Source organism: Gemmatimonadota bacterium, assembly GCA_026702745.1.
In the GTDB taxonomy this organism is placed as follows: Bacteria; JAAXHH01; JAAXHH01; order JAAXHH01; family JAAXHH01; genus JAAXHH01.
Genome location: JAPPBT010000058.1, coordinates 1 through 57671, shown reverse-complemented (window position 1 = coordinate 57671; position 57671 = coordinate 1). Strand labels below are relative to the sequence as shown.

Here is a 57671-nt window from a genome sequence, read left to right as displayed (position 1 = left end):
CCGGCCGGACGGCCTGCCCGTGCTGAGGAAAATCGAAAACACGCGGGAAATCTCGCCGTTCTTTCGCGCCCTCTCCGTCCATCCCGGGCTGCTCCGGGTGCTGGGTGAATTGCTCGGTCCCGACCTGCTGCTGTTCCGCAGCACCCTGATGCTCAAACCGGCTTTTCACGGTTCCGCCCACGCGCCGCACCAGGACTCGGCCTACTGGCCCATCGAACCGCCCGCGCTCGTGACCGTCAGCATCGCCCTGAACGACGCCACGACCGAGAACGGCTGTTTCAAAGTCATCCCGCGCAGCCACACCTGGGGTCTGAAAGACTGGGGTCTTATCGCGCAGGCACAGGATGCGGAACCCGCGCACGAGCGCGACCTGCAAAATGCCCCGCAGATCGAGGTGCCGCTGAAGGCCGGCAGCGCACTCTTTTTCCACAGCCTGATGGTACACGGATCCGGCCCCAACCGGTCCCCCCACCCACGCAATACCGCCCTTTACGCTTACTTCCCGCCCCATGTCCGCTACGTTCCCGGCAAAGGCGGCCCCGGGGAGAAAACCTATCCTGTGGCGTGCGGACTGGATGGCAGGAAGACCTTCACGCTGGAGACCGCGGGTCAGAAAGCTTAGGCCCCGGCAGGCGTAAGCCGGCCCGGGGTCATCTTCCCGCAATGAAACAAAAAAAGTGAATTAAACTTCCGTTTGAAATAATAATAAACTATATAGTAACTATACATCCTATTTAATGATGGCATCTCGGTTTGCGCACCGGCTTCCATTCCTGAACGCATCCATTCCTGAGGCCAGTCCGCACCGATTCGGGAGAGACTTCATGCGAAACACGGAAGTACAAGAGACCAACGAGGTACTGAATGAACTGCGTGGCGAGTTGCACGAGGTAGTCATCCTTTTGTCCACGATCGCCCGGCACATCGACGATTTCCGTTACGAGACCCACAAGTTGAACCGGTATCTGCGTAACATGACACGCGAAGAACAGTCGAGCGCCTAGGCCGACCAGCCTGACCGCGAGCTTCCGATGTATTTTGACCAGGGATCTTTCGATATCCGATGCGAGTGGGGCATGGAGGGGCTCCAGGAACTGCTGCCCGTCACCCGGGCCGTAGTCATCGTCGATGTCCTGTCTTTTTCTACCAGTGTGGACATTGCCGCGGGAAACGGCGCGCTGGTCTACCCTTACCGCAGCAGGGACCAATCGGCAGCGGCCTACGCCAGGTCCCGGAATGCCCTGATGGCCAATGCCACGCGGGAATACGAAGGGGGCGGTTATTCACTGTCCCCCTCCTCCCTGCTGGACATCCCAGCCGATACAGCCCTGGTCCTTCCCTCTCCCAATGGGTCTACGCTATCCTTCTCGACCGGTGATACCCCCACTTTCGCCGGTTGTATCCGGAATGCAACGGCCATTGCCGGCGTGCTGCGGCAGTACGAGACCGGCATCAGCATCATCCCCGCGGGTGAGCGCTGGAAGCAACAGCAAACCCTCAGGCCCGCGATCGAGGACCTGATCGGCGCGGGGGCCGTCATTCATGCGCTGGAAGGCACCCGGTCACCGGAAGCCGAAACCGCCGCCCGGGTTTTCGAGGCGTTCAGGGACGACCTGGAATCGGTCCTCAGGGGGTCGGGGTCCGGCAAGGAGTTGATCGGCAGGGGTTTCGCGGAGGATGTGCGGCTTGCCGCGGCGCTGGACGCGAGCCGTTGCGTACCGGTGTTGAAGGACGGAGCGTACCGTTCATATCACGCACCCGGCAGCGCCGATGCGTGATAGCAGGTTCCTCACACTTCGTATGTCTGCCACGTACCCAGACAACCGTGGCCGCGCCGGACGTGTAGCATTCGTTTTTCGGGTTCGGCGATGTATCCTGAAATCGAGTGCATCCCGACTGCGCCGTGCCGGCAGATCCCGCCGGGATCGTTTTCGTGATCGGCCAGTATTTCTTTGATCGTGTCAACGGTGATCGTCCCCCAGCACGCCTCGACAAGTTGCCGGATGCGGTCCAGCCGGGGACAAGAATCTGGCAGGTATCCGCGTTCGTGGCCGGCGAACGCGGGGGTCAGGTAGTGGTTGGTGTGCAGGCAGGCGTCCGGATGAGCGTCCCGGTACCGGGCAATCCCCTCGGGCCGTATTTCCACGGTATCGATGCGTCCCTGTCCGTCGCACAACACCAGGTTGGCGGCCGAACAGGTGCGGTGCCTGGAAAGAAGCTCCACGCAGTCTTCGACCGTCCGCTGCTCCAGGACCAGGCGCTTGATCGGGTAATGGGGCAGTCCCATCCGCCAGGTACATCCATAGAGGGCATTGGCGAAATGGGCCACGCCGTGCTCGTTCATACCGGAATAGCCCAGCTGTCCGGCAAAGGTGAACATCAACGCCCGGGGCCGGCCGTCGCCGGGTTTTACCCGTAACAGCAGCGCGACGTCGGCGTATTCCGGCTCGAGATCCTGATTCTGTCCCGCCAGCGTGTTTCCATCGGCCGTGGCCGACCGCGTCAGCGCGAAGGCGGTGCAGGCTCCGACCGACTGCTGCGCGGCCTCGGCGCGGGCCTGGCACAGGACCGCTTCTTCCAGGCTGATGCCCGCACCCGCCGCCAGCCCTCGCACCTCTTCCGAGAAGGCCGGACTCATGCGCTCCATCAGCGGCCAGAAACCCATGGCGTTCCGGCATAGCGTATCCCGGGACATCCCGGTCAACCGGTCGATCCATCGCAGGTAATTCCGGACGAGACCGGAAGCCTGCGCGCCGTGTTGATATCCCATCTCGTAGCTGCTGCCCTCAACTTCGATCAGCGGGAATGTGTGATCAGGCATAGTATCCTTACCGGGTTTCAACGCGGGTTCCCCGGGTATGTCCACGTCCGCCACCCCTGAAGCATCGGGAAATAGAGACCCAGGCTGACAGGCCCGGATTCCAGCGACTGCAGAACGCTCGCATAGCCCTCCAGCTGGCTTCGGTACCGCTGCTGTTCGTTGTCCAGAAAACCCTCGAGGTCCCCGCCGGTATGGGCGCTGGTCTTGTAGTCGATGATCCAGCGCGTGCCTTCGAAGACGAAGGTCCGGTCCACCACGTATCGTTGGGGGCGGCCGTCGAGGACCGTGGTCAGGGCAAGCTCTCTTTCGTCCTGCGGGTGCCTTGTCAGTATCCAGCGACCCCTTTCGTCGGCAACCGTGTTTCCCAGGGCGGCCAGTGCCCGGGAAACCGCCTCGTCCAGCTTTTCACCGGCCAGTCCTTCCTGCCTGAGCGCCGTGCGAAGTGTATTCTCATTGAATTCCAGGCGATCCGGCGCGTACATGCGCTGCAGCATCTGGTGCACGACGATGCCCACCCGGCGCTGAAGTTCGGTCACCCACTCGAAGGTGGGATGTCCCGACTCGTCGCTGTCGGGATCCGACGGATCGTAGAGCGGTTTGAAGTCGATGTCTTCGGGCGGCGGTCCGGGCGTCCAGTCCGCGACCAGGCGTCGGAGCGGCACCCCCCGGGGTTTCGCCGCGGCTGCGACGCGTTCCGGGTCTTTTCCTGCGTAGTCCTTCAGCGCTTCCATGAACTTCGGCTCCACGGCGTGCCAGATCCTCGCCAGCAACGTCCGCGAACCCGGCGTCTTCAGGGCGTCGTTCTCCGGATCGGGCAGGGCGTGCCCGAGCAGATGCAGACATTGCCGAGCCCTGGTGGCGGCCACGTAGAGCAGCCGGGTCCTTTCGTTCTCGCGCTTTTGCGATTCAATGCGGGCAAGGTAGGCGTAGAGCGGGTCCTTCTCACCGCCGGTGGCGCGAATAGGCGCCAGAAGAAGCCGGGACCGGCCGCCGCGGGCGTATTCGTGCCACATGAGCAGCCTCGGATCCTCCGATCGCGGAACGCGACCCAGGCCGGGCAGGATGACCGTATCGAACTCCAGCCCCTTGGCCCGGTGAATGGTCAGCAGCTGCACGTCCCCGGCGGCTTCGATGTCGGAAGGCGCGAAAAGGCGTGCGACGTCGTCGGCGAAGGCTTTCTCGTCCGGGATCCCCAGACCGTCCTGAACCCGTTCCAGCAGATCGAGAAACGCGGCGGCGTCTTCGCGCTCTGTCCGGGTTTCCAGGCAGTCCGGTCCGCCCAGCGCGGACCAGACGCCCTCCACCAGCCGGCGGACGGGCAACCTTGCGCGGAGGGCGAAGGCATCGGCGAGTACGGGCAAAATGCGGCCGATCCTGGACCGGGCGTCCGGTGACAACCGCTCCCGTCGCACAGGGTCCTGAAGGAGATCCCATACGGCGGACGGGGCGTTGCCTCCAGCCAGGGCGTCGCCTCCGGCCAGGGCTTCGAGGTCCGTCAGCGTGAGGCCGCACCATGGCGCGCGCAGTATGGCCAGCCAGGCCAGCCGGTTGCCGGGATGCAGGAGCGCCCGTGTGAGCGCCAGCAGGTCCCGCACCACCGGGCGGTCCCCCAGGGCGTCGATCTCCACGGCACGGAATCTTATCCCGTTCCTTCTCAGGGCGGAAACGATGCCGGCCAGATGACTGCGGGCGTGGACCAGCACGGCGATGGTCCCGTCCGGTCGCCGCACCTGCGCCTCGGCGATAATTTCGACGACGCGTTCGGCTTCGGCCTCCTGGTCGCGGGCGAGGAAGGGATGGAAGCGGACGCAACTAACGGGATGGTCGGCCTTGAATGCCTCGGAGGGCTCATAGGTCACCGCACCCGAAAGGATGTCCTCGCTCAGGGGGAATGCGTCGCGCAACACGCGGTTGACCCAATCCACGACGGGTGGATGCGAGCGGAAGTTCACCGAAAGCGCGAGAGGGACCGGGTTGACGGCGCCTACGCCGTGCTGCCGGGCCTGGAGGAAAAGCCCTACCTCCGCTTCACGAAAACCGTAGATCGATTGCATGGGATCGCCCACCAGGAACAGCGTCCGGCCATCATCCGGGCGCCAGTCCCTGATCAAGCGGATAAGCAGGCCGTACTGACTCTGGGAGGTGTCCTGGAACTCGTCGATGAGTAGATGCATGATGCGATCATCCAGGTTCCGGGCCAGGTCGGTGGGTGCCTCGTCCGGACCCAGGGCGGCCCGCGCGCGGATGCCGATCTCCGTGAAGTCGACGCATCCCTCTTCCTGGAAGATCTTCCTGAGCTGTCCCACCGCCACGGGAAGCAGGATCATCAGCGCGTTCAGGACGTCCCATTGCCTCTCATCGAAACGGGGAGCGGGCAGGGTGCGCAGCTCGTGCAGCGATTCGGCGGTTTCCGGGTCCAGTTCGATGCGGGCAAGTCGTTCTTTTGCGTCGCGTCCGGCGTCGGTCGGCGGGAATCCCTGGTTGACGTTCAGGGACCGGCGCCGGGTTCCCTGTCCGGTCAGGAGCATCTCCACGATCCCGATCCAGGAAGGGAGGGATTCGGCATCCGACCCTGGAAACCCGGTCATCTCGTGACATGCGTCGATCGCACTCGCCCGGTTGCTCGCACGCAGGTTCGAAGCCGAGAATCGGGCAAGTGCGGCGGTCTCGTCCCTGAATTGCTCGGGAAAACCGGCCCGGACCGCTGCAAGGGCGCTCTCGACAACCTCCCGGAGGGAAGCCTCCAGGTCTGCGCGCAGCGCCTCGGGTCCATGGGACGCCGGGGCATCGCCGGCCACTCCGGTATCGCCGGCCACTCCGGTATCGCCGGCCACTCCGTTATCGCCGGCCGCACCGGATTCGTCGGCCGCTTCGGGCCCGCTGTGGGTCGGGGTTTCGCCGGCCGCACCGGTATCGTCCTCTGTGGTGGGCCTGCCGAATGCCGGAGATTTACGTATCCCACGGTGGTGCCCACTATGGGCTACGTGCCGCATCCACTGGTCCCTGGTACCGAGCATGACGCTCAGTAACTGCTCGACTCGCCCGAAGTGGTTGTCCAGGTGGGCAAGCAGTACGGCCACCGCCCCGGTCACGTCCCCCGGCGTCCCTTCGGCATCCAGCATGGACACCGTCCGGCGAGCCGCGCGAGCGTACAGGTGTCCCGCGTCATCCACCGGCCGGAGCGCCGCGCCCATGCGGGAGACCCAGGGCATCCTGCGCACCAGCATGGCGCAGAGCGAGTCGATCGTCTGGATGCGCAGGCGCGCCGGATGCTCGGTCAACCGCCAGTCCAGCCGGTCGTTCCGGGCAACGGCTTCTCGCGCGAGCTGCCAGGTGTGGGCTTCGTGTGGCGTCGCGGGTCGTGGTCCGGCGGCGCTTCCGAGGGCCGCGACGATGCGATGGCGCATTTCCGCGGCGGCCTTGCGGGTGAAGGTAATGGCCACGACGGCCTCCGGCCGGTCCACCCGGGCCAGCAAGGCCAGGAACCGCTGGATCAGCAACTCGGTTTTGCCGGACCCAGCGGGCGCCTGGACGATGAACGACCGGGCCGTATCGAGCGCCTCGAGACGTTGCTGCTGGTCCGTTGCAGGTTCAACCACGGTCTTCCTCCGGTATCTCCTGATCATCCAGCGCCTGGGCTTCCAGCGGTTCCACCGCTTCCACTGGTACCTCTGCTTCCTCCAGTTCCACCGTCCCCTGGCTTATCCGGCACAGGGACGGCAGTTCGCAGTATCTGCAGGTCTTGGCGGGGTCCTTGGGATCCACGTGCGCCCGGCCTTCCCGGTAGTCGCGACCGAGTTCATCCAGCACCGTTCTCCAGTCGCTTATGGTCTGCGCAATCGGCGGCTGGTTTTCAGGTACCCGGACCCCCGGCGCGATATCCGGAGATTCGGCCAGTCCCCTGAATCCCAGGTCACCCGTCCGCAGCTTCGCGAATAGTACGCCGGCCACCTCGGCTTCCGCGGAAACGGCGTATATTGGCAACTGTGGTTCCTCCGGTCTCGCACCCGCCCAGTCGGCAGGGCCGCATTCCCCGGACTTGTAATCCAGGATGACCAGCTTCCCGTCCTCCAGGCGGTCCACCCGGTCCACCCGGATATTTACCTCGATACCGCCGACTTCAACCGACCGGATTTCCTCCTGGTCGACCACCATGAATGGCTTCCGCTGCCATTCCAGCCCCATCCATTCACCGATGATGCGCACCAGCCTGGCCTGCTCGATCTCCGCAAGACGGGGATTGCGCGCAAGCCGGCCACCCAGGATCCGCCGGACCTCGGGTTCGACGTGCCCTCGTACAAGATCCGCCAACTCCTCCTCCGTCACTGTCAGCAGGTGCCCGTGAGATTTCAGCCGTCCCCAGACCCGTTCGAGCACGCGGTGCAGAAGCCTTCCCCGTTCGAGCGCGTTCAGGCCGGGTTCTGGTTGCTCCAGCGCCCTGGCGCCAAGTCGCAGTTCGGCAAAGGCCTTGAACGGGCAGGCCGCCTGAAGCTTGAACAGGAAGGTCCCGCCCTTGAGCGCCACGTCGTCGCTCGCAGGTCCGTAGTGGTCGTCCAGGACCTCCAGAACGGAAGCGCCGGGGAACCCGTCCTCGTCACCGCGGATCCCTTCCTCGTCTCCGGGCTGCGGAGGGATGCCCAGGCCGTCGGCCGAGGTCTCGGGCAACATGCGAACGAGCGGACTGACGGCCAGGTCCGCATCCTCTTCCCGCTCGGGATAACTGACGACGACGGAAGGCGAGGATGAGAGTAAGCGTGAAGTGTGCATCCGGGTGGACTCGAGTTCCCTTTTCGGCGACGACCTGGGCAGGCCGTAACGGCGTTGAAGGCGTACCGGAATGAACGGGTCGGGCGCGGGATCGGCCGGCCAGGCGCCGTCATGCAGGCCCATTAACCAAAGCCGGTCGAAACGAAAGTCGTAGCTTTCCAATACGCCCAGAATCTGGACGGGGGCCGGTGCGGATTCCGGTTGAAACTGCTGGCTCGAGGCCAGGTTCCTCAGTGCGTCCACAGCGCCGTGAAGCGGAACGCGTCCGAACACGTCGTCCAGGTTGGCCAGATCGGTAAGCGATTTACCCCAGGTTTTAAGGGTCTGGTATTCGATGCTGTCGAGCGTGCGGTCTCCGGGCCATCCAATGTCGCGAAGGAACGCGGAAAGGACCGGCGCCCAGTCACTGGGCAGCCGCGAAGTCTGAAGCGTCCTGTACGTTTCCGTCCAGGTCTCGAGGAGTGTCACGAGTTTGGGACACCGGTCCGCGTCCTTTCGTTTCCGGGCTAGCCTGATTACATCCGCAAAGGACACGTCCGGTGCACCGCCGGCGCGTAGTTCCGCGTCCAGCAAGGCGCGGCTGGTCAACTCTTCAGCAGCCGCGGGTAGAAAGGGGGATCGCAGCACGCGGCCGGCTTGATCGACGGAGAGATCTCCAGGATCGATACCAAGAAACAGGAACGCCGTCTGAATGACGGGATATTCATCGAGCGTACGTCCGAGGTAAATGTTAAAGCACCGCGACGGGTCGAGGTCCGGCCGGAGCCGATTCCGGGGGTGCATCACCTCGCCGAATACACGCTCGATTTCGTCTCTTTGCTGATTCAGATCGGTCACGACGATGCCGATCCGGTACGCCGGGTCGTGCGCGTCCGGATCGCTTTCCAGGCAATGGCGCGCCCATACGGCGGCGGCACGGATCTCCCGCCCGGCATCGGCGTAGCCCACGCGCACGGCATCGCCGGCTTCCTCGGTTTGAGCGCGCTCCCGGACCTTCACGCCGCGGCGTGCAAGGGCGTCGATCAGGCGTTTCTGCACCGGCGATAGCTCGGGAAATCCCGCGAATTCGATCTCCTCGGGCGCCGGTGCCGCTCCCCGGTCGATGAGATCAGCGACCGACGCAGGTAATTCGGCGTTCGAAATCCAGCCGTTGCGTTGGAAGCGTGCCTGAAACGTCCGGGCCCAGTCCAGGAAAGCCCGGGCGTCTTCGGATTCGTTCCACGCCTCGGCGTCGAGTGGTATCGCCCAGCTGCACAGGCGTTCCCAGGATCTGGCGGCGGCCTCCGCCGTCGAGGGAATATCCAGCAGCGAGTCTCCGGCCATGGACCGGATGACGTCTTCCCAGACCAGCCGTTCTTCGGCCATACTAAGCAGGCGGTCCACCGTTGCCGGTTGATCCGAGAACAGCCCGTTCTTCCACGTATCCGATAGCCATGCGGACAGCGGCATAATCTGTTCGGTAGGCCACGAAGTCCGACCCGCCGCCTCCTGATCCCGATCATGGACGAGACGGAGATCGTGTGCGAGGTGGATAGTCTCGGTCAAAATGGTCATAGAGGTAGTACCCTGGAGAATCCGTTAGGCGGTCCAGGCGAAAAATGGACAGTTACGACCCGCGTCCGGGGCTCGGATCAGAAAAAGGTGGCGATGCGCGTGATTTGAGGAAAGCAGTTTCTGGCAGAACAACGCGCCAAATATAATAAAATAAATCGAATTGTTAATTAATTTAATCCGTATTATTCGATTTTAAAAGATATTGCTTGACATAGCCTAAGTGTCAACGGCATAAGTAAATAGAAAGCCATGCACACGAGTTGCAGTTCGTTTTGCACCGCAGTGTGCATAGAAGCCGGGTCTTATTCAAAGCCGGGTTCTATACAGTATACAGAAACCAGGTAGAAGGCGCATACGATTGTCGAAGTGCGAGCGAGACTATGGATAAACACCGGAAAGGGAATTTAACGGACCGGTTCGTGTCCGTGGTGGACCAGCTGAATCGCCTGATGTCCGGCGGGAACTGGGTCAGGCTGCGGATACTGGATCTGAACGTCCATCACGTCAACACGCTTCAGGTGTTGAATCAGAACGGACCGCTGCGCATGAGCACGATTGCCGATCACCTGGGCAGCACGCAGTCGCACGCCACGAACGTTGTCAAAAAACTGGTCGACCGGAAGTACCTGAACAGAAAATCGGACCCGGATGATCGAAGAGTCGTGATCTGCGAAATCACGGCTATAGGCAAGCTGATTGCAGGCCGGTACCTGGAACTCGTCACGCAGCGCGCGACCAACATGGCCGAGGTGTGGGACGAAGAGCAATTGGAATCCGTCGTCGCATCTCTGGAGTTGTTCTGCCGCGATGAAGCGGCGACGCGGGACCGGAGCGGTTCCAGTTCGGGCTAAATCACGTAGCGGGGAACAATCACGTAGCGGGAAACCTGGATTGCTGACTCGAAAAACCGGTTCCTGCCCTACCGTGCCAACCGCTAATCCACCTCCCTCGCCAGGGTCGTGACCGCTTCGACCAGCGTGTCCAGCTCGGCCTCGCTGGTGTAGAACGCCACCGAGATCCGCACGCCGGTCGGTTCGTTGATGTAGGTGCCCCGCTGGGTGATTTGCCAGCGATTCCGGAGTGCCTCGGAGACTTCGTTTCCCTCCATGCCCTCGATGGCGAAAGCGACGATGCCGGACTGGGTATCGGCGCGGCGCGAGCTGATGACCCGCACGCCGGGAATGGCGTCGAAGCGCGTGCGCAGCGATTCCGCTTTTCGTCCTGCCTCTTCCGCGATGGCCTGGGGACCCCCAATGCCGTCCATGAATTCGAGACTGGCGCGGAGACCCTGGTAGAGCATGCTCGAGGGCGTTCCGGTCTCGTACTGGCGGGCCGTGCCATCGGGCGCGTGCGGCCGTCGAAGGGGCTTCAGTATCCGCTGCGCGTCTTTCCGCACATAGAGAAACCCGGTACCCATGGGCGCGAGCATCCACTTGTAGCAGTTGGTGGCGTAGAAATCGCAGCCCATGTCGTGCAGGTCCACCGGGAACTGCCCGACGGCCTGGCAGCCATCCCAGAGCGTGAGAATGCCGCGCTCCCGCGCGAGCGCGCAGATCTCCCGGGCGGGCAACCGGGTCCCGGTGTCCGTCGTGACGTGGCTGAAGCAGAACAGTCGGGTTCGCGGGGTGATGATGTCTTCCAGTCGATTTAGGAGAACGTCCTTGTCCTGGTCGATCTCGACCACCTTGACGATCGCCCCCACCCGGTCCGCCAGGCCCTCGGCGGCCTGCAGGGGTACCGGGTGTTCTTCATTGGTGATGATCACCTCGTCGCCCGGCTGCCAGTTTAACCCGCCGAGTACCATACCGTACCCCTCGCCGGTGCTCATCGTCAGCGCGATTTCCCCGGCATCGGCACCGAAGAACCCGGCGATCCTGGCCGGCATTTCCGAGGCCGCCTGTTCCACCTTCGTGTACAAGTCGGCAGGACCCACACTGCCGCTGAGCATCTGCTGATAGCCATCGGCCATCGCCGTGATCACACAGACCGGCGACTGGCCGATTCCTCCGGTGTTCAGGTAGGTGCCGAACTGCAGCCCCGGCATCTGATCTCGAATCTGTGCGATATCCATGGGCTTTCCTCTCATGGAGGTTTCCTCTCATGGGCTTTCCTCTTCTCCCTAGTCCGCGAGGTGTCTACGGAAGAAGCCCACGGTGAGGTTCCACGCCTGCGCCGCCGCCGTCTCGTTGTACCGGGGCGTGGAGTTGTTGTGGAAACCGTGGAGCGTACCCTCGAACATGTGCATTTCGTACGTCACGCCGTTCGCGCTAAGCGCTTCCTCGTACTCCGGCCACATGGCGTTGATGCGCCGGTCGGTCCCCGCGTAGATGATCATCAGGGCCGCCTCGATCTTAGGCACGTCCTCGCTCGCTGCCGTGGCACCGTAGTACGGCACGCCGGCGTCCAGGTCGCTGCCGAGGGCCACCGCGAGGCGATTGGTCATGCCCCCGCCCCAGCAGAAGCCCGTGGCGCCGAGCCGGCCGTTCGAAAGGGCATGGCTCTTCAGAAACCGCGCGCTGTTGATCATGTCCCGGTCCAGCTTCTCCCGGTCTAGGCTCCGATGCATGGTACGGCCGTCGTCATCGTTGCCCGGGTAGCCGCTGATCGGAGCCAGTCCGTCCGGGGCCAGCGCGAGGAACCCGGCCACGGCCGCGCGCCGCGCCACGTCCTCGATGTAAGGGTTCAGGCCCCGGTTCTCGTGGAAAATTATGACGGCAGGAAAGGGCCCGTCGCCGGTGGGCAGCACGAGATATCCCCTCATGGTCCCGGAGTTACCGCCGGGTGACGGATACTCGACGTACGTACCCTTGATCCGCCGGTCGGTGAAGGAGATCGTCTGAGCCTCGGCGTAGCGCGGCAGGAGCGCCTGCGCCATCGAGAGCGCGGAGACGCCGCCGATCGTGATCGCCGCGGCGCGACTGAGAAACGTGCGCCGGTCGATGTAGCCGTGACAGTACTCGTCATACAGTTCGAAGACACGCGGGTCGATCTTTTCTTCGGGTGGTTTTGCTTCGGGTGGCATGGGTTGTCGCTCCTACGGGGTGGCGGATGCTGATTTGATCATGCAGGCCGGGGCCGGTTTTTGGTGATCGTGCTTGCTTGTGTCGGACGCGGGTCTATGTCCTGTGTACGCACGCTTGCATGCAGCCGAGTAGTTCCGGCAGGTGTTTACGACAAATGACTATGCGGAATGTTAGACCGTCATGTCTTTGGATTAACAGGTATAAAATAGATATGAATGAACCCCGGGGTCAATTCAAAGTCCAGGCATGATCCAGGAACAAATCGACTATCTTGTGATCCACGCGGCCAGGTTAAAAAGAAAACTCGAGATTACGTTAAGAAACTCCGGCTGATACGAATAGACGGTGCGGATATCCGCTTCGATTCACATCCTAGTTGATTAAAGTCTAATGAGGAGGGCAAGTCGATGAGTACGCTGACGGACATACTGGACAAGCTGCCCCTGGCCCGACTGAAGAAAGTCGAAGAAAGAGCCCAGGGAACTGATCGCCGAAGAGATATTGCTAAGGGACCTGCGCAAGGCTCGAAAGCAAATACAATCCGGATCTGAGGAAACTGCCTGCAGAACTAAGAGATAGGATGGATAGTGAACAATCCAGGATCGAAAAGAGCACCTGAAGAACCCGAAGTATCCAAGGCTGAAATCCAGCATTTCATCAGACAGGTTGGAGACGATCTGTACTTCGGTGTAGATAACATTCGGGTAAGACTAGGCCGAATAGAAAGGCAACTTAAAAACACCGCAACAAAAGAAGATATCGCCAATTTGAAAATATGGGTATTGGTCGGTGCCGGCACCGCAGGGCTTTCGTTGCTTGGGGCAGCAGGAGCGGTTGTGGTTGGTCTGATGAACTACTTAAGGTGAAGTTGCTCGGATTTCGCGTGTGGTTTGAAACCCAGGAGTCAAACATCGACCATAATTTCCCGTGACAACTGGACCTTCGGCGCACAGGTTATAGCCGCCGTAGGCATACTGGTAATAACCATCCTAGCTTTTGTAAATCAGGCCAAAAGTGAGTTTCGAACCGAGATCAGGACCGAGTTGGCCGCAATACGGGCTGAGATCCGGGATATAAATACTCGACTCGCCCGTGTTGACGGTTATCAGCGCGTGCCCGATACAGAGTAGAATGGAATGATGGAGGTATTATGAAATCTACCTGCAGATATTGGTTAATTGTACCGACTCAGACGGACGGTCAATGGCGTACGATCTTGATGTTGATTTGCGGAATTCCACCCAGTCCTTAATCCCGGTCCCGACGAGTATGAGTTTGACGTTTTGCTTTATTCTCCTGGCTACGGTTCGTTCGGCTATTTCACCAACCATAGCACCGATGAAATTGTAAGGTTACTTAAATCCTATCTCAGGGAAGCCGTGTCCAAAGCCCTCACCGACTATCTCAAAGCCGATATTTCCGAATAGGAGGTTTGCCATGCGGTACATCCATTTATTCCTATCCACAGCGGCCCTTGCCGTGGTCTCTCTGACGGCCACGTTTACGGCACACGCTCAGGCGGTGAAATTGCCAGTTGTGGCGATCGGTCCGATCGAGGTCGCGGCGCAGAAAATACCTTGTAAGGGAATAAGAGGAGTTGTTATCCGCGATTGTAACCGGTACTTGCGCGAAGTATTCAGGGCCATGCTGGAGACAGCCTTCATCAAAACGGGCAAACTGGCTGTAATGGAGCGAGGGCAACAAAATCTCTTGTTACGGGAGTAGGTGATGGGTCAAGAGTGATTAACTGATTCCGGCGGCGAATTAGGGGGACTTCGCGGCATAGACTATTGTATCTACGGCGCAGTCACGCAGTTTGGCCTAAACCAGAACGCGGTCGCAGTAGAAGGCAGACGTGGAATTGGATCGTTGCTCAAAGGGACAGCTAGGGACGTGCTGGGTGATGGATTCGTTACTTCGAAAGTCGAAACACAGATGGGAGTAGACGTCAATATCACTGACGTTCAGACCGGCCATATCTTGATCGCTGAAAACGTCTCCCGGTCCTATAGGCAGGGCCGGACAGTATCAGTGGGGGGCGTTTCGCTCGGAAGTGCGAAGGGTGATTCGTTCGCAGACGTACAGCGGATTATAGCGTCAGTGATCGCCGAGGCCCTTGTTGTCACCAGGAATCCATTTAAGGTTATTGTGGTCCAGGTAGACGGAACGTTGATCGTGAATTATGGGGCGGTTTTTTTGCCACGATGAGCAACTTGTAGCCTTCACTGTCGGGGAGTCATTTGTCGATCCTGATACCGGGGAGATACCGGGTGCCGAGGAAACCGAGACCGGCGTTGTTCAGATCGTCCGCACGGAAGTTTAGTTTTCGAGGGCACGCGTCGTAAGCGGCAACGTCGAGAAGGGTACAGTCCCGAAGCACAAGCGAGATGTCGAAGCAAAGCCGGGGGCACGAAACGCAGTGGGTCTAACTGGGATTGATCTTTAAGGAGAAGGAAATGATCGAAGTGATTTTTACTGGTGTATCTGCCGTCTTCGCCGGTGTGAGTGCGTATATTGCGTATAGAGTAGATGCTGACCAGCGAAGACCGAAGGTGATTGTGTATGCCCGTATGAGCGAAACACAACCTGGGCTTCTAATGGTTAGTGTGAAGAACATCGGTGAGGACCCAGCCACTAATATCCGGTTTGAGGTGTCGCCGCACATACCCAGTCGCGAAGATCGCCTCATGGAAGCTTTAACTAAAGGTGTGCCTATACTTGCGCCAGGCGAATCTAGAAACTACTCTTTGGGGGCGGGTCATACCGTAGTCAGGGATTTAGGAAGCGAAGAATACATTGTAGATTACACTTACAACTGGGGAAGAAGAAGATTGAAAGACAGCTCCGTAGTAGAAGTTGCCTCTTTTACTAATACGTTAGTGAGGCCCTAGAACGCCCGGTTTCACGCGCTGAGGTACGCGCTCTTGAGGCAAGCGCCGCAGCGGGTGGCGCTATCAGCGCGGTAGTGGAGCGGCTTCCCGCAGTCGACGCACACGGGGCCGTGGCCGTTGAGCGGAGCGCCGTTCCCTTTCGAGAGCCGGTACAGGTGCTTGTCGTAGCACGACCTGCACAGGCCTTTGGCCTTGACGAGCTTGCGGCAGTGACGGGTCGAGCAGGTGCTCGTCATCGATGATGTCCAGATACGGAGGCTGTCAAGGACAACCTGGTTTTGGTTGCTGCTTTCTTGATCGGTGTTTTAGGTGTCTCGATTGTGTTTGGAATTGCGTGTGATAAGGTTGCCGAGGCCAAGGGCTTTGGCTCTCGGTCGTACTGGTTCTGGGTCGGGTTCTTCCATTATGCACTGGCGTTGGCCTTTACGCTGATCGCCCCAGGGACGAAAGACGAATGAGAGTGACCTCTTACTTCGTATTAAGATCATTATGTGAAGTAGAAAGGACGGTGACGTAGGTGGATGATAAAATACTCGTTGCATTGGCAGCGGTTATCGGGAGTTTGTTGGGCGTATTGCTAGGCAAGCTGTGGGACAGAAGAAATGAAGCCGCTGCTCTTTTCAGAGAGTTGAAGGTTCAGAAATACGAGTCGATTACTGAACTATTTTCTAAGGCGTTCAGTAGTGCTGAGCAAGTCCCACCAGGTGCTAATCCAGATGATGTAGTTTTCTTGCACGAATGGCAGTTGATGGCTTTGATGCGGGCAAGTCCAGAGACGCTAAATGCCTATCTCAAGTTCAGGAAAGATATCCAAGAAGGAGGTGCGGGATCGGTATTTGCCTTCGGAGAATTCTTCTTAGCATTGAGGAAGGATCTGGGACTCTCAAATCGCGGAATAAATGATGAGATATTCGCTAGATTGGTATGGGCTAACGCAGATAGGCTCATTCCAATAGCGAAGAAAAACCCCCACATTGACCTTGCTGAATTGGATAAACACCACGGGTGAGAAAATAGTAAATGGGTGTAGTCTTGGAGACACTGTACTATAGGTGGCCTGGATAATTCGTATCGTCAGTGCGGGATTGCTCGGCCTCATGCTCGGTCGGTTGCCGGCCAAGATTGTAGCGGCTATTGTCGGTGGTGTTTTAGTGATTAATGCCTTTGCCAACATCTCGTGCCACTCACTCTGCCTAGGCGGCCGACCCACAGTCCGCTCTGGATCATCCCGCTCAGGGTGAAGCCTACCCCCTATGCTGGCGATGAGCCGATTGGAGGTTCCCTAACCTGCACCTACTCCGAGATTGTGCCTTTGAGCGCGTTGATGTGCATATTTCGTAGCTGGTTCCCCTCGTAATCATTTATAAACACGGACGCTTAGTACCATCGCCGTTTTCCGCGCCTAGTTGCAAACTGTGATCGCGGACCGCGCAAGATCGCCAATGCTAGGAGGGTCTTGCATTTGTTCTTTGAATAATCCGCCGCTTGTTTGGTCACCGTAAGCCTTCAGATCGGTCTTTTCTTTTTAGTTAAGTTACCTCGTCCGCGTCTCGCTTCTGAGGGTATTTGGGGGTATGGTTGATACATATTGATGGGTCACTCTAAGTTCGCAGTATTGCACAATCCGGAAGTTAGGCAGGCAACTAACACGCTGTGTTCCACAAAGAAGACAAGTAAGAGGAGATTGATATGAGTGGAAACTGTCTTTGTCCGATCTGGGGGACGCCGACTAAACCCGACGTGTTCTTCCGAGGTGATGGTTTAAACGTGGATTCTCCTCGTGCTGGAGGGAGGTATTTTATTAGCAGAAGAGCTTCAAAAGCAGTGGGCAAACTTGATGATAGTGCAAAGTCGCGCCTGACGACTTGGATGATCGAACAACGAAGGTCGGGCGTCGAACGACCGGAGCTACATCTTTCCTTAGAACCAAAGGGCGACGGATTCGTGAGCAACATTGAATCGATAACACAACGACCTAGTATGGTCATCCACGCTCGAGCCGATGAGTTACTGAAGTACGTTTCCCAGAAAACCACTGACATTGGCCAGAAGTATGAGTTCTGGATTGGTAGTGCGTACGATGATGAAATGGAAGCGCTCGCCTATACAGAAAGCGTCAATTATTGGGAATTGGAATACCTACTTGACTATCTGGAGAAGCGTGAATGGGTGGAGGAGGGAGAAATCGGCGAAGTCGAACCTCCGAATAGTCATTCTAAATACACTCGTTTAACGGTCGAAGGACACGCTCGTCTTGCCGAATTGGATACCGTCGTTGTAGCATCTTCTAAGGCGTTCGTGGCGATGTGGTTCGACGACTCCTTAGATTTCCTCTATCCAGAAGGCATTGAGCCCGCAATCAAGGACGCAGGATACAACGCCTCGATAATAAACAAAGAACATTTCCTCGACAAAATTGACGACCAGATAATCGCTGAAATCAAGAGGTCACGATTTGTCGTCGCGGATTTCACGCATGGTCGTGGCGGAGCTCGGGGGAGCGTATACTACGAAGCGGGTTTCGCGCAGGGGCTGGGTAAGGACGTTATATTCACCTGTAGGAAAGATATAATAGACAACAACAAAATACACTTCGACATACGCCAATATCCCTATGTAGTGTGGGAAAAGAACAAGCTAGAACGATTCAGAGAAAGCCTAGCTTTCCGCATTGCGAGGGTAATCGGAGATGGACCATTCAAACCAGTATCAGGATAAGTATACGGGTCGAGTTCTTGCTTGAGATAGTCGGTTCCAGCAAATACGGGGAACCCTATGATAGAAATCACCTTGTAGGTGATCGAGTCCAACGTAGGTGATCGAGTCCAACGATGGTGGATTTGAGGCACGCACACTCGGTCACGAGTATGTAACATTTTTTGTGTAACTGGCAATAGCGTGTTTCTTGCTCACAAGGAGGAAGTGCTATGGCCAGAGACAAGAAACCCGCAAGTAAGATCGACCGTCTCTCGACGAGTTGATGGAAGACGGGGTGGACGCCGAGGACCTGTTCAGCGAAGACGGCCAGTTCAAGCGCATAAAGAAGCGCATGGCCGAGCGGATTCTGGAAGCCGAGCTCGCCGATCACAGTAGCGATTTCGGCGTAAGATTGAGCATTCGTAGCGTTTTCGCCACGACCTAGGTGCAGCACTGTTAAAATCAGCTAATCTAAAGGAGGTAGTCCAAGTTCCTTCAGAAACTCGTTGTGCTTTTCCGTTGACTCCTCGACTTGTTTCTCGATCTCGACCAATTCCCTATGCGTGGCTGACAAATCAATCTCGACCTCTGGCATGGCGGTACTGACATAGCGCGAGATGTTCAGGTTGTACTCGTTGGCCTTGATCTCATCCATCTCCACGCGCCTGGCGAACCGCTCGATCATCTGCTCGGGACGCTCTCGGTACGTTTCGATAATCTTCCCGATATGCTCGTCGGAAAGATAGTTCTGTCGCTTGCCCTTCTCGTAATGCTCGGATGCGTTGATGAACAGGACGTCATCGGGCTTCTTGCACTTCTTCAGGACGAGGATGCAGACCGGGATGCCGGTCGAGTAGAACAGATTCGCAGGTAGGCCAATGATGGTGTCGATGTGCCCGTCGTCGAGTAGTTTGCGGCGGATCTTTGCCTCAGCGCCGCCACGGAACAGCACGCCGTGCGGCAGGATGATCGCCATCACGCCGTCGTCCGTGAGGTAGTGAAACCCATGCAGCAGGAACGCGAAGTCCGCCGCCGACTTCGGGGCCAGCCCATAGTTCTTGAAACGCGAGTCCTCGCCTAAGGCCTCGTTCGGTTCCCAGCGGTAGCTGAACGGTGGGTTGGCGACCACGGCGTCGAAGCGGGGCTTCTTCGACGGGTTCGTCTCGCGGAGCATGTCCCAGTCGTTGGTCAGCGTGTCGCCGTGGAATATCTCGAACTCCAGGTCCTTCACCCCGTGGAGCAGCATGTTCATACGGGCGAGGTTGTAGGTAGTGACGTTCTTTTCCTGCCCGTAGATTCTACCGATACCGTGCGAACCCATTCGCTTGCGCACATTGAGTAGCAGTGAGCCCGAGCCGCAGGCGAAGTCCATCACGCTGTCGAGGCGCTTACGCTTGCCGGTATTCGGCTCCTGACCGTCGAGCGTGACGATCTCGGAGAGGATGTCCGAAATGCGCTGTGGCGTGTAGAATTCTCCTGCTTTTTTGCCCGAGCCAGCGGCGAACTGGCCGATCAGGTACTCGTAGGCGTCGCCTAATGTGTCACTGTCGGTCGAGAACTCCGCGAGGCCCTCGGCAATTCTGGTGATGATCGTGCAGAGCTTCGCGTTCCGGTCTACGTAAGTCTTCCCAAGCTTTTCGGAGGCGAGATTGATTTCCGAGAAAAGCCCAGAGAACGTGCTCTGAAACGATTCGGTCTCGATGTAATTGAAGCCGGCCTGTAGCGTGTTTAGTAGCCCGTCGTCCTGGGTGCGTGCCATGTACGCAATGCTGGTCCAGAGGTGTTCGGGGCGGATGATGTAATGCGCTTTGAGTCGCATCTGCTTCTCGAACGCCGACTCATCATCGGGGTTCTGCTCGTACCAGACAGACAGTGGAGACCGCCCGTCGTTTTCGATTGTGTCGAGATCTGGGTAGTCGCGGCCTAGTTCCTTCTCAGCTGCCTGCTCGTAATTGTCTGAGAGGTAGCGGAGGAACAGGAAAGCCAGCATGTAGTCGCGGAAGTCATCCGCGTTCATCGCCCCCCTTAGCTGATCAGCGATGGTCCAGAGTGTCCTACCTAACTGAATTTGGTTGTTTTCGGTCATGATGCTTCCGTATCTGCGGGGGGTTCTGGTAGAAGTTCACGGTTGAACGGGTGTTGATCCACGAATCCTTTAAGAATGGTGAAAAAGTACTCCTTCGTTTCGTCACCCATTTCGGTAGGCTCGTACATTGAGTACTTGCCGTGGCTCAATAGATCGACGAACCGCTGGTGAAGGAGTCCGTCCGCATCATCATTGGTCTCGATGCACTTCGAGAAATGGCTGTGGCCGTGGAACAAAGCGGTTTTCTCCAGAATCGTACGTAAGATATTGAAGTGGAACGTGTTGGCCCGGCCGCTTTGCGCCACTAGCCAGAGATCTTTCAATGCGGCGACATGGTAGAACTGCGGCGTATCGCCGGTTTGTTCCACCAGCAGGTAGCCGTCTGACAGGCGGTCTCGCTTGAGGATGTACTGCAATGGCCGTCCCAAATGATTCCGCAGCTCGTAGTGCAGCACGTTGAAGAACAGGGTGTGATGCGTTGACAATACTGTCTTGATCGGGCGTTGCGCCTCTCGGTACAACTGGACGAGATGATTGCCCACGACGATGGCGTTGTGTTCATCGAGAGACGAGATTGGATCGTCGATGTAGACATGCTCGACCCACTCGTACGCATCGGCCCCGTCAAGCGCGAGTTGGAGGATCGCAAGGAAGAAGCACCAGATGAAGATGTTCTCCTCGCCGCGCGAAATCTTGATGCCGTCCACCTCAACAGTCCGCGCGTCGTTCCCCATTACGCCCCGTACCGTCCGGGAGAAGGTCACCTCGGCGCTGGTGATGTTGCCAGTCAGTTCGTTGAACTCGAAGTTGATCCGGAAGTCGAAGTCCGCGTAGCGGTCCAGCAGCGGGCGGATCCGATTCTCGATCTCCAGTTCGTTGAGCCCAATAAAGAATCTGGACGCTGCGTTGAGCTTTAGCGTACGATGCTCGTCGTTCTCCAAGTCGTTGTCCCACGAGAACAGGTCCTCGGTGAAGGCGTTGAAGTACAGGGTATCCTGGCTCTGAACCTCGTTGTTCTCGTCCACTGCCTTTCCGAGGTTTTTGAATGCTGCGGACAGCCGTGTCTTGCCGGTCCTGTTGTATGCGTATATCAGGACGTACGGGCTCTTGTCGGGCCGCCTTTGGGCTCTATCAGCCAGTACCGAACGGAGGTGTCGAGCGACTTTACACAAATCGGCATAGTGAGTCTCAGTCATCGCGATTCTTCCTCCAAACTGGGGAAGAGCTGTTGCGTCAGTCCCTGTTTGTGTTGCTTGAGTGCACCAAGCCTTCGAGTTTGTCCGATTAACCGTGCATCAAGTGAAGTTAGACAGTCGGAAATCATTCGCTGCTCGTTCGGCTCGGGAAGGCCAACCGTATACAACGCACGGATTACACTCGGATGAGCCTTCTGCTGGTAGTCGAAGGTCTGCGACCGGTGAAGTCGCTGTAGTTGATAGGCGAGAAAACGGCAGACAATGTCACCACAAAGCACTCGCATATAACCAGAAACATTTGTTACCGAGAACTTGTGCTTGGGCCTATAAAAGTAATGTCCGCCGCCATCGACTGACCACGAAATCAATTCCTCATCAAACAGGTAGTCACCGTATGTACCCATAAGACCTTCATCTATAACCGAAGATGAATACACGGGATGCGGCCCGGGGTTAGCGCGCATGTCGGCATGGGAGATAACCTTGCCTCTACCGAGTTCGATCCTGCCTTCTGTTTCTAGCTCTTCCAACTGCAGACAATTCCACTCAGGTCTATCCTGGAACTCCGGAAACCGTATACGCGGCACGGTTTCACCGGGCTGGGGAAAGAGCTGTTGCATTAGCCCTTGCTTGTGCTGCCGCAGCGATTCGAGCTTCCGACCCTCAGCCGCAATCAGGGCGTCCAGCGAGCCTAGACAGTCGGCGATCTTCTGCTGTTCGGACTGACTTGGAACTTTCAGATCCAGTTTTTTTAAAGAAGTCGCATAAAGATGATAGACAGTCGAACCAGTAACCAGTTGAAGAACTCTTGGTTCAAGGTGACGAATATACCGAGCTAGGAATTCTCCACCAACTTTGCGTTGGTCGGTTCTTATTACCAGTATATCGCCACCGATAATTACATCGCGCAACTTCACGCAACATGCCTTCGCCAGTCCATTTGGTGTTACGTCTGAAGTTGGCATTAGCACATCGTCAACGGCCGATAAGAACAGATTTTCATCTAAATCTAAGTCTGTTCTACTATAAACCGTTTCAATTACTTCTGGGTAGACCGTAAACAGTTCTCCATAGTGTATACACTGCCTAGTTCCATCGGTCGAGAGCATACTCTTGGGCAGTCCTTTTCCCTTAAAGAAGCTTGCAATATCGCCCATTATTTTTGGTTCCCATTCCCCTGCACTTTGAAACTCCGGAAACCTCAGTTTCGGCACAAGGTTCGATGGCATGTCGTATGCCATCATGCGCCCCCCTGTTCGTAGGCGTTCAGGCCTGAGATACCCCGGCCCTCTGCCCGCTTTTTTAGAACCGGTATTAGATTGTCCATAAGTGCCAGTTCGCGCTTACGGCGTTCACGCCAGCCCAGGTCAAGCGGTTTCATCAGGTCGGTGAGTTGCTCACCGTCAAAGATCATGCGTTGGAGGATGGTGTTGACGAAAGCCGCGAGAGACTCAGGGGTCAGTTGGTGCACCTGAGCAAGGTGCTCGATTTCCTCGGCCTGCTTCGCGGTCTTGAACTGCTCGTAACCGGCGCGGATCGCGTCCTCGTCAAGGCCTTCGCCTTCCTTGAGAGAGGCTACGTACTCGATGATCTCTTCCCGTTCGTCAAGGAACTTGGCTTCGGACTGAATCAGGCCGATGAGCTGCTCGCGGCTGATCTCGACCTTCTTGGGATCCTGATTCGAGTACTTGGCGATCAGTTGCATGATGTAGTCGTAGTCGATGAGAGCGGAGGCGAAGAGGACGAACTCGAAATCGAGTTGGTCGGTCTCAGTTGTGACCGGCTTGTCGTCCCCACCGGGTGTGCCCTGTTGGTCTTTCAGACGTTGTGCGGTTTCGAGGTAAGCGCCTCGGAAGGCTTGAAGGTCCTCTGTGGGGAGGGCGTCTTCGATCTGCTCGTTCTGCTCTTTGGTTAGATCGGTGTACTGGTCAAGCTGGGTCTTGAGTCTCTGGACATCTTTGAATCGCTTAATGAACTGGATGCGGGCGTCGTCGCCCTTCAGGTTGCTAACCTGGTCGGGCCTGACCTCGAGGTCCTGAGACTGCATGAACTCGCCGAGGTCGGCGACAGCCTTCTCGAAGTTTTCGATGACGACTGGTGCCTTGTCGACCAGCCAGATCTCGCGGGCCCTGTCAGGCTGCGCGCCGGAGAAAAGCGCGATGGCGGTGTCGACGCTTTCTTGCTGCTGCCGGAAATCGAGTATGTGGCCGTAGGGCTTTGTTGCGTTGAGTATGCGGTTGGTGCGGGAGAAGGCCTGGATCAGACCATGATGTTTGAGATTTTTGTCGACGTAGAGCGTGTTGAGGTACACGGCGTCAAAGCCAGTGAGGAGCATGTCGACGACGATGGTGACGTCGATTTTCTCAGCGCCTTTCTTATCAAGGTCGTGGTTGGGGAACTGCTGGTCCTTGATGCGCTGCTGGACATCCTGGTAGTAGAGGTCGAAGCTGTTGATGTCGTAGTTCGTGCCATACCGCTCGTTGTAGTCGTCGATGATGGCTGAGAGCGCGGTCTTCTTGCCTTCGGGGTCGTGCCGGTTGTCCTCCTTCTCCTGGGGAAGGTCTTCCTGGATCTGCTGGACGTCCTTGTTGCCCTCCGCCGGCGGTGAGAAAACAGCGGCGATCTTGAGAGGGACGAACTCGGGATTGTTGGCCTGGAAATGAGGCTGAAGCTGCTTGAAGACTTCGTAGTACTCGATCGCATCGTTGATCGAGGCGGTGGCCAGCAGTGCGTTGAAGCGTCGTTCACCGGTTGCGGCATTGTGCTTGTTGAGAATGGCTCGAGCGACCGCCTGTTTGGCGAAATTCTGGCCGGGCGTGAGGGTCGGGGTGTCCTCGGGCATGTAGTAATCCACGTGGAAACGAAGGACGTACTGATCCTCGATCGCGTGGGTGATGGTGTAGGCATGAAGCTCTTTCTGGAAGAGATCCCGGGTAGTTCGAAGAGTGGCGACATCTCCCTTGATCTGCGTGACGGTCGCATTGTCCTCGAAGATCGGGGTGCCGGTGAAGCCGAAGAGCTGGGAGTTCGGAAAAAACTCCTTGATGGCCCTGTGGTTCTCGCCGAACTGGGAGCGGTGACACTCGTCGAAGATAAAGACCATCCGCTTGTCTTTGAGGTGCTCCAGCCGCTGCTTGTACGACGGCTGTCCTTGAGTTGTTTTCTGCTGGTTGTTGTCACCGTTCTCGGTGAGTGCGAGCCCGAGCTTCTGAATGGTCGTGACGATGACCTTGTCCGCGTAGTCGTCGGATTCGAGACGGTTGACGAGCGCTGCGGTATTGGTGTTTTCCTCGACGCAGTTCTCCTGGAACTTATTGAACTCATCGCGCGTCTGGCGGTCGAGATCCTTGCGATCGACGACGAACAGGCACTTGTGGATGTCGTGGTTGCTCTTAAGGAGTGTCGAGGCCTTGAAGGAAGTAAGCGTCTTGCCCGAGCCGGTCGTGTGCCAGATATAGCCGTTACCGCCGTTCTGGTCGATGCAATCGACGATCGCCTGGACGGCGTAGATCTGATACGCGCGCATCATCAAGAGCTTCTGCTCGCTTGCGATAAGGACCATGTACTTGCTGATCATCTCACTGAGCGTACACTTGGCGAGGAACCGATCGGCAAAGTCGTCGAGGTGGGTGATCCTGGTGTTGTCCTCGGCCGCAAATCGATAGACCGGAAGGAACCGCTCGTCGGCGTTGAAAGAGAAATGCCGCGCGTTGTTGTTGGCGAAATACAACGTGTCCACGCGGTTGCTGACGATGAAGAGCTGGACGAAGCAGAGCAGCGTCTTGGTGTATCCGTTACCAGGGTCGTTCTTGTACTCGACGATCTGCTCCATCGCCTTTCGCGGGCTGATCGCAAGCGTCTTCAACTCGATCTGAACGACGGGAACGCCGTTGATCAGGAGTATGACGTCATAGCGGTGATGGCTGTAGTCCGTATTGATGCGAAGCTGATTAACAACCTCGAAGGTGTTTTTGCACCAGTCTTCAATATCAACGAGGGTGTAGTTGAGTGGCGTGCCGTCGTCTCGTGTGAATGCTTGCCGGTTACGGAGGATCTGGGCGGCCTTGTATACGTCCGGTGCGACGATCTCGTCGAGAAGCCGTTCGAACTCGCCATCCGTGAGTTTGACTCTATTCAGTGCTTCGAACTTCTCCCTGAAGTTTGCTTCAAGCTTTGCTCGTTTACGGATGTCGGGGCGATATACGTATTTGAGGTCCTGTAGCTTCTCGACAAGGAACTCTTCAATCTCGCTTTCGGGTGTGTTCATATGACCTGCCCTATTTCATCAGTCCAGCTTCATTCGTTGGACTTTCCGATGAAAACGTTGTGACGGCGCCTGACCAATTACGTGGGCCTTCGGGTAATTTCGTGCCGTATATACCGTGTATATACTATAAGGTGTGAATTTTACACCCTAAGTATCATTTCCGCAAGAAGAAGGATTGGTAGTACGATGTTAGGGACTTCGCCGCGGTTGGAACGAAGTGAATTGGCCGACCAAGTCCTTTGTTACTATTCGGGCGTATTCGATCTATGGTGAGAGGAGGGGGGTAGGTACTTCTGGGTATCCCTGTCGCTTCGGGGAGGTGTTCGCAGAATACATGTTGTGAACTATCCAGAAAACAACGCATCGGACCCGTAGCCAATAGGTAACTCGTCCGAGTGTAGGAATCTCCCGGATTACATGATAACAAGGTGGTTTTCGGAAACTCCTTAGTTGATTATACTGGTCTTGGAGCTTGAATTGAAGAGACACTAAGTTTTGCTCCCTAGATCTTACCGATTTTTGGGCTTGTACCCAAGCCGGTATAGTATGAGTTTACTCTTGGAGGATGAGGTAGGACGAAAACGGGAAAGCGACGTTGGAATGAACCCAGCGTTTTCACTCGATGCTCTCTGTAGAGTGTTCGTCCATCTGGGGCTGGAGTAACCTGTCGGCCATATTGCCTTAGAAATTTGCCAATAGTCCACTAATGTACGCCATAGGTCGCCGTTGACGGGTGCACGGAATTCGTATTCGGATTAGCTATGCTTAGAGAGATCGAATCGGTGGGTGACCAGAACAGTGACTAACAGGCGAGGAGTTTATGAGACCGTGATTTGTTGTGTCTAATCTGTTTCAACAACGAATACACAGATCTGAACTTACTCACGCTTCATCGAAAGCCCTATTAGCGTCATCGTAGTGTGTGAATACGGCGGGTAGTCTTGCGGTGAATGTCATACGTCCTTTTGTCTTTCTGTCAGTCCAGTACTCACCTGTAAGCGTGTCCGGTCGATTAGCCGGTCCATGCGTGTCGAGTAGCACTCCTCCCAAATGCATTTCACTAAGCGTTCCACGTAAATGAGTTTGCGGTTTGTTCGTGTACACGCCGGCTACTCGATACCCGACACCACTTGGCGATGGGCTGATACGTTCCGCAATGAACCAGGACTCAGATTCAGGCGTCATCAGATGCATCTGTAGAGTTGAAAGGGTTTGTGTAACGCCCATGTAGCAAACGATGGGTTGTACACCGAGATTCGTGTCTGGATCGATCCAATTCGATTGCAGTTCAACACGCCAAGTGCCACGCAGATCTGGTCGTTTCACAAACCAACCGTGGATCAGTGACCAACGCCACAGCACCAACTCAAAAGCTGTTCCAAAGGCGGCAAGAACTATGACGACGGTACCGAACGGTTGCACATATTCCCACTTCACCCTTGGAGCCCCTAGTACAAGCCACCAGACTAAGGCTGCCAGACCCAAAAATGCAGTTATGTGGCGTCGCTCAAGCTTCACGATGACCGAACCCCGACAAAGGTCCATGCTTCATTGATGAAGGTATGCGCGGCCTCACGTGTCCATGGCTGTGAAGAACGAAAGAGGTACTTAATCGCATCCACTTCACACCATGACTCACACTTCGTAGCGTCGTTAGTACTGATCCAGAGGTGCCTCAACACAGCTTGAACGCGTGTATCCCATGTGGAACCAGAAAAACAAGTATTCGGCACATTCCAAGTCATACACTCCAACAGGTAACCAGGTATAGCCTTCGCCGATTGGGAACCAGCGTCATCCATCGTGTTCCGTAAACTCTTAAGTATGCGTACGATCCCTTTGAAGCGCCGGACGGTTTCATCGTTCTTAGTTACGCCATTCTCGTAGTGCAAAGGCGTTGACGGCCAGTATTCTACCAAGCGCTCAGGGAAGTTCTCAATTCTTCGGCTATCTTTGTCTGTCAGTAAGGCAACACCGGCCCGGTAATGCCCGTCTTCCCAATACCTTCTGAACTCGAAGAGCGGTACAACGTCAGCCTCTACATGATAAGAGTTTTCCCTGATATTGAATGCCTTGTTCCCACGCGTAACGGCTGCTCTACCGAAGTGGGCGACCAGGGCGTCTTCGAGATCATCCTTGAACTGTGCAAAAGTATAATCTGCAATTCTGATGCCATAATCGGCCGGTGTTTTACCTTCTGGGATCTGCCATAGGAAGTACTGGTAGAGCATAACGCCAATGTCAACGTCGCTGTCGTGACGAACGTTGACTCGATTGCGATAGGATCCTTGGGTAAAGACCTTCAATCTCTGTTGATTCAGCTTTGAACTGTGACCGATCGCATTATGGATGCTCCTAACTGCGTTCTCAGAGCGCTGTACTTCCGTTTTTGAAGGTGGTTGCGCCCATGTGTCGAAAATCCGTTCCCAGTCTTGCGTCACTATCGTCATCTCCATTTCGTATTGGTATATCAACGACTCAGTATTTCTACATAGCAGGTCGATCTATACTAGCGTTCTGCTTTAAAACACCAGGACAGTTCATTCGGAAGGCTCTGATATTAGAGTTTCCACTTCATGGATCAGGGTAGGAAGTTTAGTCTCAACGACGTCCCACACCAGCCGACTGTCTACGTCGGCATAGTTATGGATCAGGACATTGCGGAAGGAGATAATGCGTTGGAAGTCGCTGATTTTAGAGGTAACGTGGCTATCGATTTGGGCGAGTTGCTTAACTGCCTCGCCGATGATCTCGAATTGCCGCTCTACAGCGGCACGCACCATGGAATCTCGTGTATAATCCTCATACCTCTTGTCCAGCGTAAACTCTCGAACCAGCAAGGCGGCTCGATGAATGTCGAACAATAACTTCTTGGTCTCAAGCTTCATAGACAAGTGTTTTCGTCCGGTCTATCGATTGCAAGAGATAAGGATTCTTAACTGCTGAACCGACTACCAGATCCACGGGCTTCCCAAATAGTCGCTGCAAATCTTCCAACAGTCCGAAGTAGTTGTCAGCATATGTCTCTAGTGCTTTCGGCTGAAACTCTACCAGGAAATCCAGATCACCGATATCATGTAGTTTGGATGAAGTGGTGGCTGATCCGAATAGTTCAAGACGCTGTACGTCGTAGTCCAGGCACAGGCTTCTTAGCGAGTCAGCCTGATTTCGTATGGCTGGAATCATCTCGGACTCTTCTTTCGTCTGGAACCGGAGACCGGCAAGTATATTACTTTTTAAGGTGGTTATAAATGATGATGGAGGTGGGGGGAATCGAACCCCCGTCCGGAAGTGCCTAAGCGGGAACGTCTACATGCATAGCCTGTTTTTTGGTCTCGTTCCGGAGAACTCCAGCAGGCAGGATTTAACCGGAACCAGCCTCAGTTGAGTCTCGCCTGGCGCCCTGAGGCGCGACGCCCGGCCAGCCTGCTTTATCGTCGCTTTTGACCATCCCGCAGGCGGGGCTGATCAAAAACGGGTTGCGCTAACAGATGTTAGGCAGCCATTGCATACGAAGGTTCGTCTGCAGTTAATTTTGTTCCCAATGGTTTAACGAGGTTATCGGGGACCTCGGCACGCGATTCCCACCGCATCCACTCCCGTCGAATCCTTTCACCCCCATGTCAAAGAAGGTAGGACATTTGCCCTTCCCTGTCAAATCCACCCGTGTTTGAAGACGCAGGTGCGACCGGGAGAGGGCAGTGCACCGCCAGGGAATCGAACCCCGAACCCACTGATTAAGAGTCAGTTGCTCTGCCAATTGAGCTAGCGGTGCATCCATGAGCGCGGAAGGAATCGAACCTTCGACCCACAGATTAAAAGTCTGTTGCTCTGCCAACTGAGCTACGCGCCCTCGCAGGCGAAGCAAGATAAGCGGTTTCGCCCCGAAGGTCAACCAATTTGCGGCAAACCTGCGCAAGTTCTAAATGCGGAGGACCCGAGAGAACTCTACATGAATATGGTCGCGTCCCGGTGCGATCCGACGGAGACGATTTTCACGTCGGTCTTCACCAGTTCCGAAACCCGTTCGATATAGGCCCGGGCTTTGACCGGAAGATCGCTCCAGGTCCGGATGTGCCCGGTGGGCCGGTCCCAGCCCTCCATCTCCTCGTAGACCGGTTCGCACCGGGCGAGGACGTTCGCGTCGCTGGGCAGATGGGGGATTACGTCGCCGTTCAGCCGGTAGCCCACGCACAGCCGCAGCGTCTGGAGACTGTCCAGCGTGTCGAGCCGGGCGAGCGCCAGGCTGTCGATGCCGTTAACCATGACGGCGTAGCGAACGACCATGGCGTCGAACCAGCCGCAGCGCCGAGGGCGGCCTGTCGTGGCGCCGAACTCGCCCGCCATGCGCCGGAACTCGTCGCCCCAACGGGAGGGAAACTCCGTGGGGAAGGGTCCGTTCCCCACCCGGGTGGTGTAGGCCTTGGCCACGCCGATGACCTCGTCGATGCGCGTGGGGCCGACGCCGGCCCCCATGCAGGCGGCGCCCGTGGTCGTATTGGAGGACGTGACGTAGGGGTAGGTCCCGTGGTCCACGTCCAGAAGCGTGCCCTGGCTGCCCTCGAAGAGGATCTCCTTGCCGGCGTCAATGGCGTCGTTCAGGTATTCCGAGGTGTTGATCACGTATGGACCGATCTGCCGGGCGAAAGCCAGGTATTCCTCGATGATCCGGTCCGCGTCGAGCGCTTCGGCCTGGTAGATGGCGTCGAGGATCCTGTTTACCTCCTCGATGTTCCGCTGCAGCTTCTCCTTGAGCACGCCGTGGTCGTGCAGGTCGACGATGCGTATGCCCTTGCGGGCGGCCTTGTCCGCGTAAGCCGGCCCGATGCCCCGGCCCGTGGTACCGATACGCTCCTCTTCCTGCCTCTGCTCCTCTCCGACCCGGTCGATCAGCTTGTGATACGGCATGATGAGATGGGCGTTATGGCTGATGAACAGGCGTCCCTCCACGTCGATGCCGTGCGAACCGAGCATCTCGATCTCTTCCATCAGCGCTTCGGGATCAATCACGGTGCCGTTGCCGATGACGCAGGCCTTTTCCGGCCGCAGAATGCCCACGGGAATCAGGTGGAGGATGTACTCCTGGTCTCCGATCTGGACGGTGTGCCCGGCGTTGGCCCCGCCCTGAAACCGCACGACGATGTCGGCCTGCTCACTTAGAAAATCGACGATCTTGCCCTTGCCTTCGTCGCCCCAGGCTGCGCCTACGAGAATGCGAACGGCCATCTTGGCTTCTATCTCCCTCGTATATACCCGGATGGCCGATTCTAATGTGAAATCGAGGCCAGGTCCCGGGTCCACAAACAACAAAAGGGCGAGTCATAAGACCCGCCCCTCGAGACCGTTAGATCTTACAGTTCATTGTATGCGGTATGCAAACGGAAGGTCAAGAAAAAACGGCTGACAAAACCGGACAATTATACGCTGCCGGCACTCCGTTGGCGGGACGTCCGTGCACCGCCCGCGCACCGCCAGAGCTTCATCCGCGCACCGCCAGAGCTTCATCCGCGCGCCGCCAACACGGCGCTGCACAGATCGGTTGACAATCGAAATGTACGAGGTACCTATGCATAAGTGACTGAAGGCGTTTGGGAGCGAAGGCCGTGAATGATCGTATTCAAGTAGTGGCCCGAAGCGCGGACGCTCAAGCCCAGGTTCAAAATACGAAGGAAGCGGGACACACCATGTATTCCTGCATCAACGGTGCGACGACCATGCCCTATACGCTCGAGCAGGACCTGGAAGCCGCGGCGGAGGCGGGGTTCGACGCCGTGGAGATCTGGTCCAGGAAGCTCGATGCGTACCTGGAAACCCACGATACCGCCGAGTTGAAGGCACGTCTGGATGCTCACGGGCTTCGCGCGGCCTCGCTCTGTCCCTACGGGCTGGTGGGGTTCTCCGACAACCAGGAGCAGCTTCAGGCCATCGAGCGCGCGGCAGCGGTGGCCGCGGCCATCGACTGCCCCGTCCTCCTCGTCTGCGCCGACGCGCCGCCCGACGGCATGGATCGGTATGAGGCCTACGATACCATGGCCGCCACGGCCCGCGACTACGCCGAACGCGCCGCCGCCCACGGCGTGAAGATCGCCATCGAGCCCCTTGGGCGACATCCCTTCATCCCGGGATCCCGCGAAGCCCTGGAGGTGATCGATAGAGCCGGGCACGACAGCCTGGGACTGATGGTGGACTTCTTCCACTACTACAAGTCGGGCGTACCGCTCGACGACATTCGGGCTATCCCCACCGAATTGCTGCTGATCGTCCACGTTGACGACTGCGAGGACCTGCCGCCGGCCGACCTGACCGACCAGCACCGCGTCTACATGGGCGAAGGCGTGCTTCCCCTGAAGGACATGATGGGCGTATTGCGGGAGAAAGGCTTTGCGGGTGCCCTGTCGGTCGAGATCTTCCGGGAGGCATACTGGGAGAAGGACTCGGTGGAGATATCCGTTGCCGCAAAAGCGGCCTACGACCGGATGATGGCCGGCTGAGGATGGATCGGCCCTACTCCGCCAGCGACTTCCGGTACCGCAAGTTCAGGGTCTTCGGATGGGCGGCGCGCGCCTCGTCGAGGCGGCCGACCGGCGTGGTGTGGGGGGCGTTCCGGACCAGTTCCGGGTCGTTCTCCACTTCTTCGGCGATGGCCGTCATGGCATCGATGAACCGGTCGATGGACTCCTTGCTCTCGGTCTCGGTGGGTTCGACCATGGCTGCCTCGGGCACGATGAGTGGGAAGTAGATCGTCGGTGCGTAGAAACCGTAGTCGAGCAGGCGCTTGGCGATGTCCAGCATCCGGACGCCGTGGGCGCGGAACCGGGTGCCGGAGGCCACGAACTCGTGCTGGCAGGGCACTTCGGCGGGAATCGGGGTCTCCTTCTGGGTGCCGTGGACGAGGACGGTGCGGGGGTAGCGTTTTTCCAGGCGCCGCATGATGTAGTTGGCGTTCAGGATGGCGTTCTCGCTCACCTGGCGCAACCCGTCGGGACCGTTGGCCCGGATATAGGCGTAAGCCCGGACCATCATGCCGAAGCTGCCGCCGAAACCGCGGACGCGGCCGATGGAATCCGGCCGGTCGAAGTCGAACCGGTACCCGTCGCCGTCCTTCACCGGCACAGGTGTCGGCAGGAACCGGACGAGGTCGCTCCGCACGCCCACGGGTCCCGCTCCCGGTCCGCCGCCCCCGTGGGGCGTGGAAAAGGTCTTGTGCAGGTTGAAGTGGACGACGTCGAACCCCATGTCGCCGGGCCGGGTTATGCCGAGGACCGCGTTGAGGTTTGCCCCGTCCATGTAGAGCAGCGCCCCGGCGTTGTGGACGATGTCCGCGATGGTGCGTATCTCCGATTCGAAGAGCCCCAGCGTGTTCGGATTTGTGAGCATGAAGGCGGCCGTCTCCTCGTCGATCAGCTCCGCCAGCCGGCCGGTGTCTACGAGCCCGTGGGCATTGGTCGGGATCTGCACCGTTTCGTAGCCCACCAGGGTGACACTGGCCGGGTTGGTGCCGTGGGCCGAATCGGGGATGATGACCTTGCGCCGGGCATGTCCGCGCGCTTCGTGATAGGCCCGCATGATCATCAGGCCGGTCAGTTCGCCGTGGGCCCCCGCCGCAGGCTGCAGCGTGACCCCTTCCAAACCGGCGATCTCCGCGAGGTCTCTCGAAAGCTCGTACATCAGCTGAAGACCGCCCTGGCAGGTCTCGTCCTGCTGCATGGGGTGCAACCGCGCGAACCCCGGCAATGCCGCCATGTCCTCGTTGACCTTCGGGTTGTGCTTGATGGTGCACGAACCCAGGGGGTACATGGCCCGGTCCGGATGATAGTTCAGGGTGGACAGCCGGGTATAGTGGCGGACGACGTCGACCTCGCTGACTTCGGGCAACTCGGGCGGCGTGCCGCGGAGGTCCGCTTCGGGCAGGTACGACGCAACCGGCTTGACGGGCACGTCCGGCGCGGGCAGCGAGACGCCACTTCGTCCGGGAGAGCTCAGTTCAAATATAAGCGGTTCCGACAATCTACGACCTTTCAGGATGCGTCTTTCTCATATTCAGCAGGTACTGCGCTCGCGAGTCTGACTGGACTGCCCGCAGCCGGCGAAACTCAACTGAATCGTCCCAGCGATTCGACCAGCCGGTCGATCTGGGCACGCGTCCGCCGCTCCGTCACCGCGATCAGCAGGCCGTCTTCGGTCTCCAGTGACGGGAAGCGTCCCAGGTCAATGCCGGCCAGCAGCCCATCGCCTGCGAGCCGGGTTATGATTTCGCCGGGGGCGGCCGGCGTCCGTACCACGAATTCCTTGAAGAACGGCCGGTCGAAGGCGAGTTCGTAACCGGGCAGGTCCGCGATCCGCGCCGCCGCGTAGTGGCTCTTGTGAAGGCACAGCTCCGCCACCTGCTTCAACCCCTCTTTCCCGATCAATGACAGGTAGATGGTCGCCATCAGGGCGTTGAGCTGCTGGCTGGTGCAGATGTTCGACGTCGCCTTGTCCCGCCGGATATGCTGTTCGCGGGCCTGCAGCGTAAGGACGAACCCCCGTCGGTTCTCCTGGTCGACGGTTTGCCCCGCGATGCGCCCGGGCATGCGCCGGACGAAGCGGTCCCGCGCCGCGAAGAACCCCAGGGCCGGTCCACCGAAACTCACCTGGTTGCCCAGGGCCTGCCCCTCTCCCACGGCGATGTCCGCGCCGTAGGCGCCAGGAGACTCGATGACCCCGAGGGAGATCGGGTCCACGGCCATGACCAGGAGGGCGCCCGCTCCGTGCACGACCCGTTCCAGGTCGCCCATGGATTCCAGGCAGCCGAAAAAATTGGGATGCTGGACGATCACGCAGGCTGTGTCGTCGGTCAGAGCCGGCTTCAGCAGGTCGGGATCCAGCGTGCCGTTCGGGCAGGGCAGCGTTTCCACCTCGATGCCCGGCCCGTGGGCGTAGGTATGCACCGTCTCGACGTAATGAGGGTGCACGCTGCCCGCGAGGATCACGCGGTCGCGCCCAGTGGCCGACCGGGCCAGCATGGCCGCTTCCGCCGTCGCCGAGGCGCCGTCGTACATAGAGGCGTTGGCTACCTCCAGGCCCGTCAATTCGCAGATCATCGTCTGGAACTCGTAAATACCCTGGAGCGTGCCCTGGCTTACTTCCGGCTGGTAGGGCGTGTAGGAGGTCAGGAACTCAGAGCGGCCGGCCAGGTGGCCGATAGCGCTGGGTACGAAGTGATCGTACATGCCGCCGCCCACGAAGGATGCCATCCGGTCCGCCGAACCGTTGCGGGCGGCCATCTCGCCCATCGTATCGTGGAGTTCGAGTTCCGACAGGGCGGGCGGAAGGTCCAGGGGGCGGTCGAGCCGGACGTCGTCCGGGACGACGGTCAGCAGTTCTTCGACCGACCCGATGCCGATGGCTTTCATCATGGCCTGGCGGTCGGCGTCGGTGTTGGGGATGTACGTCATGGATGCTCCGCAGGGGTCGGCCGCTTCAGGCGCCGGCGAAGGAGTGATGGTCTGCGGCCGCCTCGCGCACCAGCGAAGGAACGGTAATCCGCACCCTCTCAGGCGCCGACGAAGGACCTGTAGTCCTCGGCGGTCATCAGGCTGGTGAAGGCGCCCGCATCGTCCACCTTCAACCGGATCATCCAACCGTCGCCATAGGGGTCCTGGTTGACCGCTTCGGGATTGTCTTCCAGGTCGTCGTTGACCTCCGTCACGGTCCCGCCCATCGGACTGTAGAGGTCCGACACGGTCTTCACGGCTTCCACCGCCCCGAATACGCCCATCTCGGCCACGGGGTCGCCTTCCGAAGGCAGCTCCACAAAAACGATGTCGCCGAGTTCGGACTGCGCGAAGTCCGTGATGCCGACGGTGGCGATGTCGCCCTCCAGGCGTACCCACTCGTGTTCGGCCGAATAGCGGAGATCTGAGGGCGTGTTCATGCGTTCCTTTCTCCGGCGCACGGGGCCGATGCGGGCCGTCGCTGCCGGTCAATTCGTCAAGTCAGGGTACTCAAGGATTCAACAAAGTCCGTATCCGCCTCCCCGGAACGGAAGGTCGGATGCTTCAGCATAAACTGGTGGAACGGTATTGTCGTGTTGATGCCCTCGACGATGAACTCCTCCAAGGCCCGCTCGGTCCGGGTCATCGCTTCCTCCCGGTCCATGCCCCATACGATCAGTTTAGCCAGCATGGAGTCGTAGAAGGGCGTGACGACGTACTGGGCGTACACGTGGCTGTCCACCCGTACCCCGTATCCGCCCGGCGTGTGGAAACTCGTGATCTCGCCCGTGGAGGGCATGAAGTTCCGGTCAGGGTCCTCGGCGTTTATCCGGCATTCGATGGCGTGTCCCCGCATTTGCACGTCTTCCTGCGCGAATCCGAGGGGATGGCCCGCGGCGACACGGATCTGTTCCTTTACGAGGTCCTGTGAAACGACCATTTCCGTCACGGGGTGTTCCACCTGGATGCGCGTGTTCATCTCCATGAAGTAGAACTGGCGGTCCTCGGTCACGAGGAACTCGACGGTGCCCGCGTTTTCGTAGTCGATCGCCCGCGCCGCGCGCAGCGCCGCCTCTCCCAGCCCGGTACGAAGCTCGTCATCGACAAAGGGGGACGGCGACTCTTCGATGAGCTTCTGCCTGCGCCGCTGGATCGAACAGTCTCGCTCGCCGAGGTGGACGACCTGGCCGTGCCGGTCGCCCAGTACCTGCACCTCGATATGCCGGGCCTTTTCAATATACCTCTCCAGGTACAGCGCGGGGTTGTTGAAGGCGTTCTGGGCCTCCCGTGAAGCCAGGCGGAAGGCTTCGCGCAACTCGTTCGCGTCGCGGACGATGCGTATACCCCGTCCGCCTCCCCCGGCGGAGGCCTTGATGACCAGGGGAAACCCGACCTCGCCGGATGCCTCTACCGCGGCGTCCTCGTCGGAGACGACGTCCTCCGTGCCCGGTATGGTGGGGACTTCAGACGCCGCCACCGTCTTTCGCGCTTCGGCCTTGTCGCCCATGAGGCGGATGGCCCTGGACGGCGGTCCGATGAAGGCGATGTCGCAGGATTCGCAAACCTCGGCGAAGTGGGGGTTCTCGGACAGAAAACCGTATCCGGGATGCACGGCGTCGGCGTTCATGATTTCCGCCGCGCTGATGATGCGGGGTATGTTCAGGTAGCTGTCGTTCGGCGCGTTGCTGCCGATGCAGACCGCCTCGTCGGCGAAGCGGACATGGAGGGAGTCCTGGTCCGTTTCGGAGTGGACGGCCAGCGTCGCGATGTTCAACTCTTTGCACGAGCGGATGACGCGGAGGGCGATCTCGCCGCGGTTGGCGATGAGGATCTTCTGGAACATCGCTTCCTATGCCGGTTCGATCAGAAACAACGGTTGGCCGTACTCGACGGGCTGGGCGTCTTCCACCAGGATGGCCATCACGCGCCCGTTCAATTCGGACTGGATGGGGTTCATCAGCTTCATGGCTTCGATGATGCACAGCTGCTGGCCGGAGCTGATCCGGTCCTGCTCCTGAACGAAGGGTTCGGCGTCGGGCTCGGGTGACCGGTAGAAGGTGCCCACCATGGGCGAGGTCACCTCGACGTAGGTATTGTCCGCGGAGTCTGCCCGGCCGTCGTCCTGCTGCACGTGTTCCGCGGGCGGTGCGGCGGCCTGTACGTGCGGGTCCGCAACGGGCGCGGGGACGGCGGTCGCGGTCGCGCCGGGCGTCATGCGTACGATCCTGATCTTGCGGTCGCCCTCGGCCACCTCGACTTCCTGGATGTCCGTATCCCGCAGCGATTCGATCAGCTTGAGCACCTCATCGATTCCCATGTCAGGCTCCTCGGAAGGGCGGTTACACCCGCTCCACGTATTCGCGGGACCGCGTATCGATGCGCAGCACGTCGCCGGGGTTGATGAACAGCGGGACCTGCACCACGGCGCCGCTCTCGAGCGTGGCCGGCTTGGTGCCTCCCGTCGCGGTATCGCCGCGTATACCCGGATCGGTCTGCGTCACTTCCAGCTCGATGAAATTCGGCATTTCGATGCCCACGACGCCCTGGTCCGCGGTGAGCAGTTCGAGTGTCATGCTGTCCTTGATGTAATCCTTGTTGTCGCCGATGATTGACGCGCCTACCGGCACCTGTTCGTAGGTCTCCAGGTCCATCATGTAGTACATGTCGCCGTCGGTGTACTGGAACTGGGCCTTGCGCCGTTCCACCCGCACGTCTTCCAGCTTGTCCGAGGCTTTGTAGGTCTTCTCGATCACGGCCCCGGTGTGGATATGCTTCAGGCGGGTGCGCGAGAAGGCCGTTCCCTTGCCCGGTTTGATGTGTTCGCAACCCGTGATGGCATAAATGGATCCATCGATCCTTATGGTCATACCGGTGCGCAGGTCCGTAGCGTTCACCATAAGATCCGGGTGGTCTCCTTTGCCTGCTTCATCGGCCCTTACGCGGCAACCGGTTCCCCGCCAAAAACCCGGGCGTGCCACCATCGAATCCTTGTCGTGCCACCGTCGAGTCCCTGGCGCGCGGTGAATCCGGTCCGGGCGGGTAGAAAGCGTCCTGTTTTAAGGGTGGGCAACGGGATTCGAACCCGCGACCTCCAGAGCCACAGTCTAGCGCTCTAACCAACTGAGCTATGCCCACCATCACCGACGAATGGAGCAGGCAATATAGGCGGGATACCAAACGGCTGTCAAGGGAATTGTCGGGTATCAGACGTACCCGGTGACGGTGTCCCATCCACGGTTTCGAAGACCGCCCCCGCCTCTTCCGGGGGACGGCGAACGACGGTTTCAGGGAGCCGCACTTCGATGTCGGACGGCCGCAGCCCTCGGTTGATCGACTGGGTCCGGTAGGTCAGTTCGAACGTCCCCGCCCCGGGGCCGTCACGGGTGATGCGAACGCGGTCCGGCCTCCAGACTCCGTTCCGGTTTCGAAAACGTTCGAAGGTCCTGGTGACTGAAAGGGTGACGGACCCGTGGTTCACGGGAGATTCCGACACCTCGCGCGTGACCGTCATGCTGCCCGTATCGATCCACAGCGTCCTACGGCCGCCTTCGACCCCAAGTGTGATGACCGCCAGGTTTCCTTCGCGGCGGTAGTCGGTGACGGACGACCCCGGGTACCTGCCGGGCGCTATGGTCCCGGTCACGGCGGCGTGCACGTCGTCCAGCGTCAGGTCGAGTCCGGGTATGGACGCGTCGCGCGCCGCGAGCGTACCTTCGAACACCGTGTTTTCCCGGGGCACGTACAACCGCACGTGGAGGTCGTGGATCAGTACGACGGCGAGGATCTCGAACAGGGCGCCGTGCACGTCGATACGGAACTGCGCCGGGCTGAGGTACCGAATACGGAGGGACGCGCGGCCCCGGCGGTCCGCGTAGGTAGTCTCCACACGTGCGCTGCCCCGGAAGTCCTGAAGGCGCATGGAAGCCGCATCGATCTCCTGGAGCAGCAGTTCGACCGGCAGGGGCGGCGGCGCTGGAGGCGGTGGACGGCAGGACAGCAGCAGGAGCCCGAGGCAGGCGAGTGTCCGAAACCGTCCGGGCACTTTACCTGGCATCCTGGAGCTTCTGCCGGATCTCTTCGGTTTCTTCGGGGGTTATGTCTTCCATTTCGAGGGCGCGCTTCCAGTAACGTTCGGCGCTCCTGTGCATGCCGAGCCGGCTGTAGATGTCCCCGAGATGGTCGTGCACCGTGGCGCTCGTATCTTCGTATTGCAGGGCCTTTTCCACGTACTCCCGCGCTTTCCGGTAGTCGCCCAGCCGGTAGTACACCCACCCCAGGCTGTCGAGGAACGCGCCGTTTTCCGGGGCTTCCTCGAGGGCCTTTTCAATCATAACCTTGGCTTCTTCGAGCCGCAGGCCCCGGTCGGCCAGGATGTATCCCAGGTAGTTCAGGGTGTAGATGTCTTCGGGATCGATTTCAAGGGCGATCTCGAAGGTGGCTACGGCTTTCTCGAACTGGCCCGACTGGTCGTAGTTCTGTGCCAGCAGGAAATGGAGGCGGTGGTGGTCGTTGAACCGCTCGACCGCTTCTTTCGTGATTGCGATGGCTTCTTCGTAATCCTCCTGCTCGGTATGGGCGTATCCCAGGTAGAACCACAGGTCGGGGTTCCCGGGCGCTTTTTCCAACCCGTCGCGAAGGACCTGAATGCCGGTCTCGTAATCTTCCTGGCGCAGATGGGAAAGGCCGAGATTCACCCATGCTCTTCCGTCCTGCGGGTTGAGCTCCACGACCTTGCGGAAGTGTTCGCCGGCCTGGTCGAACGCTTCCCGGGACATGAAACTCACGCCCAGGTACAGGTAGAACTCGGGCATATCGGGCAGGATCGACAGGGCCTGGGTGAGCACGCGTTCGGCCTGCGCGAACTGGTCCTGGCGGAGATAGGCCAGGCTCAGGCTGATCCACCCGCGCGGATCATGGCGGTTGATGCCGATGCTCTTCTGCGACTGGTCGATGGCCTGGTTGTACATCCCGTTGTCCAGGTAGACGTTCGCCAGGTTCAGGCGCAGGGTAACGTCGTCCGGCAACTGCTCCACGCCTTCATGCAACGCGGCGATGCCCTCCTGCGTCTGTCCCTGTTCCATGAGGGCGTATCCCAGCGAAATCCAGCTCCGTCCGTGTGCGGGATCCGCGGCGATGGCCGACCTGTACGCCGCGACGGCGAGGGGAAAGAGGCCTTCTTCCTGGTAGACGAAGCCCAGGTTCAGGTAGAGATCGGGGTGGTCTCCCAGGACGCCCAGGCCCTCGTTCAGCGCATGCACGGCCTGTTCAGCCCGCCCGGTGGCGCGATAGGCCATCCCCAGGCCGATCCGGTATCTCACTTCGCGCTCGTCAAGGGCGATCGCCTGCTGCAGCGGCGCTACGGCTTCCGCCGGCTTGTCCTGGTCGAGCAGCACGTCGCCCAGCGTTCCATGAAGCTCCGCCGAGCCGGGGTGCAGTTCGAGGCCCTCCCCCAGGGTGGAAAGCGCCTGCTCCGCCTCGCCGAGGTCCTGGTAGGCCTCCCCCAGTTCCGCCCACAGGGCCGGGGAGGTCCGGTTGTGCTCCAGCAGCACGCGGTACTCCTCGACCGCTTCGCCCGCCCGGCCGAGGAACCTCAGGAGGCGCGCGAGCCGGTGCCGCAGGGCCGCTTCCCGGTCGGGACCCAGCGCGATGATTTCCCGGTACATGACGACGGCCCGGTCCCACTGCCGCCGTTGCTCATAAATCTCCGTCAGGCCCACCCGGGCGGGTATCGAGTCCGGATAGTCATCGAGCACCTTCTGCAACGCGATGACCGCCTTGTCGTACATCCCTCTCTGCTTGTAGACATCGGCCAGCTTGAAGAGGAATTCGGGATTGCGCGGAGCCAGGCGGCTCACCGTTTCCAGTTCCTTAAGCGCGGCATCTGGATCGTTCAGCCGGCTCGCCAGCTGGGAAAGGGCGATATGGGCCTCGATATGGTCCGGTTCCAGCTTGACGACCCGCTCGAAAGCGGCCCGGGCCGGCACGTACCTGCCCAGTTCGGCCTGGTACCTGCCGAGTATGAACCAGGACTCCGTGGCCGTCGAATCGAGCTCCACCGCCGTCGAGGCGTGTTGCTGTGCCTTGTCGCGCTCCGTCACGCGGTAGTAGGCCCGGGCGAGGGCGGTGTGGATTTCCGCGGAGGTGGAATCGTACTCCAGCGCCTGGAGATAGGATTCGATCGCATTGGCCGGATCGTTCCTGGCTTCGTGAAGGCCGCCCTCCGCGTAATGCTCCAGGGCCCTGGCCCGGTCCACCTGTCCGAGTGCGTATTCCCGGGGACCGACGGCGGCCAGCATCACGGTGACGACGAGGACGTACCAGGTACGACCGGCGGCGCTTAGACTTCTCCCGGCCGGCATGTTTCCTCCCTTCGCCACGTAGCTACCTGAAGATTCGTGTGACATCATTGAATACCACGAACACCATCAGCACCAGCAGCAGGGCCATTCCCGTCTGCTGCCATACCATCCGGTACTTCAGGGAAAGCGGACGCCGGATGACCTTCTCGACGCCCAGGATGAGCAGTTGTCCGCCGTCCAGCGCGGGTATGGGCAGGAGGTTGAGGATGGCGAGGTTGATACTCAGAAAGGCCATGAAACTGAAGAGACTGCTCGCACCCTGTCGGGCGCTGTCTCCCGCCATCTGGGCGATCGCGATGGGACCGCCCACCGAGTCGGTGGACACCTGCCCCATGACCAGTTTCCCGACGAAGTCGACGATGGTAAAGGTGACGGCCACCAGTTGCGTCCCGGCCAGGCCGGCGGAGGAGACGATCCCGATCGGGCTGCGTTTGATGTGGTCCTGCTGGGTGATGCCGATCTGGCCGATGTCGATGACGTCTCCGGTTTCCCGGTCGAGGTCCTGGGCCGTATTGGGTACGATGCCCACCTGGTGGGACTGTCCGTTCCGGGTCCAGGACACCGTGGTCTCCATGCCCGGCCGGACGCGTATCTGCTCGACCATTTCGTACCACTGCGTAACAGCCACGCCGTTCACGGACGTGATCACGTCCCCGGGCCTGAGACCGGCCTGCTCGGCGGGTGAGTCCGGGATGACGGTGCTCACGGCCGACGCGCGGAAATAGTCGAGCCCGCCCAGCCGTTCCGCCATGCCGCCGTCGCCGTACCGCACCAGGATCGTGCGGTCCCGCCCGTCCCGGCGCAGCTTCAGTGACAGGGACGTTCCCGTGACGGTCGCGAGCCCTTCCCGGACATCCTCCCAGGTGTCGACGGCCGCCTGGTCGATTTCGAGTATTTCATCGCCGACCTGCAACCCCGCCGCGGCATAGGGGCTTTCGAGGGCTACCCGGCCAACGGTGGTCGTATCGACGAGCATCACGCCCATGGTCGCGTAGAACAACCAGAAGATGATGAAGGCGAGGACGAAGTTCGCCCCCGGACCGGCCGCGATGACGAAGGCTCGGGCTCCCACGGACTTGGACTGGAACTCCCACGGCTTGTCGCCCTCACCTTCGGACTGGGCGTCGGGCCGCTCCCCGGCCATGGAAACGTATCCCCCGAGGGGAATCCAGGAAATGCAGTATTCCGTGTCCCCGACCTTCTTTCCAATCATCTTGGGCGGAAAGCCGAGGGAGAACCTTTCCACCCGGATGCCCATGCGCTTGGCGGCCAGGAAATGGCCGAGTTCGTGGAAGAAGACCAGCAACCCCAGGACGAAAATCGCCGATAACACGGTGGTCAGCATGCCAATGTCTCCGTTCTGCCTCTGCCTGCTCAGATCCTGTTGGTTCCGATGTTCCCGGTGTTCCCACGCCCCTGAAGGCGCACGGCAATCAATTAGAGAATATACAGGTTTTCGGCACTATCCTGCAATCAACTTTTCCTCGCAGAACGACCGGGTCCAGCGGTCCGCCGCCATGATGGATTCCAGGGTGACGGGCGCCGTGAGATCCGGCGCGGCCAGGTGCCCGTCCATGGCGCCGGCGATGATGCGCGGTATGTCGGTGAACCCGATCCGCTGCCGGAGGAAGGCCTCGACGGCCATCTCGTCTGCGGTGCTCAGGACGGCGGGCAAGGTGGACCCGCGCCGAATGGCCTCGTAGGCCAGCCCCAGACAGGGGAACATGGCCTCGTCCGGCGGGTCCAGGGTCAGAGACCAGTTCCGCGTGATGTCGAACCGGGGCCAGGGAGATTCGAGACGCTCCGGGTACGAGAGGGCGTACTGGATCGGTATGCGCATGTCGGTCGGACCCAACTGGGCCAGCAGCGACCCGTCGACCATCTCGACCATGGAGTGGATGATGGACTGGGGATGGATCACCACGTCGATCTTCGAGACGGGGAGGCCGAAGAGCCAGTGGGCCTCGATGACTTCGAATCCCTTGTTCATGAGCGTGGCGGAATCGATCGTGACCTTCTGCCCCATGTTCCAGGTGGGATGGTTCAGCGCGTCCTTCGAAGTCATTTGCGCCAGGGACGCGGGGGTGCTGTCGCGGAAGGGCCCGCCCGATGCCGTGAGGACCACACGCTGGATCCGGTCCGGGTCCTGCCCGGCCAGGCACTGGTGCACCGCGCAGTGTTCGCTGTCCACGGGCAGGATATCCACCCCGTTGCGCCGCGCCGTTTCCATCACGATCTCACCGGCCATGACCAGGATCTCCTTGTTGGCCAGGGCGATGGTCTTGCCCGCTTCGATCGCCCGCAGCGTGGGGACCAGCCCCGCGCTTCCCGGGAGGGCGCTGATGACCAGGTCCACGTCGGGGTGGGTGACCGCTTCGATCAGGCCCTCCACGCCGGTGTGGATAGACGGTCCAGGCTGACCGCTGCCGCCTCGGGCGATCCCGGCGGTCAACTTGGCCCGCTCGGCGCTGTCCGGGTCCCGGACGGCCACCAAGCGCGGACCGAAGCGCGCGCACTGCTCCTCAAGCAGGTCGATCCGGCTCCTGGCCGTCAGACTGTGCGCCGTATACCGATCCGGGAAGGCCGCGATGACCTCCAGCGTCTGCGTGCCGACCGAACCCGTCGATCCCAGGATTGCGATGCGTTTCATGGCCTGTCTATGCTCCGTCCGTCTGTCCGGACCGTCCGCTGCTTCATCCGTTCACGTAGGCCAGGTAGTAATACACGAAAGGCGCCGCGAAGAAAACGCTGTCGAACCGGTCCAGAATGCCGCCGTGTCCCGGGATGACGCGGGAGGAATCCTTCAGGCCGGCGTCTCTTTTCACCAGGGACTCCGCGAGGTCTCCCAGCTGGGCGACGACGGCGCCGGCAGCGCCCAGGACGACGCAGTGCAGCGGACTCAGAAAGGGAAACAGGGCGTACTGGAGCGCGAACATGAAGGCCACGGCGCCGATCAGCCCCCCGACGGCGCCTTCGACGGTTTTGCTCGCACTAACGCGGTGCAGCAGCTTATGGCGGCCCATCAACCGGCCCGTGAAATAGGCGAAGGCGTCATAGGACCACGGTATGGCAATGGCGAGCAGGACCGGCGCCATGGCCCGCTCCCCCAATGCAACCACGTCCGCACCGTCCATCGGCCACTTGCCCAGCAGGATCAGGTGACTGCCGAGCAGGCCGATCCAGGCCACGCCGAACACCGTGGCGGCAATGTTGTAAAAGGGAGATCGCGCGTGCTTTCTGAATACTTCCGCCGCGGCGGTCGTGAGCAGGAGGGCCGTGAGGATCAAGGGGGCGTGGCGGCCGGATTCGAGCCAGGCGTCGAGACACAACAGAAAGGCCGCGGGTACGCCGACGTACCAGTTGGGCGCCAGGTCCCTGGCCGCGGCGATGCCGTGGTACTCCCGGAGGCCGAAGAGCACGACCAGGGTGACGAACACGAAGAGACTCGTCCCGCCGATCCAGCAAATGAGCACGATGCACGGGATGAACACCGCGCCGACCAGGATTCGGATCCACGTCTCCGCGTAGGCCGCCATGGAGAAGCACTCCGTTACGTGCTGTGTGAGGAGACCTGTTCGCCGGTCCGGCCGAAACGGCGCTCTCTCGACTGGTAATCCCTGATGGCCCCGATGAAGTGGCTCCGCGAGAAATCGGGCCAGAGGACCGGTGAAACCAGGAGTTCGGTATAAGCCAATTGATAGAGCAGGAAGTTGCTGATCCGCATCTCCCCGCTGGTCCGGATCAGCAGGTCCGGGTCGGGCAGGTGCTCCGTGTACAGGTAGGACGCGAAAAGCGACTCGTCGATGGCTTCCGGATCCAGCCGGCCGGCCTGGACGTCCAGGGCGATGCATTGCGCGGCTTCGACGATCTCCTGCCGGCCGCCGTAATTCAGGGCGAAATTAAGCAGCAGGCGGTCGTTGCCCGCCGTCTGCTCCGTGATCTGCTTGATGGCCTGGCGGTTGGATTCCGGCAGCTCGTCCCACCGGCCCAGGAAGGAGACCCGGATCCCGTGCGCGCTGGCTTCTTCGACGGCGCCGCGGAGCGATTCGACGATCAACTGCATGATGGCGGCGACTTCACGCCTGGGACGATTCCAGTTTTCGGTGGAGAACCCGAAGAAGGTGAGGATCCCCACGCCGAACTCTCCTGCGCACCGGATCATCTCGCGGACGGACTCCACCCCCGCGGAGTGACCCTGGTCCCGCGCGAGCCCCTGCTTCTTCGCCCACCTGCCGTTGCCGTCCATGATGAACGCGATGTGGCGGGGCATGCGCACCGGATCCAGTCCTTCTTCCGAGACCGCCCGGTCTTGCTCTGCGTATCGACCCACGTCACCCCCGTAAGGCCGCCGCCGGGTATGGACCCGGATAGCCGGTATCCGCCTAGATCTCCAGGATTTCCTGTTCTTTTACCGATATGGCGCTGTCGATGGAGGAGGTATGCTGGTCGGTGAGATCCTGGATGGTCTTCTGGTGCCGCTTGCTTTCATCTTCCGACAACCGGTGGGCCTTTTCTTCGGCCTTGATGCGCTCGTTCATTTCCCGGCGCACGTTTCGGATGCCGATCTTGCCGTCCTCGCCCAGTTTCTTGATCAGTTTAACGTATTCGAGCCTTCGCTCTTCGGTCAGCGCAGGAACCGGCAGGTGGATGGCATTGCCATCGGAATTCGGCATGAGTCCCAGGTCGGAGGTCTGGATGGCACGGATGATTTCGGGGACCATCTGCTTGTCCCACGGCTGTATCGAGATCGTTCGGGCGTCCGGCGTGTTGACGGTGGCGACCTGGTTGATGGGGGTCATGGTCCCGTAGGCTTCCACCTGGATGTTGTCCAGCAGGGCCGGATTGGCCCGGCCGGCCCGGACCCCGGCGAGTTCCATGCGCAGCACCTCGACGGACTGGTCCATCTTTCGGCTGGTTTCCTTGATGATCTCTTTCGCTTCCACGATACACCTCTCTGTCATCGGAAAACCGGTTGCGTTCCTGCCGGCAAGGTTGTTCGGGGGGTTATTCTCCGCCCAGCTCGTACCGGACGAACCGTCTTACCATGATGTTCTCGCCCAGCGTGGCCACAGCCTCCGTGATCAGGTCCCGCACCGTCTTGTCGGTATCCCGTATGAACGGCTGTTCCAGGAGGCAGTTTTCCTGGTTGAATTTCTCTATTTTACCCTGGACGATCCGATCGACGATATGATCCGGCTTGCCCTCGTTCCGCGCCTGGTTCCGGTAGATCTCCCGTTCCTGTTCCAGGACGGCTTCCTCGATCTGGTCCCGGTCCACGGCGAGGGGGCGGGTGGCCGCCACCTGCATGGCGATATCGCGGGCCAGGGTCTGGAAGGCCTCGTTCCGCGCGACGAAATCGGTCTCGCAATTGATCTCGACCATGGTGGCGATGCGGCTGCCTGGATGGATATAGGTATGGATGATGCCTTCTTTCGCCTCCCGGGCACTCTTCTTGGACGCCGCCATGATGCCTTTCTCACGCAGGAGCGTGACGGCTTTCTCGATACTGCCTTCGGTCTCTACGAGGGCCCGCTTGCAGTCCATCATTCCGGCGCCGGTCTGGCTTCTCAACGTCTTTACGTCACTGGCTGATATAGTCATGAAATCGTATGAAATCTAGCGGTCATGCTCGGACCTGCTCGGACCTGCTCGGACCTGCTCGGACCTGCTCGGACCTGCTCGGACACGATCGGTTCCGATCATCCGCTACGGCCGCCTTTCCCCGGCCATGTTTCCGCTTCAGGCCTGCTGCTCTTCGACCGCTTCGACCACTTCAACCTCTTCGACCGGTGCCTCGTCCCCGGGTACTGGACGTCCGGAATTTCGCAGCCCTTCCTCCGCGGCGCTCGCGACGACTTCCGTGATGAGGCTGATGGACCGGAGGGCGTCGTCGTTCCCGGGTATGGGATAATCGATCAGATCGGGGTCGCAGTTCGTATCCAGGATGCTGACGATGGGGATCTCCAGGGTGTTCGCCTCCGCGACGGCGATCCGTTCCTTGCGGGCGTCCACCACGAAAATAACGCCGGGCAGGTCGCGCATTTCGCGGATGCCGCCCAGTACTTTCTGCAGGCGCTCCCGCTCCTTCTCCAGGCTTGCGGCCTCTTTTTTCGTGAGCGCCTCCATGGTGCCGTGCTCTTTCATTTTCTCGAGTTCTTCCAGGCGCTTGACGCTGGTCTGGATGGTCTGGAAGTTCGTCAACATGCCGCCGAGCCAGCGTTCCGCGACGTAGAACATGCCACACCGCTGCGCCATTTCGATGATGATGGGCCTGGCCTGCTTCTTCGTGCCCACGAAGAGGACGGACTGCCCGTTCTCGACGGCCTTGCGTACGGCGTCATACGCGATTTCGATCTGGCTGAGCGTCTTCTTCAGGTCGATGATGTAGATGTTGTTGCGCTCGGCGAATATGAACTCCTTCATCTTCGGGTTCCAGCGTCGGGTCTGGTGACCGAAGTGAACGCCCGCGCCGAGCAGTTCCTGAATAGTCGGAATCCCCATAGGCGGTACTGATCTCCTTGTCTGGCAGGCGGTCAGGCCTGCGTCCGGTAAATTAACGCTTAGAGAACTGGAACCGCTTGCGTGCGCCGGCCAGTCCGTACTTCTTGCGTTCCTTGATGCGTGAATCCCGCGTCAGCATGCCCGCTTCGCGCAGCGGCGCGTGCAGGCCTTCGTCCATGTCCTTCAGCGCCCGCGCGATGCCGAGTCTCAACGCCCCGGCCTGACCGGTCTTGCCTCCGCCGAAGGTCCGCGCGAACACGACGACCTGGTCGTTCATTTCGGTGAGCACCAGGGGTTCCTCGATCGCGGCGACGAGACCGGGCCGGTCGAAGTAGTCGATCAGCGGCTTGTCGTTGACCTGGTGACTGGCGCCATCCTTCTTCGCGCGAAGCCATACCTTGGCGATGGCCCGCTTCCTCCGGCCCACCGCGTGGTGTCCATGGGTATCCGAATTCATGCTCCGTTACGCTCCTTTTTAAAGTTCCAGCTTTAAAGTTCCAGCGCGACCGGTTTCTGAGCGCTGTGGGGGTGTTCCGCGCCGGCGTACACGCGGAGCTTGCGAAAGATCTTACGTCCGAGGGCGTTGTGCGGCAGCATGCCCTTGATGGCCATGCGCAGCACGCGCTCCGGGTGGCGTGCTGCCATGCGTTCGTAGCTGATGGCTTTCAGGCCGCCGGGATAGCCGCTGTGGCGGTAATAGATCTTGTTCTGGGGTTTCTTGCCGGTCAGGACCACCTTCTCTGCGTTGATGACGATGACGTGGTCGCCGGTATCCAGGTGGGGCGAGAAGATCGGCTTGTGCTTGCCGCGCAAGATCTTGGCCACTTCGCTGGCCAGCCTGCCCAGCACCTTGCCTTCGGCGTCCACGACGTGCCAGTCCCGCTGCAGGTCCTCCATCTTAACCGTTGGTGTCTTCATAGTATGGTACACGCTCCTTTATCCGGTGACGGCCGGTTATCCGGTGGCGGCCGGTTCCCATGCATGGTGTGACAGTGCGGCGAGACTCTCGGCGTAGGGCGCTCTGGCCACGCCGCGTTCCGTGATGATGGCAGACACGTAACGGGCCGGGGTTACGTCGAATGCGGGATTGTACACCTCCACCTCCTCAGGGGCGGTGCGTCCGCCCGGTCCCTGGCTTACTTCGGCGGCTTCGCGCTCTTCGATCGGGATCCCGGCGCCCGATTCGATGGACAGGTCGATCGAAGAGTAAGGCGCCGCCACGTACAGGGGCACGTCGTGCGCGTCGGCCAGCACAGCCACGCCGTAGGTGCCGATCTTGTTGGCGACGTCGCCGTTGGCGGCCACACGGTCCGCGCCCACGATCACGCAGTCGATCCGGCCTTCTTTCATGACCTGGGCAGCCATGCTGTCGCATATGAGCGTCACGCCTATGCCCGCCCGGGTCAGCTCCCACGAAGTCAGCCTGGCACCCTGGAGGACGGGTCTCGTCTCGTCCGCGTACACGTGGACCCGCTTGCCTTCGCTGTGCGCCTGGTACACTACCGCGAGGGCCGTGCCCGCGCCGGCCGTGGCAAGCGCGCCGGCGTTGCAATGGGTGAGTACCGTCTGTCCGGTGCGGAGCAAAGCGGCGCCGTGCTCACCGATCAGGCGGCACGTGTGCTCGTCCTCGGACTGTATGGCCCGGGCTTCGTCGAGCAAAGTACGCTTGATGTCCTCCACCGTTGCATCCTCGTTTTCCCGGACGGTCCGGCGCATCCGCTCCAGCGCCCAGAACAGGTTGACGGCCGTGGGACGGGTGGCCGCCAGCAGTTCCGCGGCTTCGTCGACTTCACGGCTGAAGGAGGCGAAGTCGGCCGCGCGGCTGTGCTGGACCCCGACGACGACCCCGAAGGCCGCGGCGACGCCGATGGCCGGCGCACCGCGTACGCTCAGCCGCCGGATGGCTTCCGCGACGGACGCGATGTCCCGGCATCGGGTGTAGACCACTTCGCCGGGCAGGCGCGTCTGGTCCAGCAGTACCAGCACGCCATCGTCGCTGTCCCACCGGATGGTCTTGAAATCCATGACTGCCGACCCTTCACTTCCTGCATGCTCTGCCTGCTTGACGCCGGTCATGGCGTAATCATCTCCATGAACCGGTCGTGACGGTCCGAAATCTCGGCTTCGGTAAGCGATTCGAGCCGCCTGACACTGAAATCCTCCACGTTGAACGAGGCCATGACGCTGCCGTGTACCATGGCGCGTTTCAAAGCGCCTACGCCCGTATCGCCCGACCGGGCAAGGTAACCCATGAATCCGCCCGCGAAGGTATCCCCGGCGCCCGTCGGATCCACCACGGTGGCCACGGGGTATGAAGGGATGCCGAACCAGGCGTCGCGCGTACAGAGCGTCGCGCCGTGCGCGCCTCGCTTGACCACCACCGCCCGCGGGCCGAGTTCCAGTATGCGTTCCGCCGCCCGCACGAGGTTGTGGTCATCCACCAGTTGCAGGGCCTCGCTGTCGTTGATGATCAGCACGTCCACCGTGCTGAGCGTCGACAGCAGGGACGTCCTCTGTCCCTCGATCCAGAAGTCCATAGTGTCGCAGGCGACGATCCCGGGACGTTCCGGATGGTCCGTACGGCATGACTGGGTCAGCACGTCGCGCTGCACGTCCGGATCGAGATTCGCCAGGAACACGTGATCGTGCGCGCGATGCCGCTCCGCCAGCACGGGCTTGAAACCGGAAAACACGTTCAATTGCGTGTCGATCGTGCGACGGTCGTTCATATTGGCGGCGTATTCGCCCGCCCAGCGGAAGGTCTTTCCTTCCTTCACCTCCAGGCCCGATACGTCAACCTGTCTCTCCCGCAGGAAATCCAGGGACGCCAGGGGGAAATCGTTCCCAACGACGGCGATGACGTCTACCGGCGCATAGAAACTGGCAGCCGCCGAGAAATAGGTCGCCGAGCCACCGATCGCGTCGTTGGCCTCTCCTTCCGGCGTCTTCACCGAATCAAACGCCACCGTTCCGACGACGAGAATGCCCAATCTATGCCTCGTGTTCCAGCGCGTCTACCCTGGCCCCGGGGACGCCCGCATCGGACGTGCGGATGATCTCACCCGTTGCCGCGTCGGTCGAAACGACGACCCGGGGCGCGTCTCCCCATAGCCGCTCGAGTCCGTAGAATGTGCGGACTTCCGCTCTGAACACGTGTACGACCACGTCCACGTAGTCGAGCAGTACCCACCGCCAGCTCTGTTTGCCCTCCGTGTGCCAGGGCGACGTTTCCCGTTCCTTGAGATCCGCCGCCACCTGCTCGACGACCGCCTTGATCTGCGGTTCGGAACCCGCCGTCCCGATGACGAAGTAGTCCGTGATGGACGAAAGGCCCCTGAGGTCGATGATCATCACGTCCACCGCATTCTTGGCCAGCATGGAAAGGGTCGCCTGTTCCGCGATTTCCTGCGATGCCAACGCCACGATCACTCGTTCTCCACGGAAAAGAGCAGTTCGCCGTAATCCTTGCCGATCACCACCGATACGTCCACCAGGCGGTCGTCGTTCCGCTGGAGCAGGACATATTGCGTACCCAGCGCGTTTCCGACCGCGCGGGCGGCCTCGGACGGCCCGTCCGTTCCCCTGCGGTCCAGCACGACCGTTTCCCGGTACTCGAAATGGTCGGCGTTGTCGATATTGACCACGTCGAAACCCCGTTCTCTGAGGAATCGCATGGCCTGTTGTCCGATTCCCCGTTCACCGCATCCGTTCAGGACCTCCACCTGGATATGGAAGGCCGAGGGGTCGACGACCGCCTCGACGGATCGTTCGGCGGACATGGAGAATGCGGACGAGGTCGCCACCGAGTAGACCAGATAGGCATTCAGCCCGACCAGGATGAAGATCACGCCTTCCAGCACCCGAACGCGCCAGCGGCCGCCTGGCCCGCGTCCTTCCGCAACGGCGTCCGGCCGGTTCGCGGAAGGCTGATTGACCTGTCTCGTCATGGCGGATCCCACGCGGAACGCGTCCTAGGGTACGGCCTGCAACGGGACCGTGCGACCATCGATATCTGCTTGCCAGAGATAACCGGAGAGCTTACTAGGGGAATACACCAGGAAGGGAAACATAGGTAGGGTACCAACAGTGCTTCATCGACCAGCTCCTTTCACCATGCGATCCCCCTTTGTACCCCGGTCTCGACACAGTTCCGCCGTCAAATCGAACGCTGGTTCGACAGGCGGAATCCGATTCGCTTTCCAGACCACTATATATACAGAGCGGGAGGGTGCGGTGTCAACTGTTTTTTAGCTGTCGCGAGGCGGCGCGCCGTCACGTTCCAGCAGCCAGGATTCGGCAGCCGACAGTTGCTCCGGGGTGTTTATCCCCATGGCTTCTTCCGGCGTGCCGGCCGGGGCGTCGGCGATGCGGTGGCCCTCCCGCCGGAGAATCTCGATGGTATCCGTCAGGTAGTACTCGCCCTGCCGGTTCTCCGGGGTCAGCCGGTCCAGGGCCCGCAGCAGCAGGTCCGGTTCGAAACAATAGGTGCTGGTGTTGATCTCCTTAAGCGCCCGTTGTACCCCGGTGGCGTCCTTCTCCTCGACGATCCGGTCGATCCGGCCCGCGCTGTCCCGCAGGATGCGGCCCAGTCCCACGGGGTCGTCGACGTGTGCGGTGAGTACGGAGGCCGCGGCACCTTCCCGGCGGTGCGCGCCGATCAACGCCGCCAGGGTGGAAGGACGAATCAGGGGCGTGTCTCCGGCGAGGACGAGGACTCCGCCGCTTTCTCCGGCCAGCAGCGGTCCGGCCTGGCGCACCGCGTGACCGGTGCCCAATTGCTCCTCCTGCACGGCGAATTCCACGGGCGGTCCGGGCAATCCGGGCGATCCGGCCAGTTCCTGCCGCACCGCGCCGGCCTGGTGGCCGATGATGACGATGATCCGCCGCGGACGGAGCGCTCGCGCCGTGTCCAGCACGTAGTGAATCATCGCCCGGCCGTTTATGCGGTGCAGCACCTTCGCCAGATCGGAATGCATCCTCGTGCCTTTTCCCGCGGCCAGGACCAGTGTGATCAGATCGTCGTTGGCTTCTTCCATCGGGGCTCCGGTTACGGCTCGGTGAGATAGCGGACGAGATGGTCCACGGGTTTCAGGTCATCCAGCAGGTCGGAAACCGTCCGCCCGTGCACCGGGTGGACCAGGTCCGGGTGGATTTCCGCCAGGGGAACGAGCACGAAGGCCCGCTGCGCCATGGCGGGATGGGGCAGGTCGAGACCCGGCCGTTCGAGTACCAGGTCGTCGTAGACCAACAGGTCGAGGTCGATTTCGCGGGGCCCTTTTTCCCACGTGACGGAACGTCCCATGCGCGCTTCGACGTCCTTGAGCGTTTCAAGCAGTCCCATGGGCGCAAGCGTGGTCTCCAGGAGGGCCGCGCCGTTGACGAAGTCGGGCTGGCCGGCATGGCCCACCGGCCGCGTCTCGTACCATGACGAGCGCCGGACGATCCGGATCGCCTCATGTCCGGCCAGTTCGCGTAGCGCCTGCCGGCATCTTGCGACGCGATCTCCCATGTTGCTGCCCAGTCCAAGCGCAACAGACGCCATTTCGCTCCTTGCGGTCCGCCTGGTCCGCATAGTCCGCATAGTCCGCTTAGTCCGCCTGGCCCACATGGACCGCTCGGTCCCCCTGGCCTGGTCCCCCTGGCCCGCATGGACCGCTCGGTCCGGTACGTCACGTTCCCGTACCTCACGGTCCGGTACGTTCCGACTCCCTGCTTCGATGCACGGTGACTCCGGGGGTTCCCGAATGGGGCAGGTCCGCGGCGACCCCGGGCTTCCACAGTCTGACCACGACCTGGTCCACAGGGGGGTAGGCGGAAAGCAACTCGTCCGCCACCCGGCCGGCGACCGCCTCCAGCAGACGGCATGGCTCGCCGCCGAGGATGCGTCCTACGCGCAGGCATACGTCGGCGTAGTCCACGGTATCGGAAAGGCGGTCAGTCCGGGACGACTCCGACAGGTCCAGGCGCAGTGCGACGTGGGCTTCGAATACCTGTCCCCGAGCCCGTTCGCGGGCTGTCACGCCATGATGGCCGAATGTGCGGATTCCCCGCACGTTGATCCAGTCTCCGGGCATGGGGCGGATCCGTTCAGGCCAGACTGACCGCGGGGAACGCCCGTTTGCGCAAACGGAACCGCGACATCTGCCGGTCGATGCGGTCGAGCGCGGACCGGATCTGCGACTCTTCGCCGTTGAAGGCCATCCGGACGTATCCTTCGCCGTACTCGCCCAGGTATGCGCCGGGCACGACGAACACGCCCGCCTTGCGCAACAGGATGCTGAATCGAACGGAGGAATAGCGGGGCGGCACGGGAAGCCAGACGTAAGGTCCGCCGCCGGGTGCGGGCAGGTGCCAACCGAGGTCCCGCAGCCCCGTTACCATCAGGTCCCTTTGCGACCTGCACCGGGAAACCACGGCTTCCACGTGCCGGTCCAGACGGGGAAACTCCGCGGCCGCGGCCGCGAGAAGACCGGGCAGCAACGGGTCATGCAGATGGGAGGTCAACTGGGACATGGCGGCCAGCGCGGATGGATTGCCCACCGCCACGCCCAGGTCGCGGAACATGCCGCCGGGCAGCACGGAAAGGGAAAACAACTCGATGCCCACGTTCATCGCGCCGGGCGTCTGCAGAAGGCTCGGGGCTTCGACCCCGTCGTACGTCAGAAAATGCTGCGTCGCGTCGTGACAGACGATGATGTTGTGCCTGCGCGCGAAATCGATGAGTTCCCGGAAGAACGAATGGTCTGCCACGACCCCGGTCGGGTCGTTCGGAAAACCGACGTACATCAGCTTTGCCTGCCCGGCGATCCGGGGTTCGATCTGCTTCAGGTTGGGGAGGAAATCGTTTCGTCCGTGCAGGGGATAGGACTGGATCTGCCCGTTCGCCAGCACGGCGCTGGTCCGGTACGCCGGGTGGGAGGGGTCGGGCGCCAGCACGGTTTCGCCCGGGTTGACCAGCGCCATGGCCACGCAGGCCGGGCCGACCGCCGAACCCGCGAAGGGCAGGACGTGCGTGTCCGGATCGATCTCCACGTCGAACCGGTACGCGAACCAGTTGCTGAATGCCTTGCGGAACGCGTCGCCGGCATGCCGGGATGTCTCCGCCAGATCGTCCGGTCCGCCTGGTCCGCCTGGTCCGCCCGGTCCGCCTGGTCCGCCTGGTCCGCCCAGGTCGCCTCGACCTCCGGTGGCCGCCACGGCGTCGAAGGTCTTCTCGATGGTATCCTGGCGCGGGAGGGGATCGGCAATGCCCGTGGTCAGATCGATGGGCTCGATCCCCCTGGCGGCCAGTCTTCTTAAGTACCGGGAATGTTCAAGGGGCCGGTTCAGCGGGATCTGGTGTAGCCGCTCCGCGCGTTCTATTACCACCGGGTTTCTCATGGTCGCTCCGTCGCCCAGGACCTGTCTTTCGCATCCGCCGCAGGTTACGGGGGAATATAGAATCGGCAACCGGTCGTAGCAAGAGAAAACCCCCGGTGAATGCCACCGGGGGTTTACCTGCAACCGGTCGGGGACCGGTCCCTAATCGAAGCGTCCCGCTTAGTACATGCCGCCGCCGTGAGGCATGGCCGGAGGCGGGGTATCATCAGGGAGTTCCGCCACCAGTGCTTCGGTGGTCAGCAGCAGGCCGGCGATACTCGCGGCGTGCTGCAGCGCTACGCGGGAAACCTTGGCGGGCTCGATCACGCCTGTTTCGGACATGTCGCCGTAGGCATCGGATTCGAAGTTGTAACCGTATCCGCCTTCGCCTTCGCGGATCTTCTGCAGGATGATGGAACCCTCCAGACCGGCGTTCTCCGCCAACTGCCTCACGGGCGCCTCGAGCGCCTTGCGCACGATGCCGGCGCCGACGGTTTCGTCGCCCTCGGTGTCCAGCCCGTTGTCCAATGCGGAAAGCGCGCGGATGAACGTGACGCCGCCGCCCGGCACGACCCCTTCCTCGATGGCCGCCTTGGCGTTGTTGAGGGCGTCTTCGACCCGGGCCTTCTTCTCCTTCATCTCGGCTTCCGTCGCGGCGCCCACGTTGATGACCGCCACGCCGCCCGCCAGCTTGGCCAGGCGTTCCTGGAGCTTCTCCCGGTCGTAATCGGAGGTGGTTTCCTCGATCTGGGCACGGATCTGATTGATGCGTCCCTGGATCGCGTCGGTGCCGCCGGCGCCTTCGACGATCGTCGTGTTGTCCTTGTCGAGGTTGACGCGCTTGGCCGTACCCAGGTCGCCCACGGTCACGTTCTCCAGCTTGAAACCGGCGTCCTCGGAGATGACCGTGCCGCCGGTCAGGATGGAGATATCTTCGAGCATGGCCTTCCGGCGGTCGCCGAACCCCGGCGCTTTCACCGCGGCGACCTTCAGGGTGCCGCGAAGCTTGTTGACCACCAGCAGGGCAAGGGCCTCGCCCTCGATATCCTCGGCGATGATCAGCAGCGGGGAGCCGCTCTGGGCGATCTTCTCGACGACGGGATAGATATCCTTGACGGCGCTGATCTTCTTGTCGTGGATCAGGATCTTCGTGTCCTCGAGTACCGCTTCCATGGACTCGGAGTCGGTAACGAAGTAAGGCGACAGGTAACCGCGGTCGAACTGCATGCCCTCCACGACGTCGAGGGAGGTTTCCATGCTTTTGGCCTCTTCGACCGTGATGACGCCGTCCTTGCCCACTTTTTCCATCGCGTCCGCGATCAGGTCGCCGATGTTGCCGTCGCCATGGGCCGAAACGGTGGCGGTCTCGGAGATTTCCTTCCGTCCTTCCACGGCCTTCGACATTTCAGCGATCGAGCCGACCACCGCGGATACGGCCTTGTCGATGCCCCGCTTCAGATCCATGGGATTGGCGCCGGAAGTCACGTTCCGCAAGCCTTCCGCGTAGATGGCCTGGGCGAGGACGGTGGCCGTGGTCGTCCCGTCACCGGCCACGTCGCTGGTCTTCGACGCGGCTTCCTTGATCATCTGGGCGCCCATGTTTTCGTAGTTGTCCTCGAGCTCGATTTCCTTCGCCACCGTGACGCCGTCCAGCGTGAAAGTAGGCGAACCGAATTTCTTGTCGAGCACGACGCATCGGCCCTTCGGACCCATGGTGACACGGACCGCGTCAGCCAGGGCGTCCACCCCTCGCTTGAGGGCCTGCCGGGCATCCGCGTCGAATGAAAGTTGTTTTGCTGGCACTTCTGCTACCCCCTATGATTCGCCGGGTGGTACCGGGCGTTTTCGAGCAAGGCGAACAGGCTTGGCTGTACGCGCTTTTGATTCGTCTAAGCACTTGTATATTCAACAAGTAGCGATACTGAAATTAGCACTCAAAGTTCCAGTCTGCTAATATATGAAGGGTCGTTGGATGATGCAAGGGTTTTTTGAATTGGCGCTCGCGCTTTTGTAACGCCCGCAGGAAGGTGCGCGAGGGGGTGCAGGAGGGATAGCGGAACGTGATTACACCGACTGGGAATGATGGAACCACTGGATCCGGCCGCCAGGGCCGAGGCCGGCATCCGATCTTCTGCGGCGGATCAGGCGCTCCGCCGCAGCACGGCTATATAGATCAACGCGGTGGCGAACATGATCAGGCTGTAGGTCGCCGCCGGCATGGTCGCGAGCCCGCCGCCGAACAGCATAACCGCGACCGCGATCGCGAGCGTCCCGTTCTGGATGCCGCATTCGATCGCAATGGCGGTCCGCCGGGTCGGTCCGGAGGCGAACATCCGGGCGAGAATCCAGGCGAGTGTCATCATCAGCAGGTTGAGGACGAGGGTGACGAGTCCGGCCTGCGCGAAATAGGAGACGAAGTTGGCGCGTTGATCGAAGATCGCGCCGGCGAGAACGAGCGTCAATAACACCGCGGAGACCTTGCGGGCCGCGGGCTCGAACCGAATTGCGAAGCTTTCCGCGAAGCGGCGAATGGCAAGACCGATCAGCACCGGAACGGCGACGATCAGGAAAACGCCGAGTGCGGCGCCGGCGACCGATATGTCCTGCTCCGCGGAATCGCCGATGAATTGCCCGTAGGCGAAGACCACGATGACCGGAATGGTGATCACGCTGG

At 60.4% G+C, this 57671-nt stretch carries 53 protein-coding genes, 3 tRNA genes and 1 other RNA gene (1 of these 57 running past the window's edge); 11 read left to right on the top strand and 46 right to left on the bottom strand.

Annotated elements, in window-relative coordinates; translation table 11 throughout:
• From OXH56_09040 to OXH56_09030, 3 genes are all read left to right on the top strand, one after another.
• Positions 1-622, top strand: the 3' portion of a protein-coding gene (locus tag OXH56_09040) for a phytanoyl-CoA dioxygenase family protein (protein MCY3555451.1). Its footprint begins 197 nt before the window's first position; 622 of the gene's 819 nt are visible here — the last part of the coding sequence; its start codon lies off the left edge, out of view; the stop codon is at positions 620-622.
• Positions 623-824: 202 nt separating this feature from the next.
• Positions 825-1004 carry a hypothetical protein gene (locus OXH56_09035; protein MCY3555450.1) on the top strand — a complete coding sequence of 60 codons (180 nt, stop codon included), beginning with the start codon at positions 825-827 and terminating at the stop codon, positions 1002-1004.
• A 27-nt stretch (positions 1005-1031) separates the two neighbouring features.
• Positions 1032-1778 (top strand): 2-phosphosulfolactate phosphatase, encoded by a 747-nt coding sequence (locus OXH56_09030; GenBank protein MCY3555449.1) that lies wholly within the window; start codon positions 1032-1034, stop codon positions 1776-1778.
• Positions 1779-1789: 11 nt separating this feature from the next.
• Here OXH56_09030 and OXH56_09025 read toward each other — a convergent pair whose 3' ends face one another.
• From OXH56_09025 to OXH56_09015, 3 genes are read right to left on the bottom strand one after another with little or no spacing between them, the layout of a single operon-like run.
• Positions 1790-2821: a C45 family autoproteolytic acyltransferase/hydrolase gene (locus OXH56_09025; GenBank protein MCY3555448.1), complete on the bottom strand. Its 1032-nt coding sequence runs from the start codon at positions 2819-2821 to the stop codon at positions 1790-1792.
• Between the two features lie 17 nt (positions 2822-2838).
• A complete protein-coding gene (locus OXH56_09020) occupies positions 2839-6420 on the bottom strand; it encodes a UvrD-helicase domain-containing protein (protein MCY3555447.1) in 3582 nt (1193 codons plus the stop codon).
• Complete coding sequence (locus tag OXH56_09015) at positions 6413-9142, bottom strand: PD-(D/E)XK nuclease family protein (GenBank protein MCY3555446.1); 2730 nt, start codon at positions 9140-9142, stop codon at positions 6413-6415. Before OXH56_09015 ends, OXH56_09020 begins: the two co-directional genes overlap by 8 nt.
• Before the next feature lie 380 nt (positions 9143-9522).
• Between OXH56_09015 and OXH56_09010 the strand changes: the two genes are divergently transcribed.
• On the top strand, positions 9523-9993 hold the full coding sequence (locus OXH56_09010) for a MarR family transcriptional regulator (GenBank protein ID MCY3555445.1): 471 nt from the start codon (positions 9523-9525) through the stop codon (positions 9991-9993).
• A gap of 83 nt (positions 9994-10076) precedes the next feature.
• Here the strand turns inward: OXH56_09010 and OXH56_09005 are convergent, their stop codons facing one another.
• Together OXH56_09005 and OXH56_09000 are read right to left on the bottom strand one after the other, a co-directional pair.
• Positions 10077-11213, bottom strand: coding sequence for an aminotransferase class V-fold PLP-dependent enzyme (locus OXH56_09005; protein ID MCY3555444.1), 1137 nt, complete (start codon positions 11211-11213; stop codon positions 10077-10079).
• Between the two features lie 48 nt (positions 11214-11261).
• Positions 11262-12164: a dienelactone hydrolase family protein gene (locus tag OXH56_09000; protein MCY3555443.1), complete on the bottom strand. Its 903-nt coding sequence runs from the start codon at positions 12162-12164 to the stop codon at positions 11262-11264.
• Positions 12165-12752: 588 nt separating this feature from the next.
• On the opposite strand from OXH56_09000, the gene OXH56_08995 reads away from it, so the two are divergent.
• From OXH56_08995 to OXH56_08985, 3 genes are all read left to right on the top strand, one after another.
• Entirely contained in the window at positions 12753-13031 is a 279-nt protein-coding gene (locus tag OXH56_08995; protein MCY3555442.1) for a hypothetical protein, read from the top strand.
• Between the two features lie 571 nt (positions 13032-13602).
• On the top strand, positions 13603-13890 hold the full coding sequence (locus tag OXH56_08990) for a hypothetical protein (GenBank protein ID MCY3555441.1): 288 nt from the start codon (positions 13603-13605) through the stop codon (positions 13888-13890).
• Positions 13891-14621: 731 nt separating this feature from the next.
• The gene (locus OXH56_08985) at positions 14622-15056 is read left to right on the top strand and encodes a hypothetical protein (protein ID MCY3555440.1); all 435 of its coding nucleotides are present in this window, start codon (positions 14622-14624) and stop codon (positions 15054-15056) included.
• A gap of 11 nt (positions 15057-15067) precedes the next feature.
• Here OXH56_08985 and OXH56_08980 read toward each other — a convergent pair whose 3' ends face one another.
• A complete protein-coding gene (locus OXH56_08980) occupies positions 15068-15292 on the bottom strand; it encodes a hypothetical protein (GenBank protein MCY3555439.1) in 225 nt (74 codons plus the stop codon).
• A 281-nt stretch (positions 15293-15573) separates the two neighbouring features.
• Here OXH56_08980 and OXH56_08975 point away from each other — a divergent pair, with 281 nt between their 5' ends.
• The 3 genes from OXH56_08975 (at position 15574) to OXH56_08965 (ending at position 18198) form a co-directional block, all read left to right on the top strand.
• On the top strand, positions 15574-16065 hold the full coding sequence (locus OXH56_08975) for a hypothetical protein (GenBank protein ID MCY3555438.1): 492 nt from the start codon (positions 15574-15576) through the stop codon (positions 16063-16065).
• A 680-nt stretch (positions 16066-16745) separates the two neighbouring features.
• Positions 16746-17774 carry a hypothetical protein gene (locus OXH56_08970; GenBank protein ID MCY3555437.1) on the top strand — a complete coding sequence of 343 codons (1029 nt, stop codon included), beginning with the start codon at positions 16746-16748 and terminating at the stop codon, positions 17772-17774.
• A gap of 262 nt (positions 17775-18036) precedes the next feature.
• Positions 18037-18198: a hypothetical protein gene (locus OXH56_08965; protein MCY3555436.1), complete on the top strand. Its 162-nt coding sequence runs from the start codon at positions 18037-18039 to the stop codon at positions 18196-18198.
• Positions 18199-18219: 21 nt separating this feature from the next.
• On the opposite strand, the gene OXH56_08960 is transcribed toward OXH56_08965, so the two are convergent.
• From OXH56_08960 to OXH56_08905, 12 genes are all read right to left on the bottom strand, one after another.
• On the bottom strand, positions 18220-19839 hold the full coding sequence (locus OXH56_08960; GenBank protein ID MCY3555435.1) for a type I restriction-modification system subunit M: 1620 nt from the start codon (positions 19837-19839) through the stop codon (positions 18220-18222).
• The gene (locus OXH56_08955) at positions 19836-21035 is read right to left on the bottom strand and encodes an AAA family ATPase (protein ID MCY3555434.1); all 1200 of its coding nucleotides are present in this window, start codon (positions 21033-21035) and stop codon (positions 19836-19838) included. Before OXH56_08955 ends, OXH56_08960 begins: the two co-directional genes overlap by 4 nt.
• A complete protein-coding gene (locus tag OXH56_08950; GenBank protein ID MCY3555433.1) occupies positions 21032-22279 on the bottom strand; it encodes a restriction endonuclease subunit S in 1248 nt (415 codons plus the stop codon). The genes OXH56_08955 and OXH56_08950 overlap by 4 nt, the downstream gene beginning before the upstream one ends.
• The gene (locus tag OXH56_08945) at positions 22276-25302 is read right to left on the bottom strand and encodes a type I restriction endonuclease subunit R (protein MCY3555432.1); all 3027 of its coding nucleotides are present in this window, start codon (positions 25300-25302) and stop codon (positions 22276-22278) included. Before OXH56_08945 ends, OXH56_08950 begins: the two co-directional genes overlap by 4 nt.
• 882 nt (positions 25303-26184) lie before the next feature.
• Positions 26185-26739 (bottom strand): hypothetical protein, encoded by a 555-nt coding sequence (locus tag OXH56_08940; GenBank protein MCY3555431.1) that lies wholly within the window; start codon positions 26737-26739, stop codon positions 26185-26187.
• 77 nt (positions 26740-26816) lie between these two features.
• Positions 26817-27752: a nucleotidyltransferase gene (locus tag OXH56_08935; protein MCY3555430.1), complete on the bottom strand. Its 936-nt coding sequence runs from the start codon at positions 27750-27752 to the stop codon at positions 26817-26819.
• A 90-nt stretch (positions 27753-27842) separates the two neighbouring features.
• On the bottom strand, positions 27843-28190 hold the full coding sequence (locus tag OXH56_08930; GenBank protein MCY3555429.1) for a DUF86 domain-containing protein: 348 nt from the start codon (positions 28188-28190) through the stop codon (positions 27843-27845).
• Positions 28180-28488 (bottom strand): nucleotidyltransferase domain-containing protein, encoded by a 309-nt coding sequence (locus tag OXH56_08925; GenBank protein ID MCY3555428.1) that lies wholly within the window; start codon positions 28486-28488, stop codon positions 28180-28182. The genes OXH56_08930 and OXH56_08925 overlap by 11 nt, the downstream gene beginning before the upstream one ends.
• A gap of 69 nt (positions 28489-28557) precedes the next feature.
• Positions 28558-28922: a transfer-messenger RNA gene (gene ssrA / locus OXH56_08920) on the bottom strand.
• 82 nt (positions 28923-29004) lie between these two features.
• Positions 29005-29077 (bottom strand) — tRNA-Lys (locus tag OXH56_08915).
• 5 nt (positions 29078-29082) lie between these two features.
• A tRNA-Lys gene (locus tag OXH56_08910) sits at positions 29083-29155 on the bottom strand.
• A gap of 95 nt (positions 29156-29250) precedes the next feature.
• Positions 29251-30528, bottom strand: coding sequence for an adenylosuccinate synthase (locus tag OXH56_08905; GenBank protein ID MCY3555427.1), 1278 nt, complete (start codon positions 30526-30528; stop codon positions 29251-29253).
• Positions 30529-30905: 377 nt separating this feature from the next.
• On the opposite strand from OXH56_08905, the gene OXH56_08900 reads away from it, so the two are divergent.
• Complete coding sequence (locus tag OXH56_08900) at positions 30906-31793, top strand: sugar phosphate isomerase/epimerase (GenBank protein MCY3555426.1); 888 nt, start codon at positions 30906-30908, stop codon at positions 31791-31793.
• A gap of 13 nt (positions 31794-31806) precedes the next feature.
• On the opposite strand, the gene gcvPB is transcribed toward OXH56_08900, so the two are convergent.
• The 28 genes from gcvPB to OXH56_08760 all read right to left on the bottom strand — a co-directional run.
• The gene (gene gcvPB, locus OXH56_08895) at positions 31807-33309 is read right to left on the bottom strand and encodes an aminomethyl-transferring glycine dehydrogenase subunit GcvPB (protein ID MCY3555425.1); all 1503 of its coding nucleotides are present in this window, start codon (positions 33307-33309) and stop codon (positions 31807-31809) included.
• 86 nt (positions 33310-33395) lie between these two features.
• Entirely contained in the window at positions 33396-34739 is a 1344-nt protein-coding gene (gene gcvPA / locus OXH56_08890; protein ID MCY3555424.1) for an aminomethyl-transferring glycine dehydrogenase subunit GcvPA, read from the bottom strand.
• Between the two features lie 98 nt (positions 34740-34837).
• A complete protein-coding gene (gcvH, locus tag OXH56_08885) occupies positions 34838-35218 on the bottom strand; it encodes a glycine cleavage system protein GcvH (GenBank protein MCY3555423.1) in 381 nt (126 codons plus the stop codon).
• 56 nt (positions 35219-35274) lie between these two features.
• Positions 35275-36621 carry an acetyl-CoA carboxylase biotin carboxylase subunit gene (gene accC / locus OXH56_08880; protein MCY3555422.1) on the bottom strand — a complete coding sequence of 449 codons (1347 nt, stop codon included), beginning with the start codon at positions 36619-36621 and terminating at the stop codon, positions 35275-35277.
• A 6-nt stretch (positions 36622-36627) separates the two neighbouring features.
• Complete coding sequence (gene accB, locus OXH56_08875; GenBank protein MCY3555421.1) at positions 36628-37095, bottom strand: acetyl-CoA carboxylase biotin carboxyl carrier protein; 468 nt, start codon at positions 37093-37095, stop codon at positions 36628-36630.
• 22 nt (positions 37096-37117) lie between these two features.
• Positions 37118-37675: an elongation factor P gene (gene efp / locus OXH56_08870; GenBank protein ID MCY3555420.1), complete on the bottom strand. Its 558-nt coding sequence runs from the start codon at positions 37673-37675 to the stop codon at positions 37118-37120.
• 164 nt (positions 37676-37839) lie between these two features.
• A tRNA-His gene (locus OXH56_08865) sits at positions 37840-37913 on the bottom strand.
• A gap of 49 nt (positions 37914-37962) precedes the next feature.
• The gene (locus OXH56_08860) at positions 37963-38832 is read right to left on the bottom strand and encodes a hypothetical protein (GenBank protein MCY3555419.1); all 870 of its coding nucleotides are present in this window, start codon (positions 38830-38832) and stop codon (positions 37963-37965) included.
• Positions 38822-41137 carry a tetratricopeptide repeat protein gene (locus OXH56_08855; GenBank protein MCY3555418.1) on the bottom strand — a complete coding sequence of 772 codons (2316 nt, stop codon included), beginning with the start codon at positions 41135-41137 and terminating at the stop codon, positions 38822-38824. The genes OXH56_08860 and OXH56_08855 overlap by 11 nt, the downstream gene beginning before the upstream one ends.
• A gap of 22 nt (positions 41138-41159) precedes the next feature.
• Complete coding sequence (rseP, locus tag OXH56_08850) at positions 41160-42482, bottom strand: RIP metalloprotease RseP (protein ID MCY3555417.1); 1323 nt, start codon at positions 42480-42482, stop codon at positions 41160-41162.
• Positions 42483-42599: 117 nt separating this feature from the next.
• A complete protein-coding gene (locus OXH56_08845; GenBank protein MCY3555416.1) occupies positions 42600-43787 on the bottom strand; it encodes a 1-deoxy-D-xylulose-5-phosphate reductoisomerase in 1188 nt (395 codons plus the stop codon).
• 43 nt (positions 43788-43830) lie between these two features.
• Entirely contained in the window at positions 43831-44673 is an 843-nt protein-coding gene (locus OXH56_08840; GenBank protein ID MCY3555415.1) for a phosphatidate cytidylyltransferase, read from the bottom strand.
• Between the two features lie 14 nt (positions 44674-44687).
• A complete protein-coding gene (locus tag OXH56_08835) occupies positions 44688-45467 on the bottom strand; it encodes an isoprenyl transferase (protein ID MCY3555414.1) in 780 nt (259 codons plus the stop codon).
• Between the two features lie 52 nt (positions 45468-45519).
• Complete coding sequence (gene frr / locus OXH56_08830) at positions 45520-46098, bottom strand: ribosome recycling factor (protein MCY3555413.1); 579 nt, start codon at positions 46096-46098, stop codon at positions 45520-45522.
• A gap of 43 nt (positions 46099-46141) precedes the next feature.
• On the bottom strand, positions 46142-46738 hold the full coding sequence (tsf, locus tag OXH56_08825; GenBank protein ID MCY3555412.1) for a translation elongation factor Ts: 597 nt from the start codon (positions 46736-46738) through the stop codon (positions 46142-46144).
• Positions 46739-46876: 138 nt separating this feature from the next.
• Positions 46877-47638 carry a 30S ribosomal protein S2 gene (gene rpsB, locus OXH56_08820; protein MCY3555411.1) on the bottom strand — a complete coding sequence of 254 codons (762 nt, stop codon included), beginning with the start codon at positions 47636-47638 and terminating at the stop codon, positions 46877-46879.
• A gap of 52 nt (positions 47639-47690) precedes the next feature.
• A complete protein-coding gene (gene rpsI, locus OXH56_08815; GenBank protein MCY3555410.1) occupies positions 47691-48095 on the bottom strand; it encodes a 30S ribosomal protein S9 in 405 nt (134 codons plus the stop codon).
• Positions 48096-48127: 32 nt separating this feature from the next.
• Positions 48128-48556, bottom strand: a complete 429-nt coding sequence (rplM, locus tag OXH56_08810) for a 50S ribosomal protein L13 (protein MCY3555409.1) — start codon at positions 48554-48556, stop codon at positions 48128-48130.
• A 36-nt stretch (positions 48557-48592) separates the two neighbouring features.
• Positions 48593-49663 carry an S-methyl-5-thioribose-1-phosphate isomerase gene (mtnA, locus tag OXH56_08805; GenBank protein ID MCY3555408.1) on the bottom strand — a complete coding sequence of 357 codons (1071 nt, stop codon included), beginning with the start codon at positions 49661-49663 and terminating at the stop codon, positions 48593-48595.
• A 47-nt stretch (positions 49664-49710) separates the two neighbouring features.
• Positions 49711-50628, bottom strand: coding sequence for a PfkB family carbohydrate kinase (locus OXH56_08800; GenBank protein MCY3555407.1), 918 nt, complete (start codon positions 50626-50628; stop codon positions 49711-49713).
• A 1-nt stretch (position 50629) separates the two neighbouring features.
• Positions 50630-51061 carry a ribosome silencing factor gene (rsfS, locus tag OXH56_08795; protein MCY3555406.1) on the bottom strand — a complete coding sequence of 144 codons (432 nt, stop codon included), beginning with the start codon at positions 51059-51061 and terminating at the stop codon, positions 50630-50632.
• 2 nt (positions 51062-51063) lie between these two features.
• Positions 51064-51585, bottom strand: a complete 522-nt coding sequence (locus OXH56_08790; GenBank protein ID MCY3555405.1) for a LytR C-terminal domain-containing protein — start codon at positions 51583-51585, stop codon at positions 51064-51066.
• A gap of 300 nt (positions 51586-51885) precedes the next feature.
• The gene (locus OXH56_08785; GenBank protein MCY3555404.1) at positions 51886-52674 is read right to left on the bottom strand and encodes an NTP transferase domain-containing protein; all 789 of its coding nucleotides are present in this window, start codon (positions 52672-52674) and stop codon (positions 51886-51888) included.
• An 11-nt stretch (positions 52675-52685) separates the two neighbouring features.
• Positions 52686-53180, bottom strand: coding sequence for a 2-amino-4-hydroxy-6-hydroxymethyldihydropteridine diphosphokinase (folK, locus tag OXH56_08780; GenBank protein ID MCY3555403.1), 495 nt, complete (start codon positions 53178-53180; stop codon positions 52686-52688).
• Positions 53181-53322: 142 nt separating this feature from the next.
• Positions 53323-53712: a dihydroneopterin aldolase gene (gene folB / locus OXH56_08775; protein MCY3555402.1), complete on the bottom strand. Its 390-nt coding sequence runs from the start codon at positions 53710-53712 to the stop codon at positions 53323-53325.
• Between the two features lie 13 nt (positions 53713-53725).
• Complete coding sequence (locus OXH56_08770) at positions 53726-55018, bottom strand: aminotransferase class I/II-fold pyridoxal phosphate-dependent enzyme (GenBank protein ID MCY3555401.1); 1293 nt, start codon at positions 55016-55018, stop codon at positions 53726-53728.
• Positions 55019-55177: 159 nt separating this feature from the next.
• Positions 55178-56800 (bottom strand): chaperonin GroEL, encoded by a 1623-nt coding sequence (groL, locus tag OXH56_08765; GenBank protein ID MCY3555400.1) that lies wholly within the window; start codon positions 56798-56800, stop codon positions 55178-55180.
• A 338-nt stretch (positions 56801-57138) separates the two neighbouring features.
• Positions 57139-57671 (bottom strand): bile acid:sodium symporter family protein (locus tag OXH56_08760; protein MCY3555399.1); only part of this gene is annotated, 533 nt, incomplete at its 5' end.

What these genes read in the sequence shown, in the direction of transcription:
- OXH56_09035 (MCY3555450.1), top strand. Translation starts at nt 825, where the DNA reads ATGCGAAACACGGAAGTACAAGAGACCAACGAGGTACTGAATGAACTG.
- OXH56_09030 (MCY3555449.1), top strand. Translation starts at nt 1,032, where the DNA reads ATGTATTTTGACCAGGGATCTTTCGATATCCGATGCGAGTGGGGCATG.
- OXH56_09025 (MCY3555448.1), bottom strand. Translation starts at nt 2,821, where the DNA reads ATGCCTGATCACACATTCCCGCTGATCGAAGTTGAGGGCAGCAGCTAC.
- OXH56_09015 (MCY3555446.1), bottom strand. Translation starts at nt 9,142, where the DNA reads ATGACCATTTTGACCGAGACTATCCACCTCGCACACGATCTCCGTCTC.
- OXH56_09010 (MCY3555445.1), top strand. Translation starts at nt 9,523, where the DNA reads ATGGATAAACACCGGAAAGGGAATTTAACGGACCGGTTCGTGTCCGTG.
- OXH56_09005 (MCY3555444.1), bottom strand. Translation starts at nt 11,213, where the DNA reads ATGGATATCGCACAGATTCGAGATCAGATGCCGGGGCTGCAGTTCGGC.
- OXH56_09000 (MCY3555443.1), bottom strand. Translation starts at nt 12,164, where the DNA reads ATGCCACCCGAAGCAAAACCACCCGAAGAAAAGATCGACCCGCGTGTC.
- OXH56_08990 (MCY3555441.1), top strand. Translation starts at nt 13,603, where the DNA reads ATGCGGTACATCCATTTATTCCTATCCACAGCGGCCCTTGCCGTGGTC.
- OXH56_08985 (MCY3555440.1), top strand. Translation starts at nt 14,622, where the DNA reads ATGATCGAAGTGATTTTTACTGGTGTATCTGCCGTCTTCGCCGGTGTG.
- OXH56_08980 (MCY3555439.1), bottom strand. Translation starts at nt 15,292, where the DNA reads ATGACGAGCACCTGCTCGACCCGTCACTGCCGCAAGCTCGTCAAGGCC.
- OXH56_08970 (MCY3555437.1), top strand. Translation starts at nt 16,746, where the DNA reads ATGAGTGGAAACTGTCTTTGTCCGATCTGGGGGACGCCGACTAAACCC.
- OXH56_08965 (MCY3555436.1), top strand. Translation starts at nt 18,037, where the DNA reads ATGGAAGACGGGGTGGACGCCGAGGACCTGTTCAGCGAAGACGGCCAG.
- OXH56_08960 (MCY3555435.1), bottom strand. Translation starts at nt 19,839, where the DNA reads ATGACCGAAAACAACCAAATTCAGTTAGGTAGGACACTCTGGACCATC.
- OXH56_08955 (MCY3555434.1), bottom strand. Translation starts at nt 21,035, where the DNA reads ATGACTGAGACTCACTATGCCGATTTGTGTAAAGTCGCTCGACACCTC.
- OXH56_08950 (MCY3555433.1), bottom strand. Translation starts at nt 22,279, where the DNA reads ATGATGGCATACGACATGCCATCGAACCTTGTGCCGAAACTGAGGTTT.
- OXH56_08945 (MCY3555432.1), bottom strand. Translation starts at nt 25,302, where the DNA reads ATGAACACACCCGAAAGCGAGATTGAAGAGTTCCTTGTCGAGAAGCTA.
- OXH56_08935 (MCY3555430.1), bottom strand. Translation starts at nt 27,752, where the DNA reads ATGACGATAGTGACGCAAGACTGGGAACGGATTTTCGACACATGGGCG.
- OXH56_08930 (MCY3555429.1), bottom strand. Translation starts at nt 28,190, where the DNA reads ATGAAGCTTGAGACCAAGAAGTTATTGTTCGACATTCATCGAGCCGCC.
- OXH56_08925 (MCY3555428.1), bottom strand. Translation starts at nt 28,488, where the DNA reads ATGATTCCAGCCATACGAAATCAGGCTGACTCGCTAAGAAGCCTGTGC.
- OXH56_08905 (MCY3555427.1), bottom strand. Translation starts at nt 30,528, where the DNA reads ATGGCCGTTCGCATTCTCGTAGGCGCAGCCTGGGGCGACGAAGGCAAG.
- gcvPA (MCY3555424.1), bottom strand. Translation starts at nt 34,739, where the DNA reads ATGACGTACATCCCCAACACCGACGCCGACCGCCAGGCCATGATGAAA.
- gcvH (MCY3555423.1), bottom strand. Translation starts at nt 35,218, where the DNA reads ATGAACACGCCCTCAGATCTCCGCTATTCGGCCGAACACGAGTGGGTA.
- accC (MCY3555422.1), bottom strand. Translation starts at nt 36,621, where the DNA reads ATGTTCCAGAAGATCCTCATCGCCAACCGCGGCGAGATCGCCCTCCGC.
- accB (MCY3555421.1), bottom strand. Translation starts at nt 37,095, where the DNA reads ATGGGAATCGATGAGGTGCTCAAGCTGATCGAATCGCTGCGGGATACG.
- efp (MCY3555420.1), bottom strand. Translation starts at nt 37,675, where the DNA reads ATGGTGAACGCTACGGACCTGCGCACCGGTATGACCATAAGGATCGAT.
- OXH56_08860 (MCY3555419.1), bottom strand. Translation starts at nt 38,832, where the DNA reads ATGCCAGGTAAAGTGCCCGGACGGTTTCGGACACTCGCCTGCCTCGGG.
- OXH56_08855 (MCY3555418.1), bottom strand. Translation starts at nt 41,137, where the DNA reads ATGCCGGCCGGGAGAAGTCTAAGCGCCGCCGGTCGTACCTGGTACGTC.
- rseP (MCY3555417.1), bottom strand. Translation starts at nt 42,482, where the DNA reads ATGCTGACCACCGTGTTATCGGCGATTTTCGTCCTGGGGTTGCTGGTC.
- OXH56_08845 (MCY3555416.1), bottom strand. Translation starts at nt 43,787, where the DNA reads ATGAAACGCATCGCAATCCTGGGATCGACGGGTTCGGTCGGCACGCAG.
- OXH56_08840 (MCY3555415.1), bottom strand. Translation starts at nt 44,673, where the DNA reads ATGGCGGCCTACGCGGAGACGTGGATCCGAATCCTGGTCGGCGCGGTG.
- frr (MCY3555413.1), bottom strand. Translation starts at nt 46,098, where the DNA reads ATGACAGAGAGGTGTATCGTGGAAGCGAAAGAGATCATCAAGGAAACC.
- tsf (MCY3555412.1), bottom strand. Translation starts at nt 46,738, where the DNA reads ATGACTATATCAGCCAGTGACGTAAAGACGTTGAGAAGCCAGACCGGC.
- rpsB (MCY3555411.1), bottom strand. Translation starts at nt 47,638, where the DNA reads ATGGGGATTCCGACTATTCAGGAACTGCTCGGCGCGGGCGTTCACTTC.
- rpsI (MCY3555410.1), bottom strand. Translation starts at nt 48,095, where the DNA reads ATGAATTCGGATACCCATGGACACCACGCGGTGGGCCGGAGGAAGCGG.
- rplM (MCY3555409.1), bottom strand. Translation starts at nt 48,556, where the DNA reads ATGAAGACACCAACGGTTAAGATGGAGGACCTGCAGCGGGACTGGCAC.
- mtnA (MCY3555408.1), bottom strand. Translation starts at nt 49,663, where the DNA reads ATGGATTTCAAGACCATCCGGTGGGACAGCGACGATGGCGTGCTGGTA.
- OXH56_08790 (MCY3555405.1), bottom strand. Translation starts at nt 51,585, where the DNA reads ATGACGAGACAGGTCAATCAGCCTTCCGCGAACCGGCCGGACGCCGTT.
- OXH56_08785 (MCY3555404.1), bottom strand. Translation starts at nt 52,674, where the DNA reads ATGGAAGAAGCCAACGACGATCTGATCACACTGGTCCTGGCCGCGGGA.
- folK (MCY3555403.1), bottom strand. Translation starts at nt 53,180, where the DNA reads ATGGCGTCTGTTGCGCTTGGACTGGGCAGCAACATGGGAGATCGCGTC.
- folB (MCY3555402.1), bottom strand. Translation starts at nt 53,712, where the DNA reads ATGCCCGGAGACTGGATCAACGTGCGGGGAATCCGCACATTCGGCCAT.
- OXH56_08770 (MCY3555401.1), bottom strand. Translation starts at nt 55,018, where the DNA reads ATGAGAAACCCGGTGGTAATAGAACGCGCGGAGCGGCTACACCAGATC.